Consider the following 56,233-nt stretch of genomic DNA (forward strand, 5'->3'; position numbering starts at 1 on the left):
ACCCGTCGTCAACATTCCTCAAGAGCTGGTGGCTCCACTCCAGGCCTATTGCGACACGTTGCCGAAGTACGTGCCACCGGATGCTTCCGTTCAAACCCTTGCTGATCGGTCAAATCGTTATGGCACCTTGATGGGCTCCAAGGAGGATGGAACCGACATCTGGCTCGGATCTCCCTTGGTGGTGCATCGTCGTTGCATCAATCCCATGTTTCAGATTGCCAATGCCATCGCGTACGAAAACAGGATGGTTTACGGGACTCGTGAAGATGCAAGCTTCGCCGCAACTCCCAGTACTTGGCTTGATGCATCCAACGATGACGCGCAAGGACACTGGATCGAGTCCCAAGCCAAGCGAGCGCTGGAAGGCATAGAAAAGCTTACAGACGGCAAAATTCGGGATGAAAAAGGGAAGCTCCGGATTTATGTCATCACCCCCTTCAGGCTCGTCGGTGAGCGCATGCGAGACCTGTTGAGGGTTCGTTTTGGCAGGGAAACAGCGCAAGAAATGTGTGGCACGGTCCACACCTTCCAAGGCAAGGAGGCCGACTTCGTGATTTTTTTGCTGGGTGGCGACCCGGCCCGCCGCGGCGTCATCTCCAGCTACGCGGGCCGAAAGCCGAATCTCGTCAACGTCGCCGTCACTCGCGCAAAGAAGCGTCTCTACGTGATCGGCAACAAGGAGTTCTGGTGTAGCGCCTCAGACTTCAACGACTATTACAAGACCATGGAAAGGCTGATGTGAAAGGAGGGTCCCACAGGAATCGCCTTAGAGCGGGCTGCTACGCAGTCGACCCAGGCATGCCGCGTCTGCGGCACGCAGCCAGCCTCAGGTGCGGTGGACTCGAGTGCCGTCCATAGCGACAGGTGTTCTCCACGGTGCTCTTGCACCCGCTTCAAGCCACGCCCATGGGCCTTGGGCGAGACCTTGTTCGTCTTCATGGCTTCAATCTTCTCAAGAGTTGAAGCCGTATCCTCAAAAGTGGAAGCGATTCAGGACCAGCGCTTGGTCTGCCGCGCCCAGCGCGTGTGCCAGTTCCCGATGGGCGCGCTGCAGCGTCGCCTTGCTCGCCTGGGCGCGGGTATCGCTGGGCAATGCGAAGGGGCAGGGCCGTTCTTCCTTGCCTGACCGGTAGGTCAGAACGAGGTGCCCGTGGTCCGGCCACGGCGTCAGGAACCAGGCCGGTGCGCGTTCCTGCACCGCAGACACATCAGTGCCGCACCTCCTTTCCTTCTGACGCCACAGCCTGGGCGGAGATCTCCAGCGCCATAGGCCTGCGAATGCAGAACCACGTCATGCCATGACTCCCTGACCGTCACGGTCGGCGGGGCTGTCGGCCGTTCTCCTTTGTTCTTCACTTCCCTCTGCGTTTCCTACTTTTCATGGATGCAGATGGTGAGCAACGCCCAGCGTGGGCCTGCTTGGCAAGCGCGGCAACTGTGATGGTTCTCAGGCTTTCGGTCGTGCGTGCGGACCGGGGTGGGGATGACTTCCTCTCCATTCGTCTTCTCTAGTGCGCTCATTCATTGGCCTATGCATGTCTGGAAGGGCTTTTGAGCGCCTCTTCCACTGCGCCCACCCATCCAACTCAAAACAACAAGGGAATTGCTGTGAGAAATCTGATCAATCTGGTGGTGTCAGCCGCCGTTGCGCTGTGTCCAGTCATCGCGATTGCGGGTGTGCAAGGGGGACAGGCGGGTACGGCAAATCTGCAGTCGTCCAACTCCGTTGACCTGATGGAAATCTGTGCCAACGTTCCCATTCCGGAAGGCTGGGTGGTAACGTCGATTCGCGCCGGCTGCGGGTCCGGCAACGGCTTGTACGAGATACGCAGGGTCGATCCGGCCCGCGGCACGATGAACATGTGCGGCCTGACGGCGGTGCCGCGTGGATGGGCAGTGACCTACGTCCAGGGCGGCTGCATCGCTGGTGTTCCCAACTACCAGATCCGGTATGCAGCGCCGAACAGCATCAGTTTCTCCATGTGCAACGTTCCCGCCTCCAGCGTTCCGCCGGGATGGGTCGTCACCTCCGTCGCGAAAGGGTGTGGGCTACCGGGATACGCCTATTGGGAAATCCGCGAGGCTCGCCCTGAACTGGGCACCATGGAGGTTTGCAACGTGGCGCCGGTACCGTCTGGTTGGGTGATCCTGGCGCAAAGAACCGGATGCATCGCGCCCAACGCGTTACTGACGATCAAATACATGCCGTGATGGCCGTGGAAGTGGAAGGTCCAGAGCCTTCCACTTCCATCTGGTAGTTGGCGCCTCTGCGTTGCCGTACGCACGGTTTGAAGTGTTGTAGCAGTTTGTTGCAATGTGGCAGGAGCCTTGGACAACTGTGCCGTCCGCTGATGCGTTGATGGGGAATCACGCACCCTGTTAACCCTTGCGGATCGCTACATGAAAATCTTCAAGCCACTCCTCGGCGCAGCCGTGTGCGCGCTCGCTGTCTTCGCGGCCAACGCCCAGGTCCACCGCTGCACCGATGCCGCAGGCAAGACCGTCTACGCGGACGTCCCCTGCGCTGCAAACCAAACGGGCGCGCTGCTGGAACGTCCTAAAAGTGCCGACGAAATCACGCGGGAGCGTGCTCATGCGGCAGGGGCCATTGAGCGAAAACACCAGGATCGAATGGCAGAGCGCGATGAACAGGAGTTTCAGCGGCGCCAGCGTGCAGAGGCATCGTCGGTCGCGCAAAACGGGACCTCGGTGTCCCCGGCCGACACCCCCGTCTGCCGCAGCGCACAGAAGGAGCTGGAGTTCGTATCGAGCATCCGGACGCTCTCACAGGACGAGAAACGCATGCGGACCAATGCGGCCATTGCGCAAGTCAATGCCAGTTGCGGTAGCAACACCCCGCTGATGCAGGAACCCCCGAAGATCATCACCACCCCGGTCCCGACGATCGCCAGTTGCGACGCAGGTTTTTGCTACGACACGGCAGGCACGATCTATCGCAAATCCGGTCCGGACGTCCTCACCGGCCCCACCGGGCGAACCTGCAGCCGCGCCGGGACCGGATGGAACTGCCAATGACCTGAGCTCTGCTGGAGCGGCGGCTACCTGGTGCAGCGCATGCGGTATCCATCACCCTGTGGCGGTGCTCGTCCTGATGCCTGCCGTTCGGCCGGTTGCATTCGGCCAGTCCATCCAGACTGGTTTCAGGTTGCGATCTGGCCTCTCAAGCCGTGGTGACGGGCTTCACCGGCGAAGCGATGCCGTCCCCTACCATTGGCCAATGACCAGCTTCTCTTTGCCGTACGGTGCGCAGCTTGACCTCGATCAGATGCTGGCGCGCTCGGAACAGTTGCACGAGCACATCTTCAAGCTCCTGGGTGAGCACGGCTTCCATGGTGCTCCACGCTCGCAGGTTGCAACGGGCATGTGCTTCGTGGCTTTGGAACATGCAGAGGGACTTCGCGCCCTCATGGAACTAGCGCTCGCCACTTCGGCGGTAGCCCTCATGCGGCTTCAGTTCGAAGCGCTGACGCGGGCGGCGTGGCTCCTCTATGCCGCACCCGATTCAGCGATCAAAAAGCTGCTGGCGCCGCTCACCGTCGAGAGCGAGAAGGCCGCGAAGAACCTGCCCAGCGTCAGCGAAATGATGGAGGACATGCGTAAGAGCATGGGGAGCCCAGGTGAAGGAATTTCTGTGGGTGCCTATCAAATGCTCGCGCACTTCAAAGACATGACCTGGTCGGCCATGAACTCGTTCGTTCACGGCGGGCTGCATCCGCTGCGCCGCGTCGAGGAAGGGTTTCCATTGCCATTGGCCTTGCAGATCCTGCGCAATTCGAACGGTCTGGTCACCATGACCGGAATGCTGCTGGCGGTCCTGACCGGCGATTCACTGATCGCCAGTGCGATGTCCCGGATCCAGCCCGACTTCGCCGACTGTCTGCCGGAGTTGCAGGAGCCGGGCCTCGGAGCCTGATGGCGCCTACAGGCGGTCTTCGATTACATTTCGGGAAAGGAGGGGTTGGCAGGTGGCGGGTTGCTGTCCGGTCGATCCAAGGTTGGGTACCCCTTGCCGGCTCGCCACTGCAGTTTTTAGGTGGCAGCCCACTCATGCAGGAGTGCGTCGATGCTTTGGCACCTTGGCATTGCAATGGCCTGTTTCTCCTGCACTTTGGTCGCGTGCCATCGAGATGAAGAGACGGCCAGCCCCTCGGCGCCTCCGCCCAAGGCCGATTCATCCGCGCTCCCGTCGCCCGCGGCGCCGACCAACCTGCCTCCTGCATGGCCGACCGGCGATGCCATGACTGTGGCTGTGACACCTGATCCGGGTGCCACCTCCATGACCAAGGTCCTCTATGAGCGTGGCGACATCGTCCTGGAGCAGGTGTGGCCGGATGGCACGCGGGAGCGTTGGTGGTACACACCCGACGGTGCCGCGCGCCACGTGGGCCGGGACGGCCAGGAAAGAACGGGAGGCGCACGATGACGCGATTTCTTCTCGCCGGGCTCCTTTACCTGACGGTTACGACTGCGTACGCGCAAGTCCAATGCGGCAACCCGGTTTCCGGAAGCGACGCGAAATATGCCGAGGACTATGCGCGCAACGTCACCCGTCCACTGATCGAGCACAACGCGGGCGGATTGGGGCCGATCCTTTGGGCCTACATCGCGGGACAGGCGCGTGGGGAGAGCCTGGGCCACATGCGTGACCAGGACGGCAATTTCATTCCCAAACCCAACAACAACCTGTGGAACGTGCAGACGCCGGAGACCAAGGAGTGTTCCTCGACGACGGCAGTCGGTTGCCTGAAACACAATCTGGAAAAGCCTTTTGCTGCCAACAAAGAGGCAGCGCCGGTCGGGCAATGCTGGTCGGAGAATGGCAATCCCATGCAGTGGGTCAAGGTGTGTTTTCCCAGCTATCCGACGCTGGAGTCTGCCGCAGACGCCTATCTCACACAGCGTCCCAACTACACGAAGGATCTGCGAAGCCTCGCCAAGGGCAACCCTACCAGGGAGGCATTCTTCAATGCACTGAAAGGTGCCTACTGGTCCGATCAAGCCACTAAACCCGACTACAAAAAAGACACCCTCGACGCCATTGATCGCGTACTCCAGGGACTCGCAACGCTGCGACAGAAAGACACGCAGGCGCTGGCGGGCGCTTCGGCCGAAATCAATGCCTGGTGCGCCCAGGCGGGTGTGGGCGATGCGGCCGAACGCAAGGCGCTCAGCGACAAGCAGGACAAGTTGGTGGCATCGCTCGCCGCCGTGTCCAAGGTGTGCAGCGCGGAGGCGGGTGCCAGTCCACCGGCCACCAACCCGTCCATCGGAACCTGTCGCATGCAGGCCCCGCCGCCGCCTGCACCGGTTCCAGCTCCCGGTGGCGGCCAAGCACCCGCTGGCGGCGCAAAGGGCACTGGTGAGCCGCACTACCGCCTGCCCGGTGGGCAGACGCTGACCACCCAGCGGGCCGGCGAGTTCTGGCTGCTAGATGCCTCCGATGGCACCCGCATCCAGGTGCGCCAGAGTCCATGGCGCGAGAGCCGGAGCGTGTCCGCCATTTCAGCTGTCGCGGCCCAGGTGGGTGCCCATCGTGTCCACATTGATGTCGATGGGCGCGTTCTGATCGACGGTAAGCCGGTCGCCTGGCAGCGCAAGTTCGTTCAGTACCCCATCGGCCGTGATGCGGCCTTGGGGCTTTGGGGCAATGGCGAGCGACCCTCGACCGTTGCGATCCTGTGGACCCACGGACGCGTGCTGCGCGTGCATCTGCGCAGCAGTTGGCTGGATCTGGAGACCGGCTGGACCCAGGGAACGCGCCAGGACGGCGAGAGCGGTCTCGTCGGGCGGGCTTCCAGTACGAGGGATGGACAGCTTATTGGCCGAACAGGTGGCAAAGGCTTGCTGCCCGATCGCGATCAAGCCGACGCCTTCGTATCGAGCTGGCGCATCGCGGAGAAGGACAGCCTGTTCGCGTATGGACCCGGCCAGTCCTTCGCCACCTTCGATCTGCGCGACTTCCCATCTTCACCCGCACAGCCGACTGCTGCCGAACTGGAGGCCGGCCGCAAGGCTTGCGCACAGGCAGGTGTCCCGCTGGATCGCCTTGAGGCCTGCGCCTTCGATCTGGCCGTGACAGGTAACCATGAGTTCCTGCAATCCCATCTTTCCGAAACTCCGCCTCCTGCGCCCCCCCAGCCCCGGGCCAAACCCAGGAGTCCTGCGCTAAAAGCGGCCTTCCGGCTCGATGTGGACCATGTTGTCGAAACGCTGCCCAATGGCCGACTCCATCCCATCACGATCGGTGCGGGCGAGAGCCGCACTTACCGCATCGATGCCAATCGCAACAAAACGGTCTACCTGCACGTCTATACGCACGACCTGTCATGCCTGGGCGAGTCGGATTTCGACGGCACCACGCCAGGCTTGCAGGTCTTCAACGCCAGGGGCGTCGCCGTCTCCAAGGCGGTCGAGATCTGCAGCGACACCATGAGCGACAACGTTGAACCGGGCGACTACTACCTGGTGGTGCAGGGCGCTAACGCGGGCGATCCCGTGGCCTTCAAGGTCGAGGCATTTGCATACTGACGTGGGAACAATATGGTGATTTGCAACCAACCCACTGTGTTTGGGAAAGTATCGCGGCGCTCAACGGCATTTCTCTGAACTACCCGCAACTCCATTTTCATTCTTTGGATGCACCAATGAACGCGGTTCTTCAGTGGGCTGGCTGGTTAGCGACCGCCACGCTGTCCACCGCAGTCTACGCTGATGCGAAAACGCCCCTGGCACTTGACCCCGCCCAGTGCCAGCCCCTGGACGCGGACCTGTCCCTGCCGACGGTCTGGGAGCCCTACCGCGGCGCGGTGCGCGCCTGCCCGCTGGTGCAGGGTGGCGCCGCCGGTAATGCGCCGGCCAAGGCCGCCAAGGTGCGCCTGCTGGCCGTGTTCACCGACGCCCACTACCGCGGCCTGCCGCCCGATGCGCCGTGGGGACGCTTTCCGCTGCCCCTGCTGGTGGACGACACCGGCCGCTGCGTCGGCAAATTGACCCACCTCTTTCCCGCGGACCCGCCCGAGGAACTGGAGGTGGTCCCCAGCCGTTGGCACGACGGCGTGCCGCACGAGATCCAGCTCCAAGTGCGCTCGCCCGCCGTGGGCGGCGACTACCACCTGCCCACCCTGCGGTGGGACGCCAGGAATCGTCTGTACCGCACAGTCTCCGGACTGGCCTCGGTCAAGCCAGAGACGCCCCCACCGGACCCGTGCCCGTAGAGGCCAAAGGCTAGCACCTGTACCTAGAGCGCCTTGGGCAGCTTGGGCAGCCTGACCAAGCTGACCAGCCCGGATGCCATCGCCACGTCCGCTCCCAGAGGAAGGTAGTAATGCGCCTTCAGTACCCATTGCCCCTTGGCGCCGCTCTCTGCGACCCTCACGTGCATGCCTTCGCTGGACAGGCAATGGTCCACGCGCAGGCGGGCCTTGCGGTCCGGCCATTGCAGCACGACGCGGTGGGCATTGGTGCGCGACACCAAGGCGTTCTTCGCCAGCAGCAGGCCTACGAAGCCTTCTTCGGGCGCCTTCTGGAATTTCGCGTCGCGCTCGTCCGCAGGGACCGTGTCTTCACCGCGGTATTGCAGGATGGAACCGTCCTGCACCGCCGCGCCGGCCTGAACGCAGCACTCTGGCTTTTGGGCCATGGGCGGAGACAGCCGAAGGTAGTGAAGTGCCTCGCCTTCGGGCTGCGGCTGGCCCAGGACCAGGCGTGGCGCGTCGGGCCGGCGGGCGTCGAGAAGGCCCACGCGCGAGGACACAGGCGATGCCGAAGGCACGGGCTGCGCGGTGTCAGCCTGCCCGCTGGTGCCGCCGAGAAACAGCCCCGCCAGCGCCAGAAGGACCGAGGCCGTTGACCGGTTGAGAAAACGGTAATCGGTCCTGTGGCCTGCCGTGCCGCTGCAGGGACAGCGGGTGGTGCTGCGCGCAGTGCACATCATTGGATCAATGGGGTGGATCGGAAATGGACGTGTAGACACCGTCGGTCGCGCCGAGGGCATGCAGTTGCGCGGCGACGGTGACGTGGTGCCTGTGGCATCTTCTGGAAAAATTTCCCTGAACGGTGGGTGCTGTCATGTCCAATGGCGCGAGTTGGGTGCGGGTGCCTACACGATGCCTTAGCCCAACACCATCTGGCTCCCTGCTGGATTTCGTGGGCGGTGGGGAAAACCGCTTGCTGCTCGTCTTTTAAAAGACATTCGCTGCGAGCGGGCATCGCTATGTCGCGAAGGAGGAGGGCGGCGGCGTCGCCTGTTTGGCTGCGGCGGCGTGGCGGACCCACCTTTCTGCCGGATTCGTTTTTTCATCCAACACGTTCTCATCCTTGAAACACATACCCGCCCACGCACCAGACGATCCGATCAGCTACCAGTGCCACTACCTGGATGCGGGAACCACGGATTGGGACCTCTGGGTCAGCATCGGCTTCCATTCGCCGGCATACCACGATGCCGATGCCCTGCATATCGTCTGCGGCTTCCATGATGACGAGGACGAGGTCGCAGAAGGAATCCATCTCGAACGCAAGGACCAGTCGCAAGGCGGTACGGGACTGGCCGAGGACGTGCTCCTGCTGGCGGACCGGATACGCGTTTCCTTGACCGATCGTGGCATGGCGATCTTGGGATTCGACTGCCGAACGCTCGAGTTTCTGTTTCCCCGGGAGCCTGGCAATGCCGGGAAAGTCGCCGAACATTTTGCCCGGATGCTGGCCGAAGCCAATGGCGCGCAGATCCGTATTGGCTGAGGCGACATTCCCCTTGTCGATGTCTGGCGCTTTTCTCTCCAGTCTACGCACCACCGCGCGTGGGAACTGCCACGCCGCAAGTCCGAGGAGTGGCGTTGGCTCTGCGTGTGCCCTGGAGAGTAACGGTGCCATGCACCCCGCACGCATGGCGCGTGCAGCGGCGCGCGCGCGTGGCCGGGTGGTCTTTCGGTCCGCCATCGCTGGACGGGTGCGCGCCGCGCTTTTCCGGGGCCGCCCTGATCCAGTCGAAAACGGCTCAGCATGGCGGGATGCTTTAGGCAGGGACTCCAACGACCCGTATATGGCCAGCGGGCCATGATGCGCTCGAACTTCGGTCATGGGCTCCGGCGCTTCGGCGCCGACGGCTTGGCGGCGCTGGTCCTGGGGCTGCTCACGACGCCTTTCGCCTATGTCGCCACGGGCGTGCTCGGCGACTTCTCCTGGCTGTTCTCGCTGCTGTTCGTACCGCCATTGCTCGCGGGCGTGGCATTCCTGGCACACGAGTTGTTGTCGCGCGGATCGGGCGCGAAGCCCTCATCGCTGCAGCGCGTCCTCGCCGTGGCCGCCTGGGGGTTCGTGCTGTGCTTCGTCACTATCGTGTCCGGCGCCAGGTTACAGCAGGGCTGGGAGCGCGTAGGCGGACTGTGCGTGCTCTGGCTGGTGTGTAGCGTGCTGGCTTTTCCCGCCGTGGTTTTCGGAGGACGCGATGCCAGATTGTCGCTTGTTGCTCGCGGCTGGTGCCACTCCGGCTGGGTCTTCGTGCTGTTGGCTGGCGGCATCGTTGGCCTAGCTGTTTACTCCCGCGTCTTGCCGGCGCGCTTTCTGTGAGGGCGCACGCCGGCGCGAGCGTGCCGCGGCGATACGGCGCCCAGGGCGTGATCAATCAATCCCTGCTGTCATAGCGTGGTTACCTGCTCCATCTCAGGTCACTTGCACAGCCTTAGCGGTCAGAGATACTTCTTGAACGACCCGGCTGCGACATCCACTGCCACGCCCAACAGCACTGCCGCAGGGAGTAGGATCGCCGCCGGATGCACGCTCATCGGCAAGGCCAGGTAGGTCACCCAGGGCAGCACTGCCAGCGGCACCAGGCTGGCCCGCGCCCGGTGGTAGAGAAACCCCGATTCGCGCCCCGCGCCGAAGCGCCGGATATCCCGGCGAACCAAACCATCCACGAGCCCCACAAAGGCGGCCAGTGCAAAAAGCGGCAGGGTCAGGCACAGCACCAGCAGCCGCACCAGGAACACCAACACCGTGTAGGCCGCCGCGATGAGGTAGCCCTCGGCGTGGATGGATACCGTCGCCAGCACCTGCCGCAGGCTCCACGCGGGGCTGGATGCACCCGCACGTGCCTGGCGCGACGCATCCTGTATCCACTCCAGCAACCCGCTGCGCACGAACGCCCATTCGTAGGCGTGCTCCACCCACTGGTGTGCCGTGCGCCCCGGCTCCTGCACCAGTGCGCTGCGCACGAAGTATTCAGACAGCTGGTCCAGCTCGTGGCCGAGCATGGCCTGGGCGTGGTGCCAGCCCTGGTCCGGCCAGAACACCGCCATGCCGACGCATTCGACCACGATGCACAGGAACAGCGAACCGCACAGCACGCCGAAGCAGCGAAACGGCAGGGTGATGAGGCCGAGGATCAGGCCCTGTTGCCGCATCTGCTGGCGCTGCGCGGTGGCGGCGACGTCGCTCATGGCGCGTTTGTTCCTGCGTTGCCACCGCCGGCAGTCTCCGGTGCAAACCCCGCGAGCAGGTCGTCAGGCAGGGCTGCATCCTGCGATGCCGGCGCGCCCTGGCCATCCCACCATGCGCCCGCCTCGACGTAGTGTTGCCGCATGTGGCCCACCAGTTCTTGCAGGTCACGGGGCATCACCTCGTCGGGATCGGGCGCGGGCAGGGGCATGCGGACCTTCCAGAGGTTGCCACCCTCCATGAGCGCGAAGGCCTGGCCCTTCGGCAACGCCACCACATGTGCAGGCTCGATCAGCGGCACGCTCGTGCTGGCGATGCGGTCCTGCGTATTGGAGGTGAATGCCGTGCTGCCCGTGGGGTCGGAGCTGTCGGTGGCACCGCTCATGACCGACGTTGCGAACACCTCCACCTTGGGCAACTGCCGGGTCAGCAGTTCGGCCGTGGCGGTCTCGCGCACGCGCAGCATGATGAGGTTGTTGAAATTGCCTACCACTTGGCCGGCCTTCGCGCGGTTGCCGATGCGCGCCTCGATATCCGAGAGCGTCTGCGTGTAGGCTGTCACCTGGATGCCGGCACCGCCGCCCTTGTTCACCATCGGGATGAATTCGTCGCCCATCAGTTCGTTGAACTCGTCCGCGTGCACGTTGATCGGGATCTTCGTGTTCGCGGATGCACCCGGCAGGCCATCGTCCACGCCGAACTTGTACAGGTGCCCGGCGACCGACACGAGGTCCGAGAACATCGAGTTCCCCACGGCGGCGGCCACCTCCGCATCGGACAGCGCGTCCAGGCCCACGTAGACCAGCGCACGTTTGCGGATGATCTGAAGCCAGTCGAAGATCGGCCGCGGATCGGACAGGTCCGAATAGTTCGGCGCCAGCAGTTGCGCGATCTTGCCCGTGGTGAGTTTTTCCAGCAGCGGCAGCAGGCTTGCCACGATCTTGTCGAAATACGTGCGGTCGTAGCGCACGGCGCTGCGCAGGCCGTCGAGTACCGGGTCGTAGGTCCGCACCTGGGACAGGTACTGCTCCAGCGCCACGACACGTTTTTCCCGACCGATCATGTTGCGCGGGATGTTCTTCTCGTTCAACTTCGCTTCGAGCTGGACGATGATTTCCCAGGCCTTCGGCTCGTTCCGGGCGAAGTAGTGCTGGGCATACTCGATGAACAGCGCATCGATGTTCACGACATGCCGCTGGATCAGCAGGTAGTCCGGGCGCTGCCCCAGTTCGACGAGCGCGCGGGCAATGATGTTCACGAACCGCCATGCAAATTCTCTGAAAGCGGCACTGTTGCCTTCGCCCGAGAGCTGTCCCGCGATGCGGGTCGCCACCTCGGAAATTCGCCCAAACCGCCCGATGGCGTTATAGCGTGCCGAGATGTCCGGCCATCCCAAGTGGAACACGTAGAACTCGCCCTCGCGCCCGGCACGGCGCGCCTCCACGTACATGCGCTTGAGCAAATCCGCATCGCCCTTGGGGTCGAACACGATCACCACCTCGTGCTCGCCCGTGCTGCTGCGCCTGCGGATGTCCTGGGTGATGAACAGCTCGGCCAGCCGCGTCTTGCCGACGCGCGTGGTGCCGAGCACCAGCGTGTGGCCGACCCGCTCGCCCAGCGGTAAGGTCACGTCGACCTCCTGCGGCTCGATGCCGTGCAGGCGGGGCATGCCGCCCACCGGCGGCAGCGGCCGGGCCGGATTGAGCGGATGGTCCCAGCCGGTGAAGCGTGCCAGGTGTGGCCATGGCGGCGGTGCGAACTCCAGCCGCGCCTCGCAGCGCCGCGCGAGCTGGTAAATCCGCGTGGGTTCCACGTAACGCCGGAACTCCGGGCGGTACGTCTGCATCAGGCGGTGGGTGTGGCGCTGGTCCCAGCGAAAGCCTCGACCGAGGAACAGGCGCTGCTGGCTGACAGGCACCTCTTTGCTGGCCATCACATACCGGGGCAGGCGTCGGATGTTGCGGCGATAGCACAGGATGGCCCATGCCTGCCGAAGTCGCAGGACGCCGAAAGCCAGGAAGGCGAGCGCGCTGGCCAGGCCGAGGAGGGGATTCAGCGCCAGCGACCACGGGGCCACCACGCACACCAGCGCGGCGCCGGCGCAGACCGCCACGGTGTATAGCTCCACCGCGGGGCGCAGCAGCACCTCCACCGCGTGCGCCTGGGCCATGTCACTGCTCGATGCCGGTGGCCGTGACGAGCACGGGGTAGTGGCGCAGCCCCAGTCGCTGGGCCAAGTCGTCCCCGGACGCAGGCGAGAGCGTCATGCCCGGTGCCAGCCGTCGCAGCGCGTCCAGCGCCTGCGGCGATGCCACATTCACGACCAACCCGCTGGCGTGCAGTTCTCGCAGGCGAACGAGCCGCTGCTGCAGCCATTCGCGCGAGCGCGCATCGTCGCCGATAACGAAGAACGGCGTCAGTCCCGATGCCTGAAGCGGGCGGCGCTCGACCACTCCTGGCGTAAGCCAACCCGAGCGCACCGGCAGCATGGCGGCTTCCCCGCGAGGACCGGTGGTTGCGCCGGGCAATGGCAGACGCTGTGGCGCATCCGCTGTCGCCGAAGAGCGTACCGGCAGGCCCAGGTCATCGTAGTAGGGCTGCGCGGGAACCCCGCCGCGGTCCTCCACCACGATCAGCGCAGGGCGCGGCGTGGGCAGACTGGCCGGCGCCGACGCGGCCCGGATCGCGCAGGGCCGCGTGCTGAGTGTGGCCAGCGCGAGCAGGGCGCCGGCAACTTGGAATCGATGCATGTTCATGGCGAGGAACCTCGATGGCCGTTCAATGCGGCGAGTGCTTGAGGGCTGCCCAGCACCCGGACCAGATGGCGGTGCACGCTGCCGCGGTATCGCATGGCGGGCGGACCGCCGGCCGGTCGGTGGTAGCGGCCGATCGCCAGCAGCCAGTCTTCGCCGGGCGTGTGCTGCTCGCGCAGGATCTCGGCCGCGATCGCGAGATTGCGGTAGGGATCGAGCAGGGCACACGGTTGCGCGACCCGCTGGCCGTGGTAGCCGACATTGACCTGGCCCAGCCCGACGTCGATCCGCTGTGCCGGCGTCCGACGCAACGCCTGGCGCAGCCCAAGGCACGCGTGGGCGCGCGTGGCATAGCGCTGCGAGGCTCCGGCCACGTTGAGCGTCCACGGCCATGGCACCTGACGGCCTCGCAGCCGCGTTCCGCTTTCTTGCAAGGCCACCGCATACAGCACGGGCGAGGGCACGCCTGCCTGGGCCGCGGCGAGCTGATAGGCCGGCGGCGGCAGTTCCTGCGACCGCGCTTGGGTGGTGCTGCACGCACCCAGCGCGAATGCCAGCACCAGCCACCAAGGGTGGCGTCGGTCCATCATTGCCGCTGCCATTGGCCGCCGACCTCACGCACCACCGCTGGCAGATCGCCCGGCAGGCCGAGCGACAGCCAGCGGCCGCCGTCGTGGTTGAGCGTGATGGTGCGTGCGCGCACCCGTGCCGGATCGATGCCTGCCTGGCTGGCCCAGCGGCGGATGCGGTCGTCGTCACTGCGGCTGCCGACCACATAGACATCGAAGGCCATACCGGCCGCCTGCAGTTGCAGCGCCCGCTGGTTGCAGGGCGCGCAACCGTCCTTGACGAAGACCGCGATTCGCCCGGGCTCCGCGGCGCCAGGCATGCCGGACTTGCTGGTGTCCGCCTGCACACCCTGCACGCCTTGCAGGTTCACGCGCTCCTGCCCGGGGTGCAGGCGTTGCCAGGCCGCGTCGTAGGCGCGCTGGTAGCTCAGGGTCTTCTCTACGCGGCGGGCCTCGGCCTGTACCTGCAGCTCGGCATAGCGGCGGCGTTCCTGGTCGGAACGGGCCTCGATGCCCAGCGCGGTGAGCGGATCGAGACCCGGCGAGTAGGTGCCCAGCGGCCCCTGCATCAGCGCCCGGTAGCGCGACCACTCTTCGGCGCGCAGGTTCCACTCGTGCGCCTGGCCTTCGTCGTCGCGCGCCTTGTCCAGCGGGCGGGACTCGCTCTGGCGGATGCGGGACTCGGCGCTGCCCGGTGCCTGGGCCAGCGCCTGGGCGTTCGCCGCCAGGGCCAAGGCCAAGCCCGCGATCACGAGGGCAGGGCGAGGATCGTCCATCTTGCGCCTACCGTGCGTGCACCGGCACGCGGCGCGCCTGGTCGCGCACCGTGAACAGCGCGGCGCCCGGCTCGATCCCGTCCAGCCGCCAGTCTCCTTCCTGGTCGCCCGCCCGCAGCAGCCGGATCTGCGCGGGCGAGGAAGCACCCGGCGGGGCGATGGCGAGGAAGGGCACCCCGGCCCGCAGTTCCGTGCCGAGCACCGCGAAGGGTGGCGGCGCCGGCGTGGCATGTCGTGCTGCACCGCTTGCGGATGCACGTGTCGGTCGGGTGGCGGCCTGGCGTTCGGCCAGTTGCTTTTGCAGTGCGTCGATGCGCGCCGTCTGTGCGGTCACGTCGTCCGCGCGGGCCATGCTGCCCTGCGCCTGCTCGATGCGGGCGATGCGTTCGCCGATGGCCTGCTTCTCCGCTGAGAATGCCGATTCGGTGACTGTTGCGGGCTGGCGCCGGGCTTCATCGAGCGCCCCGCGCAGTTGCGCCACGCTGCTTGCCAGGCTCTGCATCTCCGCATCCCGATGGGCGTTGTGCGTCTCCTGTGCCAGACGAGACAGCCGCACGGTGTTGGTCACCGTGGCGACGCCCAAAAGGAGCACGGCGGCACCGACTGCCACCCAGGGCCAGCGCATGCGGGCGCGCCCGCTCGGCGGATGGGAAATCATGGGCGCTCCATGCGGTTTTCGGGGGCGAGGTCCGCCAGCGGCGGCAACGTGCAGGTGCTGCCAGTGCCCTCGGCGGACGCTTCGGAGGCAAGGTGGAAGCACACCTGCCGGGATACGTCATCGACGTGGAGTCCCCAAGCGCTGCCAGCCATGGTCAGCAGTGCATCGCGCAACGTAAGTGGTCCCAGGTGCATGTGCGCGGCGGGCAGCGGCTGGGCATACAGCTCCGATCTCGCTGCGCCGTCTGCGCACAAACGGTATCCCGAGTGCCGCAGCAGATACTGCAAGCCTTCGCCGACGGTGGTCTGGGGCGATGGCGGGAGCGTGATGTCGACGACCTGCAGGAGCAGGTCGCGTTGGGCTGCCTGTGGCACCAGTTCCACCAGCGTATAGCGGCTCTGGCGAACGACTGGGATAGCGCGGGGGAGCGTCGTATCGGTCGCAGGCATCGGGGCCAATGGAGGCGCCGCTTTATCCTCCGTTGCGGTGACGGTGGCGCAACCGCCCAGCATGGCCAGAGTGAGTGCGCCAGCAACGGCCATGGCATGACTGCGGTCGAATTCGGACAGAGAGATCGCCTGCATTTGGAACATCTCGAACAACTGGGTTGTCGTGACGATCCATCTGATCGGCGCTCGCGTCAGTCATCAATCCGAAGTCCGCACTTGCGCTTTGATTGTGCTGCCTTCTCCAAGCCTGCGAGTTTCAAAAGCTGCGCGAGCAGCTCAGCGTGGAGTGGATCGGCGCAAGGCGATCACGCGAAACTGGCTCTGATTGCCATAGCGCGCGCCTCTCTTCTCTAGCTCGGCGCATAACCTATCGTCGCCGCAGGGCACGAGATTGGCGCGCGCAACACGATCCAGATAGTCGATTTCTGCCCGGCGCTGCGCCGCTTCCGCGATGACCGCCTTCGTGCTGTACGCAGCGTAGCCTGCGACGATCACACTCAGGACACCCGACAGCAGCAGTGCGATCGATGCGATCCACATTCGTCGCATGATTGTGGTTTCCAAGGCGTGCTGCGCTTTCGCATAGCGCTGCGTGGCCTGCTGAAGCGTCTGTTCCGCGGTGCTCATCTTCTTGTTGAAGCGCTCCGCCGCCGGTTCCAGCGTCTGCGTCAACGCCTGCTGACTCAGTTGCGTCAGGCGGGGCAGCGCGGTCTCAACCACCCGAGCGACCCGCTGATCAGCGTTGTGGACGGCGGACTGCAGCAACTGTAGCTGCTGCCGCACCAGATCTTCCAGCGCATGCTCTCGCCGCTGCAGGTGCCCGATCAGGGCCGCCATGGCCTGAATCGATTCTTTCATCGCGCGTTCCGATCCATTGTCTTCGGGCAGCGCTGGTGAGTTCTGCATGTCCATAGCGTTCTCTCGATGATTCAACTTGCTGCACGCGTGCCGGCTATCCACCACCACCGCCTCCACCTCCACCACCGCCATCTCCGCCACCACCACCACCGTCACCCTGCGGACCTTGCATCGCCGGTCCGTTGGCGAACTGCGGCAGTGTCATCACCATCACCGGGCCGCGGCTGGTCTGCACCTCTGTCGAGACGTCCATGTTCAGTGCCTGGCGCGTACTCGCCTGCTCCTGGGCTTCCTGCATCGCCTGGGCATCCAGAAATTCATGCCCTTGTTTGGCAAGGGCCTGGCTGTAGGGACTGTTGGCGACACGTTTCAAGGCCTGTTCGATCGCCAGTTCGTTCTTGCAGTCGATGGCGTACAGCAACTCGTCCACATCCGGATCGCCGGTGATGTTTTTACGTTGGGGCTGCGGCCGATCTTCCTGCTCGCCAGCAGCAAGAGACTGTGGCGCGGCGTCTGCCGGCGGGGCGCGTGGTGGTCTCAGTCCCGAGGGGCCATCCGGATCGTACCCATCACGCAATTCCAACTCGGTAAACGGCCGTTCGCCACGGTCCACGCGCGCCTGCCGCGCTTCTGCGACGCGGCTTTCTGTTTCGAGATCCTGTTCGAGTTGGATGCGCAGTTCACGCATGGAGCGCTCTATTTCCTCCCAGGAGTCCGGATCGGCGGGCACGGCGGCAGGACGGTCGTGCTCATCTGCCTGGGACGCGGAAAGCGGCTCGCGCGCATCGGACGCGTCCTCGGGGGCGTCGGTGGAGCGACCAGCGGTCGGCATTTCCAGCGATGTCCCTCTCGCTTGCGCGAGCTGTGCGGACACTGGCAACGCTGCCGGGGGATCTGGTGCTTCCAGTGCTTGTGGCGTGCGCTTCTGTTGATCGTCGCGCTGTTCTGCGGCGACCGGCATGGCGAGCGATGAAGCGGAAGGCGCAGTCGCAGGCTGGGCCAGATACGCGTCTGCCGGCTGCTCGGGCTGCTGCGCCGGTCCATCTTGCTGCGCACCCGAGGCTTGCGCCGTCATCGGCTGTTGGCCGCTGTGCAGGTCCGCAACCTGCTGCTGGACTTCCTGCGTGTGCTCTTCTTGCGTTTGTCGGCTTTGCGTCCGCTGCTGCGCTACGTCGGATGCATGTGCTTGCGCAGGCTCTGCCAGCTGCTCCTGGCGCCGTTGGGCGACGTCATCCGGGGTATACCGCTGTTCGGGCTGGCGCGGCGATGTGTCTTGTGCGTGGAGCGACGACGGCTCGCGAGAGACGGCTTCCTGTGCCGGCTCCTGCTCGCGTTGTGGAGCCGCTTGGGCGTGCAGCGGCTGTTGCTCGGGATGTTGCACAGCCTGCGCTTGAAGGCGTTCCTGCTGGCTCTGCTGGTCGTCCTGGGCCTGGCGTGTTTCCTGCTCGCGCTGCTGCGTCTCCTGGGCCTGCTGCTGCGCTCGTTCGCGCTGTTGGGTGTCGTGCGCCTGCTGCTGGGCTCGTTCGCGTTGCTGGGCAGCCTGTGTCTGGCGTTCTTGCTGCTCCAACTGTTGCGACTCTTGTTGGCGAAGCTCCTGCAATGCATGCGCCTGCAGCGCCTGAGCGTCCTGCGCTCGGTATTCGTGCGAGGCCTGCTCCTGCAGCGTGTGCGCGCGTGCCTGCGCCAGCTGCTGGTCTTGCGCTTGCCGGTCCTGCTGCTGCCGTTCCTGACGCTCCTGCGCGGCGCTGGCCGCCTGGCCCCGCGCCTGCACGTCGAGGGCATGCTGGTTGGAGGGGACGGAAGACGACGTGTCCGCATCTGCGGATCCGTCCGATGAGCGAGGCGCAGAGGCCAGCTGCTGTATCGGCAAGGCTGGGTTCTGCCGCGCCTGTACCTCCTGCAGTGCCCGGCGGATGTCATCGGTGCTGGTGACTGCTGCAATGCGCTCTACACCATCAGGGCCGCGTTGCAGATGCGCAATCGGGCTATCGGCGCCAAAGGTGCCACCAGGGCCGCGCTGCAACTGCATCGCGCCGCCGCCCGCAAGTCCCTCTGCCTCGCGGGTGCGTTGCGTCGCCAGCTCGATTGCTTCACGCCATGGCGGCTGCAACTCGGTGCCGACAATGCGATAGCGGTAGAGCGCCTGCTCGCCTTGTACGTCCTGCGGCGATTGCTGGATGGCGGCAATGGCCTGCGCCTGCTCGGCCAGTGCCGGTTGCAGCATCGCGCGCGTGGTCTCCAGCTCCAGCACGCGGTTGCCATCGGGTGGGGCGCCGTTGCTGGTCCACTGGCCTTCGATGTCACGGTAGTAGCGCTGGCCGTTTGAGGCGGTCAAGGCATCCGGATCGGGCAGCGCCTGCTGCACCGCTGGCGACATCGGCAGGCCATCGGCCGCCCAGCCGTTGCGGTGGTGCGCCAGTGCGTAGCGCGCAGCGATCGCGCCGGGACTGTTGGCGATGTTGCGGGCGATGGTGTCCTGCGCCTGCGCGTCGAGTTCGGCTTTGCGGTGCGGCAAGGTGGTTTCCTGCACGTAGCTGCCGCGATCATTGGCGCCAGAGATCTCGGCCTTGACCAGCCGATGCCACTGACCGTCCGTTGCATCGCGTCGCCAGTCGGCGCTGCTCAGGCTGGGGCGGTCAGTGGCATTGGCCGGCTGGCGATACGGATCCTGCGGAGCGGGCGCATCCTTGAGGGCGAGCGCTGCAGCGGCGTTGGTGGCCTGGTAATTGAGTTCGCGTGCCTTCTCGTAGCTGGCGACGATGGGGGTGGAGGTGGGGTTGTCTACCCCGTCGTTGGTGGTGTCGGCCTTGCCCTCGCGCGCCCAGGCGGTGCCGTTGAACGACCACTGCGTGCCCTCGCGATCGGTCTGGGTGTAGATGGCGCGGTTGTCGAGCAAGGCGGCGGCCTTCTCGCCAGCGGTACTCAAGAAATACGCATCGGCGGCGATCAGCACCATCGGCCCGGCGCCCGAGCTACCCAGCGCGTAGGCAGCGGCGGTACCGCCGGCCCAGCCACCGACGTTGCGGCCGGCAAAGTGCGCAAGCTCCGATTGCGCGGCGAGCGGGTTGTCCTGGCCGAGCAAGCGTGTGGCGCGCTGGCCGGTCATCACCGTGTCGGCGGCGGTGGCGAGCAGGCCGGCGGTGCGCAGTGCCTGGCCTGCAGACAGCTCGCCGGCCAGTAGCTCTGCGGTGGCGAAGCCGCGTTGCGAGCGCGGAGCAACTGTGGAATGCGGATCCAACGCGGTTGAGCTGGATGCCATTGGCACCGTGCGTAGGGGCTGCGCTACGGCCGCGTTGCTGGCAAACGCTTGACTGACCTGATCGGTGCCCTGCGCTGAAAGCGTCAGGCGTCCACCTGCCTGCGCCTGCTCGACCGATTCCCCCAACAACTGTCGACCGATTGCCGCATCGCCTTTGACTGTCTTGAAGCCCGGTTGATCGATCGCGTGAAGACTGTGGATGAGATTGGATTCGGACTTGAGTACCGCAGGCCAACGTGCTTCCGGACCCGTCAGCTTGATGGCTTCATCGATCTGCAGGCTGTGGGTTTGCTGGTAGGCGGGCAGCTTCTTGAAGAAATCTCGGTTGAACTGGTTGGCCTGCTCTACCGTCATTCCGATGGGCGTGTTGGTCAGCAGATCGTTGTTCACCATGGCCACTTTCAAAGTGGCGCAAAGCCTGTCCACGTCCTTGGCGACTCTCGTGGCCGCCCCACGATCGCCAGCCATTGCCGCTTGGCCATCAGAGCTCTTTTGGAGGAAATTCAGTTCTTGTCTCAGGCCCTGGGAATACTGTCCGAGAGGGCCGCCATTGTGAGGAGAGACGTCAAGCTGCAGCGCCAGTTGCTTGTCCCCCGGGAGGTTCAGCAGATTGGCGTCGCCATCCAGACTGAAAAGCCCCACATTGGAGAGCTTCTTGAGCAGAGCGCTGTCTCGGAATGCTTGCTGCTCAACAAGGTGGTGTCCCTGAAAAACCGGCTTGTCATTCTTGGCCACGGTCCGAAATTCCGAGTCGGCATATCACAGTGAGTGCAAGCCACTAGAAATCGGCGGCGTCCTTCCACCACAGGCCATCGGAGCTAGGTTTCACTCCAATTCCCGCGCTTCGTATCGCTTCATACATCGTGCGATCACAGATCACGCTGGATGGATCCTCTCCCATCCTGAAGACATGGGCATCCCCAATCAATTCCTGCTTGAAGAATAGCTTCGCTCCTCCCGAAAACGTAATCATCTCCACGTCTTGATTGGCAGCGTGATCCCGGGCGATTCGCGTTTGAAATTCAGAGCTGGATTTGTCCAGCGCAAAAATGGTCCGAACCACGTCGCACAGGTAATGCTGCGGGCCCTTCGAGCCGTCCGGCAATGTGTAATCGCAGGGGACGAATGCAAAGCCCTCGGCGTCCACTGACTCGAAAGCGCGCTTGAGCCGCTCCGAAACCAGCCAGTAACCACTGAATCCTCCTTCGAGATCTCGAGGGCGCCTTTTTGAATTGCGCTCGTGAGCCAGAACCGGCGTTTCCGCGAGCGTCGGAAATCCGCCTTCCACGGGCCGGATGATCAGGCGTGGAGGTGTCAGAAGGGCTTCTTCGTTGGAGATTTCAACATCGGTTCCAGGACCTCCGCCGCGGATGTCCGGATCGAGGAGGTAGAAGCGTCCCTTTTGAGAATTCTGATTGCTATTCATTGGGTCACTTCAATTGATTTTTGTGCCATTCGATGATTGGTGAAGATTTGTTGGAAGTGAAACATCAAAGCTGCAGTGTTAACCCATTCGACAAGCTTGCCACCAGCCAAGAGGAGCTTCACCACAATCAGGGTGGATCAGCAATTACTGTATCTTCAAGCCAGACACCCCAGCAATCTCGTAGTTTTCCGAAACTACGTTCGGACAGAGCATCGCGCTACACGCGATCGCAACGCACGAGTCGACTGTTGTATGGCGTTCTCACGCCCGGAGAGCCCGGGGCATGCCGGACACCTTGACTTCGATAGGATGCCAGTTCGGTTGATGGCGCGCAGTAGGGGAAGTCTGACCGCCTCGCTTGCGGCAAGCCAGTACCGTGATGTCGTTCTCGGCTATCAAGGAAACGCATCGCGGCGCGTACAGCGCTCGTGGTCTGGACACCAGCTGCTGAGGATATCGATCGTGTTCTTCTCCCTCAGAGCCCCGCCCGCGACGACTCACTTGCAGTACGCCAGGGCCGTCACCCGGTACTTTTCGGTAAAGCTGCGGGGGCTGGGGTTTTCCGTGGCACCGACGCTGGCAAGGTTGAACCCGTTCGGGCAGTGCCTTCGGAGAGCGCTCTCGCAAGGAGGCGCGGTCGTCGCGTCGAACGTGTTGCCAGGCTCGTTGCAGGTGGCGAGGTAGCCGCCATCATCGCGGCTCTTGAACGAGCCCAGCCAACTGTCGAAGCGATGCATGCTCCTGTCCATCGAAGCGCAACCAGCCAAGGCCAGGATCAGTGCGATCAGGATTGCCCGAGCGACGAAGGATTGCGGCAGCATCTGCGTCCACCGTAAGGTTCCGAAAACTAGTGCGCGGCACGCAGCGCACACGATCAATGCTATGCCGTCACTCGACCTTGAGCGTGAAGTTGGCGTTAATCGACCAATTGCCGCCGCTGTTCTCGAAATTCAGTGCCGTCTGGAAGCTGCCCGCAGCCGGGGAGCTCCAGCTCGCGTTCCATGCCCCGTCCGTACTCCTGCTAATCGCGGCGCTGGCGCCGTTGGCGAACTTGAACTCGGTGCCGATGGAGTCATTGGAAAACGAGAACGACGCATCGCCCACGGTAACCTTGCCCGATCCGCTGAGCTCTCCGCCCGGGGCGAACGAGGCGCTCAACTCGAAGTTCTCCAGGCCAGTTCTGAACCCCACGCGGCCATCCATGGACGTGCCGTTGGTGGAGGCGGAGCCAAAGGCATTGCCTCGCTCGACATTGACCTCGGCGCCGCCGGTCTTCACCCGTCCGTTGAATCTGGTGGTCGAAATCTGCCCCTTGAAAGTCGCTCCGACGATGCGCCCGTTGTCCCTCCACACATCCGCCTTGAACGGGATTTCATCATCGGGAAGGGGTTGGCCGGGTGTCGGGGGACGTGCGTTCGGTGCTGCGTCCTGGTTGGACGTGGCTGCAAGAGTGCGGGAAGAGATCATCCTGTTCTCCGGGTCGTTCTACACGGTGGAAAGTGTCGGACGTAGTGTTTCCGCCGTCGTAACGGCTGGTAAGCGCGCTTGGCTGGTGCGCGGGCAAAAAAACGGCTCCCGAAGGAGCCGCCAAGTGTCGTCACAGGATCAATGCACCAGCTGCCGTGCCAGTGCCACCTCCACCGAATCGCCATCCTGGTTCAGCATGTCGAGCCCCGATTCCGGGATGTCGCCCGACGTGCTCTGCGCCACCATGATCTTCTTGGCCATCAGTTCCAGGCAGGTCATCTGCGAGGTGGCGCCGTAGCCCAGGTAGATCACGCGCACCGGCTGCTTCTGGCCGATGCGCCAGGAGCGGCGTGCGGCCTGTTGCAGCGAATACACGTTGTAGCCCGATTGCAGGAAGACGATCGTCGGAAACTCCAGCAGATCCAGCCCGGTCTTCACCAGTTCCGGATTGGTGATGAGCACGTCGATGCCGCGGTCCAGCTGCTCGGCGATCCAGTCCTCGCGGCGGGAGGCTTCCACGCTCGCGCGCAGTACCGCCACCTTCAGGCCTTCCATCTCCAGCAGCCGCTTGAGCCGCGCCGTCGTGTCGCGCGTGCCGGTGTACACCGTGTAGACCAGGGTCTTGCGGCCCAGTGCCTTCTCCTGCCGGCAGATCTCGACCAGTTCCCGTTCCTTGGGCATGGCGTCCAGTTCGTGGAACTGGGCCGGCACGAACGCCAAGGTGTCGCGCGTGCGGGGATGCACCACCGTCTCCGACCGGAAACACGTGTCCGGCCAGGCCAGCAGCACGTTGAGGACCACACCCAGCAGCGTCGTGTCGCGGCGTGCCAATGCCTGCCGCAATTCCGTAGTGAGCCGGCCTGCCAGGTTCTGGTAGGCCGATGCCTGCGCCGGGTTCATCGCCACTTCTCGGAACTCTTCGTCGTAGGGCGGCAGCACGTCGCCGCCGATGTCCTTCAACTTGAGGAACACCGTGAACGGCAGCACGCAGCGCAGCACGCCCTTCGGCCCGAAGCCCGGTGCCTTGACCGTGCGCACCGACACCTTGGAGCCCTTGGCCGTCTTGTGCGAAGTGCCGGTGCTCTCGGAATAGATGTCCTTGAGCACACCGTGGTCGCGCATGAATGCCATCGCGGCCGAGGTCATCGAGCCGCTTTTCGAGGGCCGGTAGCCGTCTTCGATCATCCGCCCGGGAAGGGCACGGAACAGCAGATAGAACAGGTCGTCGCCATAGCCACCCATCAGCGTGCCGGTCAAATTCAGCGTCTTTCGCGCCTTCGCCGCGAGCACGCCCATCGCCTGTCCCTGGGCCGAGCCGCCGTTCTTGTACTCGTGCGCCTCGTCGGCGATGAGCAGGTCGAACGTGCCTTGCGGCAGATAGCGTTTGATGAACTCGGATGGCTGGTAGCCGCCCTCGCCGAAGCCGAACTCCATGTTCGCCATCGCGCGCTCCATGCGATGTGCCTGGCGGTCCGAGAAGACCAGCTCGCCGCGGTCATCCATCAGGTTGATGAACTCGTGGATGTTGTCGCCGAGCATGGAGGCGAGAAAGCCGTCGCCGAACGTGCGCATCAGCCGCTGCGCGGTGACCTGTCCGATGGTGGGAATGCGCTGCAGCGCCTTGAGCACCGCGCTGGACTGATCGGTGGCCGACAGGCTGCGCGGGCGCATCAGCGTCCACAGCGGCAAACGGCAGCCACCGCAGGTGCGGCGGGTTTCCTCCGCATCGAGTTCAGCGGTGCCGATGGGCTCGCCGTCCTCGTCGGTGATGACGGTGCCGCAATGCGGGCAGGTGCCGACGTCGCCGTGGCGGGTGCGCCGCACTGCGAAGGCGGGCTTCCAGTGAAAGCCCATCCGCATGCGCACGCGCCCGAGCACGAAGAACTCCTGCGCGTGCGCGGGGACCTGCAGCTGCTCGCGCAGCTTGAGCAACTTGACCAGTGTGTCCGGGCCGTTGAGCACCCAGACCTTGGCGCCAGCGACGGTTTGCTGGATTTCGCGGCGCCACTTGTAGACGAGGTGGGGCGGGGAGAGCACCAGCGTGCGGCGGTAGCCTTCGGCGTGCAGCACGGCGGCGGTGGCGATGCCGACGGTGGTCTTGCCGCAGCCCATCTCTCCGTTGACGAACGCAGCGCGTTCGCCGCGGTCGACGAGCAGCTCGGTAACCGCGTGCACCACGTCGGCCTGCGCGGGGAAGAGCCGGCGCTTGAGGCCGGAGAGCACCGATTGCCGGTGCATGCGCACCTGCCCGGTGTACACCGGCGGGTTCGCACCGTTGAGGGCCTGCAGCAATTCGTCGCCGAACTCCGAGACGAAGTCGGTGAGGGCGATGGTGAGCGGGGACGATGCGTCGTCCAGCAGTTCGCCCTGCATGGGCGCCGCATCGTTGGAATCGAGATCGAGGGACATGGTGATGCTCCAAAGAAAAAAAGGGCATGCACCCGCCCCGAGGGGCAGGTGGCATGCCCCGGGGATGGGAAGAGCGACGGCAAGCCGTCAGGAAAGCGAGATCAGTTCTCGGACGGCAGCACGACGTGGGTCGCACTGCGGTCCGCCAGCGTGAAAACGTGGAGATTCAATTCGCGGGTGACGACATAGAACGAGCCCAGGCGTCCGCCTGCTGGTAGCGCGGCGTTGTTCGCATGCCAGGCCTCGTCGGAGACATCGCCCCAGTCACCGCGCATGTGGCGTTGGACACAGGGCAGGGGGTCCAGCCGGCCCTCGCGGACCAGCCGGTAGACCCCTTCGCTGTAGACCAGCGCGCCGATGGGAAACAGCGGGTTGTGGCGCTGCGGGATGCGATGAGAAGAAGACGACATGGAAGGCTCCTTTCAAAAGCGGAGCACGCCCGGCCCCGGGGCCGCGACGTGCCCCAGGGGGTGAATGAAAAAAAAGCGGAACCGCTCAGCGGGGATCCGGTTCCTCCGGCAGCCGCACGACGGTGCGGTGGCGCGCCTCGTCGGTGAGGACGAGCAACGCCAGCCGGGGCGTGATGCGGTACTGCGATTGCAGGACGCCGCCTGCCTGCAGCGCGCCTTCATTGGCGCGGCGCCGGGCTTCATCGACCTCGCCCCAGTCGCCGCGCATGTGGCGCTGCACATAGGGCAGGGGATCAAGGAGGCCCTTGCTGTCCAGCCAATGCACCTGCTCGCTCAACTGGAGCTGGCACACGGAGAACAGCGGGGACGGCACGGATGCACGCCGCTGGCGTGCGAAGAGACCTTGCAGCATGGAATGACTCCTTGGGTTGGAAAGAGGCGGCGAGGCCGCCGATGGGATCGAACGTCAGCGAATGGTCAACACCTCGCCCCGGGTCGGGGAGGACGGCGTCAAGTCCCACGCGCGGATGACCGGCACGAACTTGTCGGTGAGGATGCGGGTCTCTGCGACGGAGCCGTCGTCCCGCTCGGTGTACTGCCTGGCGAGCGTTTTCTCCTTGTGCGTGTCGCCCTTGACGGCCAATACGCGGCCGGTCTTGGAGGTGACCACGCCAGAGACCGCACCGGCTGCGAGCGCCAAGGCGAGATGCCAGGAGGACAAGGCCCGCGCCGGTGGGCGCAAGGCCTGCTGGGCGGCGCCCAGGTGCGTCTGTACCGAAGGCCACAGCCCTTGCAGCCGGCCGACTTCCTCGGCGAACTGCGCCGGCTCCATCGTCACGCGGTAGAAATGCTCCGGCGGCGCCGGGCTGGCAGGCACGGTGTACGGCAGGAACGGCCATTCGGTCGGCAATGCGTCGGCTTCCACGTCGCCATGCCCGACCTGCAGCAGCAGGCCGCGCGCGGCTTTCGCTTCGTCCGACGCCTGGTCGCGCTGGCGGACCCGGCGACCGAAGACCACCACCTGGCGGAACTGCGTCTCCACCGCTCGGTAGACCCGCAGGCCATCGAAGTGGCGCGTGAGCCATCCGACCAGTTCGGCATCGAGCACGTAGCTGGGCACGATGAAGACGAGCACGCCGCCGTACGGCAGCAGCGGCAGGCAGCGCTGGTAGAAAAGCTTTTCCAGCCGCGCACGGCCTTGGCCCTGGTAGCCGATGTTGCCGTTGGCGTCCCGGGACAGGTCGCCGTAGGGCGGATTGAGCCAGAGCAGGCCGAAGGCCTGGCGGGAGATCATCGTGTCCATGAGGTCGCCGTGCAGGCAGTGGTCCACCAGCGAACGCGCGTGGGCCGCGCGCTCGCCGTCGTATTCGACGGCATACGCGGTGACCTGCTCGCGCCCGAGGGCGTGGGCCGCCTCGGCGATCGCCACGCCTTCGCCGGCGCAGGGATCGAGGATGCACATCGGACCGCTGGCGGGTGCGAGGGCGGACAGCACCCGCTCCAGGGTCGGTTCGTCGGTCGGGAAGTAGCCCGCCTTGATGAAATTGCGCGCGAGGCGCGGAAACATGAGTGCCATGGAATGCTCCTGTTGCGGGGAGAAAAAAGGAGGAAGGGCCAGCGTTGCAGGCCCATCGAGGGCGTCAGGCGCGCCGCCGAAGCGGCTCCGCCGGGAGGGCGTCTTGCGCGCAGGCGCGGAGAACATCGCGGCGGATCAACTCACCCAATGCTCGGGCGAGCACGGGCACATCCAGGGCCAGCCGATGGCCTTCGAGCGGCCCGAGCGCCATCGGAAGGCGGCTCAGCATCGCCTGGGTGGACAGCAGTTCCAGCACGGTGTCGCGCCAGTGGTCGAGCAGGGGCAGCGGACAGGTCTGCTGCACCAGCGTCCACAACCGTTCGGTGGACGCGGCGTCGGCCTTGGGAATCAGGGCGAGCGCGCTGGCGTTCGCTTTATCGGGCTGCACGCAGCGGCGATCGAACAGCCACAGGTGGACCATGGAGCCGAACAGGGTGCGGCGGAAGGCGCGCGTCGTGCGCTTTTCCAATTGCTCGACGTTGCCGACGAACACGGGAAGCGCAGCGCCTTCGCCGGTGACCAAGTGGAACTGGTCCAGGCCCTGTGCGTCGCCTGGCAATGTCAGGCGCGCCAGAAACTCCTGGATGGCGGTGTCGCGTGCCCAGACGGACAGGAAGACGAGTTCGCCCTGTGCGCCGCAGACGCAGGCATCGACCATCAGGTCGGCGCATTCGTCGATGCGGTAGAGGGGCGGAGTGGAGGGTCGGTTTGCGGGCATGGTGGTGTCCTCGGATGAAGGGGGCAGCACCGCCCGCCGGGGCAAGTACTGCCCCAGGGGGTGGAAAAAAAGCCGCTCAGCCCGGCGTGAACTGCCGGGTGTGCGGGTTGAAGTGAAGCGCCTGGTCTGCCGAGGTGATCGGCGTGAAACCCTCCAGGTAGATGTAGTGGAGGTACTGGTCGCGGTAGGTCAGTGCCTGCCGTGCCTGTTCCTCGGTCAGGCCGTTGCCGATGAAGTGCGCCCGCATTTCTGCATCGCAGGACACTTCGTCGTTGGACAAACTCCCTTCAACGAGTGACAACAGCGAGGGCGAAAGCGCCGCCAGGATCGGGTCCATGTCGGCTCCTTCGCTCAAGCCGTCAGCACCGTGGTGGATGCCGCGGCCATCGTGGGTGTGCGACGCCGCGCGTGGTAGGCGCGAACGCCTGCACGCCAGTCGGCGGACTGCTCTGGCGCGAGGTCGAGGTAGGAGAGCGGGCACGAGTAGTAGTACGGGTGCATGGACTCGTCCAAGGGCTTGTAGCCCCATTGGTCGCCGCTGCGCTCCATCAAATCGCAACGGATGGTGCGCAGGGACTGGCCCGGTGCGAGGTCCCGATGTACGCCTTCGGTCTTGGCGGTCACTTCCGCGACGGACCAGAGGACATTGCCGCGCAGCGCGTGGGCGATGACCTTCACGCTGGCGCGCTCGGTCTCCTGCGGAGCGATCAGTTGCGCGATCAGTTCTGACCGCGATTGGGGAGAGAAATGCCAGCCCATGGGAGGCCTCCTGAGATAGAAGAGCCGGAGGTCTCCCCCGCGGGGAAGAACCCCGGCGGGTGCTGAAAGCGCCGCGTGTGCGGCGATGGAGCGAAGTGCCAGTCCTCAGTACGAACCGCAACCGGCGGGACAGCAACCCAGTTCGATGCCGTGCGAGCAATAGCCGTTATCCGCATTCCAGTCCTGGGATTCCTGCCGTTCGGCCGGTGTTGCGTAGTCCCATTCCCGTGCGATTTTCAGAGCCTGTGCGCGCTGGTCTTCGGGCAATCGACCGGCTTGCGCATCGATCGCCGAACTGAAGCGTTCGACGTAGTAGTCGTGAGACAGGCCGCAACCCTTGTTGGCTTGCGCGGCGAGTGCCTCGCAGACCGTGCGCCACGCGGGTTCATCGAACGCGTCGGGCGTGTGACCAATGGGATGTGATTGAGTACTGCAGTCGATCGTTGACATGGTGAAGAACTCCAGAAAGAGGCCAGAGCCTCCCTTCCGCGCGGGAAGGCGCTCCAGCGGGTGGATGAATCACCGCGGATGCGGTGCAGAGACTTACGCCGCCTGGGGTTCCGGCTGGCGTTTCCATTCCTGTGACCTGAAATCCAGCGCATAGCCCAGCGAGCCCAGGCGTGCGATCTGCATGCGCAGCGTGCGACGGTCGATGGTCGAGTCCAGCTTGACGAACTCGCCCAGGGGCCACAGCACACCGAACAACGCAGCGTCCTCACTGTCGGCACTACCGGCGGTAGTGGTGTCAGCCGCGGCAGTGGATGGCGCGTCCATGCCGAACGGCGTGGTATCGATCAGCGGATCTTTCGATGTCCGCACGGGTGCGGGCTTGGACGCGGGACTTGGCTCGGGGACCGGTGCCGGTGTGGCAGTGGCCGGTGCACCCAGGTCCTCGTCCAGCGGATCGACGTCCTGCGGCGCAAAGCTGCGGACTTCGTCGCGGCTCAACTGGTCCAGGCCCGAGAGGGTCATCCCGTCGAGGTTGGCCCGGATTTCGAAGCGCATGCCGCCGGCGGTGGGATACGCCTTGGGATAGATGTAGCGGATGGCGAAGCTCCCTTCGTACTTGCCTTCGGGGTACTGCTCCAGTTCCGCGTCCTTCACGGCGAACTCGCCAATCGGCGTGACGAGCCGACCGACGTTGAACGGGCCGTTGCGGCCACGGATGGTGCGCAGCGTCAGCTGGCCGGTAACGATGTGGGGTGTCGTGGACAACGGCGGTTGGTTGGTGGCCACCATGGGATGTCTCCTCGGAAAAAGTGATGGGAGCCGGATGGCGCCCGTTCAAAGCGGAAGAAGCGGACCCGCCCGCGAGGGGCGAGGTCCGTGCGGCGCTAGGCCTTGAGTTGGCGCAGGCCATCGGCCAGCATCCACAGCGCGCGGTTCAGGCGCAGGTTCTGATCGATTCCTCGTACCTCTCGCGTGCGCTGGCGACGGCCATTGGCCGTTCGCGCGGACAGACCACCTTTGACCAGGTTTTCCTGGACCCGGTTGAAGACGGACCACAGGTCTGGCCGCCGATCGTCGAAGCGGCGCGGCGAGAGCAACTGACTTTCCGCGACCGGTGCAGGCTTGTCCGGATCGTCGTACTTGAGCGCCAGTGCGGAGCGCGCGAACACCTGCGCCTCGCCCTCGTTGAGGGTGAGGGCGCGCATGGCGTCGCGGGATTCCCGCACGGTGTCGAAGCCGTCGAGCACCTTGAAGGCGCCTTCGATCACCTGGCCCGACACGTCGCCCTTGTGAGGCACGCGGATGTCTGCGGCGGTGTCGCCGCAGACCAGGCCGTTGTGGCAGACGAACCGGTACATGCCGGCGAGCATCTGGTAGCTGCTGGTGCCGTCGTGGCTGTTGACGAGGATGATCTCCTGGGCCTCGGCGCCGTTGATCTGGCTCGCGTGGCGCATGCGGATCAGGTGCTTGGTGAATTCGCGCCGATCCTCCTTGCGGACCCGCGTCTGGCACACCATGAAAGGCTCGAAGCCTTCAGCACGGAGTTTGGAGAGCACGGTCGCGGTCGGAATGTAGGCGTATCGGTGGGACCGGCTGCCGTGGGGTTCATCGGCGAAGATGGAGGGCGCAACGGTGCGGATCTGGTCGTCCGACAGCGGACGGTCCGCGCGCAGCACGGGGGAGTGGTGCGAAAAGCGGGTGGCAAGAGACATGTCCGTTCTCCTTGAACAATGCAGCAGCCCGCCAGCCGCGGGATGGCCGTGCGGGATGCGTGGGATGGAACGTGCAAACGCATGCACCTCCGGGGAAGGAGCTGCATGGGCTGCTGGGGAGGAAAGGCAGGGCCCCGGTGATGGGGCCCTGTCGGTTCAGCACGAGGCGGCCAGGGCCGACTCGTGTTCTTCGGTCTCGCGCTCGGCGGACTCGGACGGCGGGACGCCGGCTTCATCGTCGGCAGGGCCGGCGGCGGCGCAGGCGCTGTCGTCCTGCGCCGCTGGCGCCTCGTTGGTCACGGGGACCTCGGGATAGACCTTCTGGCCGTCGATCTTGATCATGCCGACGTGGATCAGCTTGGACTCCAGGCTCGCAGCTGCTTCGCCCGCATGCTCGCCCCGGGTGCGGATGTAAGGATCGATCTTCATGTCGTTCAGACGGAAGGCGATCAGTACCTTGCGCTCGGCCTCGATGGCCTGCACGCAACGCCGCACCAGGTGCTGGGCATCGACGGTTTCGACGATCGCGTCGATGTAGCGGTATTCCGGTTCATCGACGGGACCCGCCAACGCGGCAATGGAGCACGAGAGGAACGCATCGCGATCCTTCGGAGTGACTTCCTTCGGACGGTTGAGGTAACCGATGCCCCGGGTGATCAGTTCGTGCACATCGACCGTTGCCAGTTCGGTGCGCTCGATCGGTTCGGCTTTCAGCAGCCGGCCCTTGATGCTCGCGGCGGCTTCGCCCTTGCGTTCACCGCTCGGACGGATGTACGGATCGCCCCACAGGTCGCCGATCCGGAAACGGACCAGCGGACGCTGCCGGGGATCGTCGACACCGATGTAGCGCTCGACCAGCTTCTTGGCCTCGGCACCCGAGACCTTGACATCGAAATACCGGTAGCTCGGATCCTTCGCAGGACCGACCAGCGCGGCGATCGTGCACGCCAAGAAGGGCTGTGCACGCCGGCCCCCCTTGACGGGAACTTCGCGGGCCCGCTGCACATAGCCGATGCCCGAGGTGTGGAGGTCGAAGTACGACTTCGTGTGGGATGGGGTGTTCATGGTGAATCTCCAGGGGAAGAAAGCGGAGACACACCGACCCCACGCTGCGGGGAGAGTGCGTAACCCCGCGGTAGGTTGATAAGGCGATCTGCATCCACCACCGGGCAAGCCGGTGGTCGTTCGCACGAGGGATGCGGTGCGAACTGGTCCGGTCACGCAGCGGATGGGCTGCGCGCAACCTCGAAGACCGGAGGTTGCCTGGCATGTCACCGACATCGGTCGGCAGGCATGCGCGAAGCGTCGTTTGTCCTGGGCCGGTGCGCTACCGACAAGGGGGCCTGTCATCCGACCGCATTGCCGGAAAAGAAAAGCCCCCGCGTGGCGGGGGCTGGTGAAGGGGAGAAGGGGGCCGGTCAATGGTCGATCGCTGCGGGCGGCACGGCCTGCAGAGACAGGTGGGTCGATGTGGCCGGCAGCTCCAGATCGTCTTCGCTGGCCAGAATGCGCGCCAGCACGCCTTCGGACGGATCGAGGTATTCCCCGAAGTCGTCGCCGCCCAGTTCGGCGCGCGCCCGTTCCCACCAGTGATCGAAGGGATCGACATCGGGGTTGCAGCCGACCGCATAGGCGATCCGCTTCTGGTGGCCATCGGGCCGTCGCTCGCCGCGCTCGGCAAGCCAGTACATCCTGAAAAAATGAAGGAAGGCTCCTCGCCGGGTGGGCGAGGAGCGAGGCAGGTGTTATCGCCAGACGGGTGCGATCACGGCACGCGCTGCACGCGGATGCGGCGCCAGCTGCCGTCGTCGATCAGCCCCTCCAAAACCCGGCCAAGGTCGTCGAAGAACACGTCCTCGATGCGGTCAATGCACTCGCCGCCGCGGTGCAGTTCGATCACGTACTGATCCGCGCCGCGGTCGTACAGCACGCGGACGTCGCCGGCGAACTTGCCCGTGGAGACAGTGAAGCCGATGGCCGGCGGCGTTTGGATGATGTTGGCGGGCGTCGGATCCACCCAGGTGAAATCCCGCGCGCCCGCATCGACCAGCATGTGCGTGATGCGACGAAAACCGTCGGGTGCCGGCAACTGCTCCAGCTGTTCGATCAGCGCGGCCAGTTCGGGACAGCGGGGCTTCGGGATGGGCAGCTTGGCAGGCGCGGAGCCCAACACCGTGGTGTGTACCGAATAGGTGAGACCGTCGACCGTCCGTTCGACCTGCTTTTCGGGCGTGTCCGCCCGAAGGCCATCGAAGCGGCGCCTGGCATAGGGCTCCACGTGCACCTTGGCGCCTTCATCTGGAACTTCGGTCACCAGCGCCCGGTCGAGCACCGCGAACTCGGCTCGGCCCGTCTTGATGACGATCGCTTCGTCGGTCCTGGCAATGACCTTGCCGTCGAAGGGCTTCGGATCGACGGGAATGCCCAGGATCGAGACCTTGGGTTCGCCGTCGAAGACCTGGAACTTGAAGCGGTGGACGTTGGAGGGCACGTGGCCGCAGACCAGTGTCGGCATCTGTGCGCGGAGGGCTTGGGTATCCATGGAAGACTCCTTGAGAAATCCAAGGGACTTCCGCCCGCAAGGGAGGAAGATCCCTTGTGGGTTGGCGTGGAAGGACGCACGACGCGTCCGAAGAGGAATGACCTGTGCGGCGAACCGCACCGCAGCCTGGATAGGTCATGGCTGCTGGGGAAATGCCGCTGGCGAATCGGAGGCGCGGCCTTTCGGGATCACGGCTCCCCGTCAGTGCAAAGGCCTTCGATCAGATGCCAGACGACACGGCGTTGCAGTTGCCTGCGATGGGCGGCATTGCGGATGCCGGCCAGCAGTCGGTCCGTCTCGCGCGCGATGACGGTGGCGCCCTGGTCGAAGTCGCCGCTGGATAAAGCCTCCCGGATCAGGGGGCCCAGTTGCAGGGCATGGCCGGAGGCGCTGTGGGCCTCGAATTCGCGGCTCAGGTAGTGGCCTGCGCCCCAGAACTCGAACAGAAGCGGCTTGTCGCAGTGCCTGCAGCCCTCGAAGCGGATCTCGCGCAGGTGGTGCCCGTCATCGAAGCACGTGGCGAGCAGGAACAGCACATGGAGATCGGCGGCATCCTCGAACCGGTCCCGCCCGATCAGGGACATCAATGCCACGTTGCCGTCTGCGCCGAAGTGCTGGGCAAGCACCTGCAGCACTTCGCCGACCGGCGGGGTGGCCGCGACGGAGGGTGTGAAGCCCAAGGGCTTGGCCAGTTCGACCAGTTCCTCGCGGAGGTCGTCCCAGCTCGGAGGGGCGTTGCCAACGAGGGCGATGTAGGCCTCGCCATTGCCGGGGTAGTCGGCATCCAGTTGGAATCCGCCGAACAGTGCGCGGATGACCGGGGTCACCCGCTCGAGAACGAGGACGCCAGTGGCCTCGTAGTGGTTGTCTGCCATGGGTTGGCTCCTGGTGTTGGACGCGGAGCCGGCCCTTGCGGACATGGCATCCGCAAGGAAACGACCGGCGCTGTCAGGCGTCGGTCAGGAGGTGAAGGGGGCACTCGAAAAAAGAGGGCCATGGCCCCAGACGGGACACATGGCGCTCGTGGGGGCAGCAGAAAACAGTGCGGCAGCAGCCCGGGCAGGCCTACCAGCCGCTGTAGTTCAGCACCAGATCGGCGATGACCTGGCGCCGCTGCAGATCGAGGCCGCCCAGGTCGGCGAGGCCCTCGAAGCCGCAGCGGCGCAGCATGGCTGCGCCTTCGCGGGCGTTGTAGAAGCTGACCATGGCCGAGAGGAACATGCGCTGGCCGCTGCTCAGCACGCCGAGGGCGTCGCCAAGCCGCAGCAAGTTCGGGCGCAGGTCCCACTTGATGCGGGCGCGCTGCAGGCCTTCGTGCGTGCCGTCGCCGAACCACTCGGGTCCAGCGATTTCCACGCCTCGCTTCCAGGCTTGAAAAAACGCATCGGGTGCCGCGGCGAAATGCCGTTCCTCACGTTCGATCTGTTCGACGACTTCCGGTGGGAGAAGCGGGTGCATGAAAGCTCCTTCGATGGATCACGGGGTGGGCAACTGGGACCAGCCACCGCGCGCCAGCGCCTGCTGGGCGGCGGCTTCGCTGCGGAAGTACTGGTTGGTCTCGCGCGAGACGGGACCTTCTGCGTCGCGCGTGCCGATGTACTTGCCGGCGTAAGCGAGGGCGAGGCAGCCGAAACGCGTTGGCTGGGACGGGGTATCAGCGCGGGTTGGCTGGGGCAGGTGGGGCAGGTGGGACATGGGCGAACTCCTGGAAGAAGCGAGATCGAGCAATCCCTGACGGGATGGCAGCTCCCGCAGGCGGTGGATGAATCGGCATCGGCGTCATCAGGACGCGTGTCCGCGGACTCGATGCGATAGCGGACGGGCGGATCGCGCGGGAGAAACTCCCGCGGCAGCCTCGGGGACCCTGGCTGCTGGCATGGTGCTGACGACGTCAGCGACACATGCAGCCAGCTTCGCGCGCGCGCCTGGCCGCGTCGGCCGGAAATCGGAATCCCGCGCCGTCCGGATTGCCGAGGCAAAAAAAAGCCCCGCATCGGAATGCGGGGCCATGGGGAAGGGGATGGAACGGAGGTTGAGAAATCAGGCCAGTTGCAGGCGTGCAATGCGGGGATGCTCGCGGTGTTCTGCCTGCCACAGGTCGTAGGCCGCCTGTTCGGCCAGGTATTGCCGGGCACTGCCCAGGCCCGCCAGTTCGAGCCGGTGGGCGAGGTCGGCGCTGATGGCCGCCCGGCCGTTCAGCACCGTGGACAGTTGCCCGCGGGAGTAGCCGATGTGCCGGGCGAGGCCCGACACCGACAGCTGGGCCGCGGGGAGCACGTCCTCGCGCAACGCTTCACCCGGGTGGGGAGGATTGTGCATAGCCATGGAGGCCTCCTGCTCAGTGATAGTCGAGGTAATCGACCAGCTCCACGTCGGAGCCGTCGAAGCGAAAAGTGACGCGCCAGTTGCCGGACACGCTGACCGACCAGTGGCCGGCCAGCTTCCCCTTCAAGGGATGCAGCCGGTTGCCGGGACGGTCCATGTCGGCCGGGACCTGGGCCACGTCCAGGGAAGCCAGCAGGCGCCGCAGGCGGGCGACATGGTCGGCGCGAACGCCGGCCGTGTCGCCACGCTGGTGCAGTGCCCGCAGTCCCTTGTGCCGGATGGACCGGATCACGGTTGTTGAAGTGTAAGGTGATGCCTTACACCCTGCAAGGGTTGCTGGTGAAGGGGCATGGAGGGTTCTCCTGTGAAGTGGACGTGCGCGCGACCGCTTTCGGGTTCGCGCCGATCGCTTGGGAGCACGGGACGCTTTGGAGGGGATGGCGGTGCGGGCGAGGGGCCGGCACCGCGGCGGATGGGGTCATGCGGTCACCGCTTGGAGCTTTCCGGCCGCATCGAAGACCAGTCGGACCGTGGCGCCCGCCAGCTTCGGCTGCGCGCTGTAGCGCAGCACGTCGGGCAGCAGGGCATCAACGACGCGATCCGGCGCAGACGAGCAACCCACCGCGATGAAGGTGCGCAGGGTCTTTGCGTCTTCATCCTCGCGGTCCTCCTCGTAGCGATCCTCGAAGACGTAATCGCTGACCAGCCGGGTCGCATCCGATGCCTGTGCCGTGAGGTAGAGCGTGCCGTCCTTGCGGATGGCTGGCACGGCGTAGCCCGATTCCCCTTCCAGGCGGATCTGCAGCGTGTCGACGAGCGCCAGTTCGACTTCGCCGTCGGCCAGCCAGGGGCTGGCATCCCGATGCAGGACTGCATCCGCATCGACTCGGACCTGCTCCGGGCGGATGGCTCGGACCAGTGAATGGACCCAGTGCCCGTTGTCCAGGCCGGATGCTTCCAGCAGGAACGCCTGGGCCGCTTCCAGATAGACCTCGGCCGTGAGCCCGTCGCATTGGTCGGCATCGATCTGCCAGACGCCCAGTTCCTGCAGCACCGTGCGAGAGACGACACCCTCGGCTTCGCGGCGCTCCCAGTAATGACGAAACCCTGCGGGCTCTTGTTGCCAGTCCCGAAACCACCCGCGGGGCACGAACGACAGGTCGTTGAGCAGGTCGGCATTGGACGACTGCAGGCACACATGGGCGTAGTGCTCGACGAACTCGCTTTCCGCCAGTGCGGCCTTCTTGTCCATCAGTGCCTGACGATAGGCCTGGTCGACCGCCGCCTGGATGCGTCGGCAATCCTGGGTTGCGTTGAGCAGATGCTGCCGGTCCGGCAGCTTGGCGAGCGTGTCGTCGGGCAGCAGCACGACTTGGTGAAGGCTGTGGTTCGCCCCGGTCTCGATGGGCAGGCCTTGCAGGAAGCATCGCCACTGCGTTCGGGCACCGGTGAGATCGATCAAGATTTTTCCCATGGACGTCTGCCGCCAATCCAGCGACGCAGACGCGAGCGGGCGGGGGATTTCGGTGTCGTTGAGCCACACCGGCACCGGGAAGGCTTCGCACAGGCGTTTGAGCTCCCATGCCACCCAGTCGTGAAGCCGGTCGCTGGGGTGCGGCGGCTGGATGCCGTCGAGGCGAATCACGGTGCCTTGCAGATAGGCGTTCGTTGGCACGATGGCGATCGGCGCCCCCGCGAGGATGTCCGCTGTTCGCGCGTTGAACATGCCGTCGCGCGAATGCACGCTCAGGTGCTCGGCGAAGTACAGCGTGGAGAGCGCCCCCATTCCGAATGCGTTCTCGTTGGATTTCAGTGGCTCTTCCCAGCCGGATTCGGCGATGAAGATCAGCGATTGCAGGTCGGCAATGCCGCTGCCGTTGTCGTGGATGGTCAGGCTGCTCTGATCGACGGTGATCCGGATCTCGCTGGCTCGCGCGCGGCGGGCGTTCTGCAGGAGCTCGCCGAGCATCGAGCGTTGATTGAAGGCGTGGCGCAGGTTGGCGATCAACCGGTGCTGGTTGGTTTGAAGGCGGATGGTGTGCATGGAGGACTCCTTGGAATGAGGGGTGCGGATCGCGCACGAAGGCGCACGCCAAGGCGTCGGCGCGAGGCCGCGTCGGTGGGGCGTTTGCCGTTGGAGAAAGGGGCGGAAGTGCCCGATGGAGGGAGAGCATCGACACCCGGGAGGGGTGCGCGTCCGCGGCACGATGCGAAGCGGACGAGGGTGGTCGTCGCGGAAGGTTCCGCGTCGCAGCCTGGACGACCGGGGCTGCTGGCAGTGGCTGATGGCTTCAGCGCATGCGGTAACCAGCATCGCCTGGCCGGCGCCCGCAGGCGTGCCTCAATCCGCAGCGTCCGGTGTCCCGTTGTCCAGGCACCGTTTCAGGCGAGAGCCCAGCCACGCCACGCAGGGCACGGCCATCGAATTGCCGATGGCCTTGTAGCGCGGCGCGTCGGCCGCCGGCTTGCCCCGGTAGGGCACCTGCGTGTAGTCGTCTGGCATGCCCTGCAGGCGCTCGCATTCCCAGGGCATCAGCCGGCGCACTCGCCAGCGCAGGCCATGCAAGCCGGCGGTTGGTGCCTCGCAGAGGAACTGCGCTTCATAGCCGGGTACCGGCGCGCGGCCAAGGCCATCGCCTTTGCCTTCGCCTTCGCCTTCGCTGGTGCGCAGCGAAAGCGGTGCTGGATCGCCTGCGGCGCCGCCGTCCCGGCTTCGCAAGGCCATGCTCAACACCATGGGCCGGCCCTGGCCGGGCTTGCCGCCGCCGGTGGACAGCGTGCCGGCAATCTGGCCGTGGCCGGACTCCAAGCGCAGTTCGCCGCGGGAGTTCTGCGCGAAGGCGATGGCCGGTACCACCCCCGCATTGGCGTGGCTTGCGTGATGCCCTCCGGCGCGGAGCGTCGGCGACAGTCCCAGTGCTGCATCGGCACCGCATCCTTGTGCGGTGAAGGCGATGATCGGGACACCTTTGCCGGTGCCATCCTCGCCGCACCCCTTGCCGCCGTTGGCCGTGTCCAGCGTGTGGCTGATGCGTCCGGCCACCGACTGCACGAGAACCGTCTCGGTGCACAGGTCATGCCGGGGACCGGCGGCCATGAGGCAGGCCGCGACATCGGCGGGCCCCTGGCCTTTGCCGAAGCCGAGCGACACGGTGACTTGGCCGTAGGGCGACTTCAGCCCTGTCGGGCCGCCTGCGCGCGCAGGGCGTGGTCCAGCAGCGCCGGCAGCGTCTTGCCACGGTGCGCAGCCCGGCGAAGGATCCCCGCGCAGGCCTTCGCGCTCAAATAGTATTTCGGCGGGATCGATGTGGTCTCCACCACTTGCCACAAGAAACACACGCCAGCGGCGCTGGGCGACGCCGAAATATTGGGCGTCGAGCACGCGCCAGGCGATGCGCCGGCGCGGTCCAGACACACCACCTGCGTTCGTCCACCGGGGCCCTGGCGGTTCGAGCGCACGGTCTTCGCCGGCCAGTGCGCCCAGCAGGCAGCCAAAGGCATTGCCGCGGTCGCTGAGGACGCCCGGGACGTTTTCCCAGACAAGCGTGGCCGGCGGGCGGCGGGCACGGGTGCGGACTTGGTCGATGGCATTGGCGATCTCCACGTAGGCCAGGGTGAGGGCGCCGCGGGGGTCGGCGAGCCCCTGGCGGGCGCCGGCGACGCTGAAGGACTGGCAGGGCGTGCCGCCCACCAGGATGTCGGGCGCGGCAATGGCGCGGGCGCGGATGCGATGCGCCAGTTGTGTCATGTCGCCGAGGTTCGGCACGCGGGGGTGGCGGTGGGCGAGCACCGCGCTGGCAAACGGATCGGTCTCGGCAAACCATGCCGGCACCAGGCCGAGCGGTTCCCAGGCGAGGCTGACCGCCTCGATGCCGCTGCACACGCTGCCGTACGCCAATGCGGTGGTGGTTGGGGGGTGGGGGTTCATGGGAGTCTCCTGTTCGTGTTGGGGGAAAGTCAGGAGAAAGACGCCGGAGACCGTGGGTCTCCGGCTCGCGAGGAAGCGACCACCCGTTGAGCTGGCGCAGCACGCGGTCGTCGGTGGAACCGTCCGCTGTCGCAGCCTCTACCCGGCCCGTGTCGTGGCTGGGGCCGACAATCCCTGGCACGCATCCGCGCACAAAGGGCACCTGTTGTTTCGCCGGTAGGCGCCGGCATCGACTGCCGTCGACCCAGCGGGTCTCCGGGCGGCTCGCATTGCAAGGCGCCGGGGGACCCGCCGGAACAACGGGAACACGCGATGAGGTCGTCCCGCTGGCGCGGGCTGGGCAGGAAGGCGCCTTCACGCCGGCCGGTGCGCGAACGCCGGTGCCGACGGGCACACGTTGCAGAAGGCTTAAAGCGTGCTGGGTGCCTCGCGGGGCGCGAGGACAACGCATCGGCGCGGAGGGCGATGCGATCGGGTGGAAGGGCCTGTCGGGAGGCTAGTGGGAGCGCCGGCGCGGGGTGCGTTCTGTGCCGGCTTTGCCGCTGCTGGCGCGGCGGGTCTTGGCAGGGCTGATGGGGAGCGTGCCCTTGCAGTCGGGATAGCGCGAGCAAGACCAGAAAGCGCCGGTCTTGCCGCTGCGCTGGCGCGTGGCCGCGCCACACAGCGGGCAGTGGGGACCCTGGGGAATGCGGATGTCCAGCGTTGTGCCGCGGTATTGCTGCACCAACTGCGCGACCCAGGCGGACTGCTTTTCGACGAACGTGTCCAGGCCCATCTGGCCTGCTTCAATCATGTCCAGCGCCTGCTCCCAGATCGCGGTCGTGCCCGGGTCGGCGATCGCCGCCGGCACCGCATCGATGAGCGTCATGGCGGTGTCGGAGGCGCGGACCGCGCGTCCTTTCTTGAGCAGGTAACCGCGGCCGAGCAGGCCGCTGATGATGTTGGCGCGCGTCGCTTCGGTGCCGATGCCGGTCGTTTCCTTGAGCTTTTGCTTCAGTCGCGAGTCCGTGACCAGCTTGGCGACGGTCTTCATCGCCTTGACCAGTTCGCCTTGCGTGTAGGGCCTGGGGGGCAGGGTCTTGAGCGATTTCAGATCGAGGGCCTCGACCCGGCACGCCGAGCCTTCGCGCAGCACCGGCAAGACCTGCTCGCGCGGCCCCGCGCCATCCGTCTCGGCGTCGGCATCCTCCGGCAGGGAGGGCGGTGCCGCGAAAGCGAGATGCCAGCCCGGCACGACGATCTGTTTGCCAATCGCCTGCAGTGCCTGGTCGCCGCTGGTGAACTGCGCAGTGGTGCGATCGAATGTGTGGTGGGGAAGGAACTGGGCGAGATAGTGCGCGCGGATCAGCCGGTAGACGGCGAGCTCCTTCTCATCCATGGCGGACAGGTCGGCCGGGTCCAACGTGGGAATGATGCCGGGATGCGCCGTGATCTTGGCGTCGTTCCATGCGCGCGAGCGCTGGGTGGGGTCGAGCTGGGCGATGAGCGGGCGCAGGCTGGGATCGGTCTTGACCAGGCTGTCGAGAACCAGGGGCACCTCGGCGAGCATGCTGTCGGGCAGGTAGCCCGAGTCGGTGCGCGGGTACGTCGTGGCCTTGTGCGTTTCGTAGAGCGCTTGCGCGATGTCGAGGGTTTCCTGCACGTCCAGTCCGAGGCGCCGGGAGCAAACTTCCTGCAGCGTGCTCAAATCGAATGGCAGCGGCGGTCCCTCCTGCACGCGCTCGGTGTCGATGCCGACCACCTGGGCCGCTCCCGTGGCGCGGATGCGGTCGGCCGCATGCCGCGCCACTGCGGGCTGCAGGCACCGGCCTGCGTCGTCGGTGCACCCCGCCGGCGGCGTCCAGCGCGTCATGAACGTCTTTCCGCTCGCGGAGAGCGAGACCTCGATGGACCAGAACGGCACGGGCACGAATGCGGCAATCGCCCGATCGCGGTCGACCACCAGCTTGAGCGTGGGGGTCTGCACGCGCCCGACGGACAGCACGCCGTCGTAGCCGGCCTGCCGGCCGAGCAGGGTGAACAGGCGACTGAGGTTCATGCCGATCAACCAATCGGCACGGGAGCGCGCGAGCGCGCAGTGGTAGAGCGGCAGCGTCTCGTGCGAGGCCTTCAGCGCACCCAGCGCCTTGCGGATCGATGCATCGTTGAGCGCCGACAGCCACAGCCGCTGGATCGGGCCGCGGTAGCCGCAGTAGTCGATCAGCTCGCGGGCGATCATCTCGCCCTCGCGGTCCGCATCGGTGGCGATCACCAGTTCGGTGGCCTGTGCCAACAGTTGCCGGACGACTTTGAATTGCACGGCGGTCTGGGTCTTGACGACCCACTGCCAGTGCTGGGGAAGGATGGGCAGCGTCTCCAGCGCCCAGCGCCGGTACTGCTCGCCGTAGACCTCCGGGGGCGCCGCCTCGATCAGGTGGCCGATGCCCCAGGTGACCTTGATGCCCGGGCCGCCGTAGCAGCCCGCCTCGCGCTGGTGTGCGCCCAGGGCCTTGGCGATGTCCTTGCCTTGGGACGGCTTCTCGCACAGAACCACGCGCATGGTGCCTCCCGAAGGTACGTGACGGTCATCGAATGGCCATCAGCATTCCGGGCTTGCGTGCGCACCACAGCCAACAACGCGCGCGCCGCGGTCACCGCGTTGCGCCGCCTTCGAGGCAGCGCATTCGCAGGTGTCGACCGCGGTGTGGCGTTGCGCATGGCTCAATCGCCGGCGGTGCCCGGCTTCGGGCTGAGTGCCACGGACTCCAGGCGGTAGGGCAGGATGCCGACGCTGCGCGCGTTGATCCGGTACGTGGTCCGCGGCTGGTTGTCGCTGTCGGTCCAGTCGTCGCGCTCCTGGCGGCCGCGGACCATCACGCGCATGCCTTTGGCGAAGAGCGTGGCCCAGTGCTCGGCATCGCGGTGCCACCACTCCACCGGCGCCCAGTACCCGCCGCGATCATCGAACGAGCCGTCCTTGTTGGGAACGGGATTGTCGAAATACACGTTCAGGCGCAGGACGCGGCGCGGCTCGTCGTTGCCGTTGGGATACTCGTCGAACTCCGGGGGCGAGCCGATGTTGCCTTCGCCGCTGAAATACGTGCTCATGGGATCAGTCTCCAGGTGGGTTGAAAGGACTGCATGGCAGGCGCCGATACAGGTGTCGCGAATCGATCCAGCGTCCGGTCTGGCGCAGGTTCCCGCCGCGGCGGTGTGTCCTCGTGCAGGCCGCCGCTGCGTTCATGGCGCAGGATCTGCGGTGTGGAGAGGCAGGCCCTTGCGGCGCAGATGGCAGGCGTGGGCTTGCTCCAGTTTGGCGGCGCAATCGAGGGCCTGGCGCCCCAGCGTGTGCAGCAGGCTCACCTGCATGTTGAGCACCACGCGCTCCACCTCCATCGCGTAGAGGTCGTCAACCAGGCTGTCCGGCGTTGCCGGGTTCTCCATCAGGTCGTGCCACAGCGCCACGCCCATCGCCGAGCGATCGTGGCTGCGCCAGCGCAGAAACCGCGTGCCTGCGCCAGTGGTCTGCTGGGCCATCTGGACCGGCAGCAGCAGGAAGGGGTACCGGCTTGCCTGCGCCAGCACGCGCTGCTGCGCCAAGGTGGCGAGATCGTCCCGCAGCGCGTGGCATTCGCTGGCCCAGTGCGCCAAAGGTCCCTTACCTTTAAAAGGCTGTAAAAGGCCTTTTAGAGAGGCGGCCTGTCGCAGATTGCGGAAGTCCGCCTGTTCCAGCGGCACGAAGCGGCGGCCCGGTGTGCTGGTGGGTGATGCGTGGTTCATGCCGGTGTGCCCCCGACATCCTCGCCGTCCGGTACGGCCGATGGGCTGCCTTCGGCGGCGTCTGGCATGGCGAGAGCATCGCCCTCCCTGGCGAACGCGCCGTCGCCGCCGCCGTCGCCATCACTGCTGCCGCTCCTGCGCGCGGTCGCCGCCAGTGCCGAGCGCCGCACGATCGGTGGCGCGTAGCGCGAGCGGCGCGTGCCTTCGAGCACTTCGTGCGGCAACTCGCCGAACTTCTCCAGCGCCGCGCGGGCAGCGGCGTTCTTGGCGGCGAAGTCGTCGCGCGTGCAGCCGGAATAGCGGTATTGCTGTGCCAAGGAGAACAGGCTGCGCAGGGCATGGGCGCCCTCGTTGAGCCAACGCTCCAGGGTCGAGCGGTCGATGAGCGCCGTGTGGTGCGCCAGGATCAGCTTGCGCGCCAGTTCGTCGTAGTCGGCCAGCAGGTACACCGCCATGAAGCCGAGTTGCGCGTTGACGAACAGGGGCAGCCGGATGGGCTGCACGTTGAGGTTGTCGCCCAGCGACAGGGCGGGCGGTACGTCGGCGAGGGCGGCGTCCACCTGTTCGCGCAGTTGCCGCAGGGCGGTGTCCGTCTGCGCGAGCTTCTCCTCGATGCGCAGCATCCACCAGTCCGAGTACGGATCGTCCTGCTCCGCGCCGCGCTTCATCTTGTTCATGACGGCGATGTAGCCGTTGAGGCCGACGATGCCGGGCCGTCCCTCGGCGGCGGCGCGGCCATGCCAGATGCGGGACGCATGGTGGGTGTGCAGCGTCAGCGACATTGCGCTGCGCAGCGATCCGAGATTGAGCTGCAGTGCGGGGGCAGTGGGAGTTTCGGCCATGGGACAACTCGCTGGGGGATGTACGAGCCGCCAGCGTCGTCGCAGGCAGGGAAGGCTGTCCGTGAACAAAACGCAGCCCATGACTGCCTGTTTGGTGTGGGCTGGCGCCGATCGCTGGCGCGTGCGAATGCGCGGGATTCGCCCTGGTGCGTTCGTCGGTGCGGGGTGCCAGGGAAGGCCGCGTGTTCCGCCTATACCCTGGGTCTAGTGCCATGGACCGCCAGGTATGTCTGCTGGCCTCGGAGGGGGCGTGCGCGATGCCCCGTGGGGCCTCCCGATCGCCCTGTGCCGGGGGAAGGCCGCGTGTTCCGTTGATACCCTGGGTCTGGTGCTGCCAAGCGCCATGGCGTTCCGCTCAGGGGCCGCGCAGAATGGCCCGCAGCCGGTCCAGATGGGCCTGCACCACCTCGCGGCTCGCAGGCCTGGGAGCAGCAGGGGGCGGTGGTGCCGCTGGTGGGGGTGGTGGTGGCGCGGTCGCAGGCGCGCCGCCGTCGGTGCCGCCCCTGGCACCGGCCCAGGCGTTGAATTCGCCGCGAAGGGCTTTCTGGATGATGCCGAACAGGTAGCCCGCCGGGTTGCGCACCGCACTGTCCCGGCAGCGCGCCGCCCACTCGTCGACCACCGCCTGGCGCTGTGCCGCCGGCACTTGCTCCAACGCGACCAAAGCACCGGCTTGCTGCTCGTCCTTCAAGCGGAGAAACAACGCGGGCAGGCGCAGGTCAGTGCGCGCCTGCACCCGCGGTACCGTACGTATTTCTGATAGAGAACTACTACGTACGGTACGGTCCTGCTTCGGATTCCGAAGGGGGGCCTGCGACGCGGTTTGGCGACCGGCTTCGGAATCCGAAGCCGGGGCATCGGCCATCCGAAGGCGGCCGTCGACACCGCCTTCGGATTCGTGGGAGGGCGCCTCCTGTGGACAAGTTTCTGTGCCGTGCAAGGCGTCCATCCCGCCACACGCCAGCCGATCGGCAAGCACTTGCAGCCGCGTGGGCAGCACGCGTCCGTTGAGCAACGGGTCCTCGGCGATTTCCTGCAGCGTGTGCAGGCCGACCTGCTGCACGGCCTTGCTGGCGTGCGTCAGGGCCTGGCTGACGAGGCCAAGGTAGCCGGCGTCCAGTTGCATCGCCTCGAACGGCGTGAGCGGTTCGTCATGAAGCACGTACAGGTTGCCCAGGATGCGCCCGGTGCGCGGGTCGCGTCGGCGGCGCACCAGGCTCAGCCAGCGCGTGAGCCGCAGCAGCGTGAGCGCGCGCGCGACGGTTTCGGTCGAGGCCTTGGGTCCGCAGGGCATGGCCGACAGGTAAGGGCGCAGCTGCTCGTAGGTGGGCAATGCGGTGAGTCCATCGCCTTGCAACTGCAACCGGAACACCTGCCACGCATTGCGCTCCAGCGGCGTGAGCCGTCGGTCCAGGAAGAGCGCGCGGGGGACGCTCTCCTGGCGGTTGCCGCTGTAGAGGAATCCGTCCTGAAACGCGGGTGCGGACGGCGCGGCGGGAGGGGGTGGCAGGGCTGCATCAGGTGCACCGGCCTGGACCTGCCGCCAGGCGTCATCGAGCACGGCCGAGAGCGAGCGCGGACCGGCCGGCCGGGGCGTCCCCGACGTCGCCATGGCCCTACACCAGTCCTTGCGCGATCCAGCCCTGTATCGCGGCCCACACGACCGACAGCGGGAGGGCCATGTCCTGGGCCAGGTCCATCGCCAGATCGAGCATCGCCATGTCGTCTTCGAGCGCGACGCCACGCTCGCGTGCAGCGGTGCGCCAGCGGGCCCACAGGTCGGCATCCTGCGCCTCGCTCAGCACGGGGTGGCGTCCCTTGCGTTTGGGCAGCCCGAGGATCTCGCGGCGCAGTGCCACTTCCTGGTGCGACAGGCCGTAGAAGGTGCTGACCATCTCCGTGCTCGCGCCCAGGCGCAGCATGCGGTCCACCGTGGAGATCTCGCGCTCCACGTCCTGCACCTGGCCGAGCAATCGCCGTACGACTTCGCGGTTGACCGTGACCGAACACCACGACACCGACGCGTTGAGCAGCACACTCACCAGGTCGGGCCGCTTGAGCGCGGCCAGCTCGGCATCGCCGAAGCCCATGGAGCGGGCGCGGCGCAACTGGCCGTTGCGCAGGTCGTGCAATGCCTGGGCGATCACGGCCTGGTTGAGCGGGTGGGGTACGGTCATGGCAGCAGGCCGGTCAGGTGGGCGTGGCGTCGGCGCCGGCCTCTGCTTCGGCCAGCCGGCGTGCCAGCCGCAGCAAGCGAAACAGCTTCACCAGGCCGCTGTCGCTGAGCCGCGGCGTGGTGCCGTGGTGGCGCAGCAGGGGCGTCAGTGCCTCGGCCAGCGTGCAAGGCGCGGCAGGGGCTGCTGGTCCTGTGTAACCCACCTCCAGCGCATGCAGCAGCGCGAGCATGGCGTGGGCCAGGGGCGCCACCGCAGCGGGGTCTTCGTCGCATGCGAACCCCAGTGCGTACTCGGTGGCGGCGATGCGGTCGGCCGCACCGCCTTCGGCAGCGATCTCGCGCGCGAACTGTGCGATGTGCACGCGCAGGCGATCGGGGGTGTCCAGTCCGGGGTCGATGTGCCAGACGTCCGAGATCGGGTACAGGCCGCCGGCCTGCACGGGAATCGCCTGCACGACGTTGTCGGCGAAGGAGGGCGATGCTTCGCCGTGGTGGTCGGCCACCAGCTTTTGCAGGGATTGCAGGCGCTCGGTGCTCGCGGCAGGGGAGACGACGTGCTCCTGCACGCGCGCCCCCATCGGATCCGGCGTGTCGCGGGGCGAGGCGGGGGCGGCATGCTCCGCATCCCGTGCGCCGGCGGCGCGCGGGGTGGGATCGGACGGCGCGCGGGGCGCTGCAGGGGGCGTTTCACCGCGTGTCTCGGTGCGTGGGGTAGCCGCTGCCTGCGGTGCAGGCGCTGGGCCGCCGTCCGGGCTCTGTAATGGGGGCGGCACACTCAGCAGGGCCCGCTGGCGGCTTTCCACACCGGCGATGTCCAGGGCCAGCGTGTCGTAGTCCGCCTCCAGCCACTGCGCCATCTGCCCGATCAACTCGTCCTGCACGCGCTCGTAGGAAAACCCATCGGGCATTGCATCGAATCCCGAAAGCACCTCCTGGAACAGGTCCGCGAAGTCCATCGTCGGCGCCTGCGCCGCCGTACGCTGCGCCCAGGCGTGCTCGCCGGCCTTGCGCAGCAGTGACAGCCGCTCGACCTGGTGGCGCCCCAGGCCGGCGTAGAGGACCGAGGGAATCGCGGGCAGCAGGTATTGCACGGCATCGCGCATGCGGCTGATGTGGGGCTGCGGCACGGGATAGCCGTCGGCCGCCAGGCGCCGTGCCAGTTCCGCCTGCGTCATCGGCTTGCCGCCATTCTCCTGTTCGTAGAGTTCGCGGGCCTTTTCCACGCCGAGCGCCCGCTCGATGAAGGTCAGGCTCCCATGCAGCTCGTTCTCGGCCAGGTGGCCGGTGAGGGCGATGATTTCGCCCCGGGCGGGCCAGGGCCGGAACAGGCAGGGGATGCGGAAGAACCGTTCGTCCTTGGTCTCGGCCCACAGCTCGCGCAGGATCGCCAGCCGCGTATTGCCACCGTTGCGGATGGTGTAGTGGGCCTCGCCGGGCCGGCGCGTGATCGCGGGCGCCGCATCGAGTCCGCGCTCGCGGATGGATGCCTTGATCTCGGGGTAGAGCGGATTGACCGTGACGCGCGGGTTCAGGTCGTACGGGCGCAACTGGTCCAGCGTCACCACCATCGGCGTGTCGGCGATGGGGTCGGTCAGCTCCGAAGTGGCCGGTCCCGTGCGATGAAATGCCTGTGCCAGCAAATGGTCGGCAAGGCCTGAGTCCTGGCGGGTGGCCATCACGGCCCCGTCTTGCGCGCGTGCGCGGCGCGACACCGGCAGCTTGCGGTGCCTTGCCGCACTCGCGGCAGTGTGCCGAAGCTGGAGGGCGCGCCCAGATGGATGCAAGGCATGCCGCGCTTGCACAGGCATCGCGATGCGTCCGAGCGAATCACGAGCTCCCAGCCCTCGGCTTGGGCGAAAGCAATCAAGCGGCGCAAGGCGTGCCGCATGGAGCGCAGATCAGGCAGGGAGGACATAAGGAAATTTCCCGGAGACCCGTAGGAAGCGCTCGCGCCACTGCGGAAACAACTCGCTGGCCAGTGCGCACTGGCTTTCCAGGGCAGCCGGTGCGGCGCGACCGTTCGGGCGCCGGTACTCCATGCGGTGGACAGGAAGGCCGCGCAATGCCGCCCGTGGATAGGCCTCGATCGCCGGGATCGGCGTTTCCAGGATCTGGATGCCGGAGCGTTGCTGGAAGACTTCGCGCAACGCTTGCTGGATCTGACGCGCATTCGCAGAGACCGGGTGTATGCGATTGATGAGCAGGCGTAGGGGCGGCGGCTCGATGCCCAGACGCTGGTATGGAGCGAGCTCCTGCATCAGTTGCAGGGTGCCGCGCTGCAGTTCGCGCGCCGCCAGGATCTCAGGGGTGACCGGGGAGAGGGACAGGTCTGATGCCAGCACCGCCATCTCCAGCAGCACGCTGCGTGCGCCCTGCGTGTCGATCAGCAGCAGGTCGTATTGCTCCTGGAACGCGGGCAGCAGGTTGCGCAGTCGAAGCCGCCCGTCTGCGGCATGCAGCAGCAAGGTGTTCAACTGGCCTTGGCCATCGTTGGACACGATGATGTCCAACCGCTCGATCGACGAGCGTGAGGCCAGCTGCCCGAGGTTGCGCTCGTTCCAGGCCAGCAGCTCGTAAATGCCGCCCGGCGCGCGATGGGTGAGCGTGAAGTAGCTCGACAGCGTGGGTTGGATATCCAGGTCGAGCAGCAGCACTCGCAGGCCGGCATCGGCGGCGAAGCCACCCAGATTCGCGGCGGTCGTGGTCTTGCCGACACCACCTTTGGTCGAGATGATCGACACCACCTTCATGCCCGGGACCTCCGTTCGGCATGCAAAAGCGCGGGGGCAAGGCGCGTCATGCGCGCTCCCGGTCGGCGAGCCATTGGTCGATCTCCGCTTCGTACCAACCGACCGCGCGCACGCCCAGGCGCACCCGCTGAGGAAACTTCTTGGCCTTCATCAGGCCGTAGATGTGCGCCCGTTTGATTCCGGTCCGGGCTTCGACCTGTGACCGGCGCAGGATGCGGCGGTTGGAGGGCGTGTCGGGGGATGGGTTTTGCAAAGACATGGTGGCCATTCCTGACGCTCGCTGGCGTTGTTCGGACAGGTGACCAGTGGAATCCGATTCAGTCCCTTTGGACACCGCAAATGCGGTTTTCCCGACCGCACATACGGTCTTGCGCTGGTGGTGGCTGACGTGTGTTGATCTGGCGCTTGGCGCGCGCGAATTTGCCTTGCAGCGTGCGTTCGGTCAGTCCCATCAACCCGCCGTTGTGGGCCAGCAGAGCGCTGATCACGGCCTCCTGGGTGCGGAAGTTGGAGTACGGTTTTCCCGAGGGGGACTTGCCCAGCAACAAGTCCATGAGCGCGCCAATGATGTTCAGGTAGGTCGTTTCCGCGCGATCACTGAGCGGTGACGCTGGTGACTGGGGCGCTGGGGCCGCAGCTTGCCGCGACAGTAGCGCCTCATAGCGCGCTTGCAGGGACCGGGTCTGCTGTTGGCACTGGCGCAAAAGTGCATGCGTTGCGGCCTGTTCCGCCAGCATCGCCTGGCCGGCTTCCACGGTGATGATCGGATGGGCGGCACGCTCCGCTGCGGAGAAGAGAAAGCGCGGCCGTTGTCCGGGATAGCAGCGCTGCATCCATTGGCGAAGATCAGTGTGCCGCACGGTCAGGCCTTCCAGATCGAAGTGCAAGGGCACCCCGGTTGTGGGCGTCGCACGGCGGGCGGTCAGGCCGTTGTATCCATACGCCAGTTCCTCGTTGAGGATGCCGTCGTAGATGCGTTCGGCATTCAAACTCAGCGTGGGCCAGCGGGGGAAATCATGGAGGGTGGGAGTCTGTCGATGCCCAAGGACATCCAGGATCATGGCTTCGTGGCGGTGCAGGCCACTCCATCGGATGGCCGCTTCGATCGGGCGGTAATACACTTTGCATAATGGGCTTGATCGGGCTTCGTTTCTCGAGAGCATCTGTCGCAACTCCATTGCGAACTCCTGCTTCCCCCTGTCGCGCGTGATCTGTCCTTCAGCTTTCCATGGCAAGGTGGTCCCTGGCGGATGCGCGCTCGAGTGCTGGATCAGGACCTGTGCCCGTTCCATCCATCCGCATTGTTGGTAGGAGTCCGAACTACGGGAAAAACGCTGTATTGCAGCGCGGGTGGTACCGGGAACGCGTGTTGTTCTTGCCGGCACGCGATGCCTCCCGCATCGCACGTGCTGTTTTGTTCCGCCAGATAGAATCTATGTTGGTCATCGCCGGGTAAATCCCCCCGCAGTAGGTGTCATGTAACGCGCTGTGTGGCTTCTTGATCGCCGCTATCAGCGACGATCGAGTGGGGCCGCGCATGTGCTTACCAACGCACGCCCTCCAGGGGATTCCAGCTGGTACTGCCCTTGATCTTATGAAGGTAGTAGCCGTAGTTGGCGGTCATGCCCACCAATAGGGCATATGCAAAGCTGAAGGCACGCAGCACGTATTCCGGCAGGAAAGCGCAGATGAAGCCCACCACGAACGACACGCCGATCAGGACCAGCGCCTTGCGCCACATGCCCAGAACGAAGTAGTAGATGAATCCGAAGAAGAACGCATAGAAATTCATGTTGAGCTTGATCTTCTGGCCCAACGACAACGTGCTGGACCGCATCGCTGCTTTGAAGGTGGAGGATTTCGGCTCGCCGTAGCGGTCATAGAAATCGAATCGAAACTGCCATTTGGGGCTGTATTGCGAATAGTCCTGGGCCATATCGTTCATCGGTGCGTGTCCTGCGGATGGAATGGGTTGGGTGGTGTCGTGCAAGGCGGTGCCGGCCCGCGTGCTAGCGCATCAGCCTTGCAAGCCACCCTTTCTTGGGCTGTGCCAGTTGTTGGGCCAGCACGTAGTTCTCGCGCACATCCGGCCTGTCGTCATGGGCGAGCGATGCCTCATAGGCGCAGACTGCGGCAGGAAAGTCGCCCGCATCGAAATGGCTGTTGGCCAGCATCATGTGCAGCTGCGCCACCGACTGCGAGTCGTCGCGTGTGATCGCATCGGTGATCCGTTCCGAGGCGCGTCGGCCTGCTGCCAGCGTGGCCTGCACATCCTTCAGCACGTAGTGGCAGTTGGCCTGGTAGTAGCAGGTGTAGAAGTCCAGATGGCCACTGTGCTCGATGGCGTTGTAGTCCTGCAGCGCCTGCAGCGGGTCGTTCAAGTGATACAGCAGCAGGTAGCCGCGCGCACCGAGTGCATTGCGAAACACCCGGGCATTCTGGGCCGCGGCGGCATCGTGCACCAAGCTGCCGTAGGAAGCGAGCGCCTGTGCATAGGCCTGCCGGTTCACCAGCAGACTGCAATGTGCCAAGCGCAGTTCAAGATCCTGCGGACTGTCCTGCAATGCCTTCTCGATCAATTCCTCGTCCATCGCCGATGGGGACGTGTCGCCGAGTTGCGATGCAGCCGGTGCCCGATGCACCGACAGCTTGGCGTAAATGGCCAGGCACTCTTGCTGCATGTCCTTCGGCAACGACTGGTAGGTCTCATCGGCTGCGTCGATGATCTGCAACACGTCCTCGCTCTGGCCGATGCGGTTGAGGTAGCTGCAGGCCGTCTGCGCACAATCGAAGAACAGGGCTGGTTCCAGGTCGTAGTGCTGCAGCAGCGTCAGCGAACTGTCGGCCGCTTCCTTGGCCATGCCGAGGTGGCGATAGGTCTCGCGCAGGTTCTGGCGCAGATACTGAAACTCGCTGTGCTCCAGGCCCTGTTGAATCAGTTTCAAGGCGTCTTCGTGCCTGCCCTGGGCGTTATACAGCTGACCCAGGTTGTTGCAGCACATCGCGAACGTATGGCCGTCGGCATTGAAGGAATTGCCTTCGTGGTGGACGAGGCAGAGGGCATACAGGGCACTGCAGCGCTCGTACAGCGCGACTTGAATGGCTGCGATGTACGCTGCATCGGCCGCGTCATCGATGTCGGCCAGCCATTTGCCCAAGGTCACGCCAGCGCGGTAGTAATTGCTCGCCTCGTCGTCGCGCAGGTCCAGTGGCAGCTCCCGAAAGCTGCGGCCGTCGGGACGCCGTGCCATCTCGAACAGGCGCACCTGCAGGTCGACCTGCGGCTGCAATGCATTCGATTGCCGATAGGCCGCAATGGCGCGCGGGTGGTCGCCCATCCAGTAGCACGCACTGCCCGCCAGGCGATGCGCCAACGCATTGCCTGGTGCGAGATCGATCGCTTTCTGTGCCCACTCCCATGTGCTGTGCAGGGCAGTTGCCCGGTTGGCGATGAACTGGTCGCTGCAATCGAGATAGATCGAGCATTGCATCAGCCAGGGCCACTCGGCGCCCTCGCCGCGCTCGGCGGCGGCGCGGCACTGCTGAAAGACCGCCGCAATCGTCTCGTCTTCCAGGTGGCTGAACACCGTGCTGCCAGACCACAGCCGGCACAGGTGCGCGTAATCGCCGCGGGCAAGCGCTTCCTGGCCGGCTTGGATCAGTGCGTCCATCGGGCAGTCCTCTGCTGGAAGGCCGGCGGTTGGACACGTGTAAAAGAGAGGAGACGGTGCTCGGCGCGAATTTCACTGTTCATGCGATGGTCTGTAAGAAGTCTTGAACGTGTTTCGTCAATCGACAGGTCCCCATGCCACGGCATCGGCCGTGCATCGAGATCGGCATGGGGTGTGAGCAGCGGGTAGGCGCATCACATGAGGACCGGTACCCGCTGCGTGGGCGCCGGTCTGCGGTGCCTGACTCAGGCGCGGCCGAGGCTGACGTCATGGCGGCCGTTGGCGAAAAACGCATTGGCCGCCGGGCGCAGCAGGAAGAACACAACCACCGCAAACAGGATCGCCCCGGGAATCAGCGCCAGCTTCATGGGCGATGTCGCGAATCCGATCACCAACCCGATGACGCCCCAGCCGATGTAGAGCGTTCGTCCCCAGGCCTTGCCCTTGAGAAAGGCGAGGGCGCAGACCAGCTGCACGGCCATGCCCAAATAGCCGATCGCATACTGAAGCCACAGGGGCAGAACGCCCTGGCGCATGATGCTTTCTGCTGCGGGGTTTCCGTGGGCCATCACGAAAGAGGCGACCGACAGCACGCAAGAGACGATCAACAGCCAGGCAATCACGGTGAGGGAGGTGGGACGGGGTGCTTTCATTTCCTTTCCTTGGGGTGGTGTGAACGAACGCCCATTGGGGCGGGTGCGGGAGGCGTTGCATCGGGTTGCACTCGGCCGGTGCGGAGCGATCGTCCCGGGCAACGTCACTGCTCGGGTAGCGGCCTAGTAGAGCGGCGTGCCACCGAACTTCTGGGTGTACTGGAGAGTCAGTCGCCGTCCGGTCGTGTCGAACCAGGACGTGTCGTAATACGGGTAGACCGTCGCGCTGCGGTCCACTGGCGGCATCGCATCGAAGAGGTTCGTCGCGGCGAGCGACACTTGCGCGCGCGCGTTGAAGCGGTACTGCAGCGTGCCGTTGAAGCGGTAGGTCGCAGCAATCCAGGGGCTGGCTCCGCTGCCTGCTTGATAAATCTCCAGGGACGAGTCTTCACTTGGGAGGCGCCCCAGGCGCTGGCCCTGTAGGCTGGCGGCCCACGCATTGCGGGACCAGAGCAGGGTGGCGTTGGCTTTCGTGCGTGGTGCGTCGTAGCCACTGTTGACCGCGAATGCGTCCTCTATGGCGCCACCGCCTTGGAGCTGGATCCGGTGCTGGTGCACCCAGGTGTAGCTGCCGATGAAATCGAACGCTCCTGCACGCGTCTGGATCCGGTAACGCAGGCTGGCATCCACGCCGCTGGTGGTTTCCCGCGCTACATTGATCGGCGCTACCGAGACCGCATAGAGAGCGCCCTCTGCAGTCCGCTCCACGCGCTCGACCGCCTGGCGGCATGCGCTGGAGGCCGGGTCCCGTTGTCCGAGCCTGCAGTCGGCCTCATCGCGCAAGACGCGGTCTACGCGAAGGTCCTGCACCTGGTCGCGCATGTCGATCGAGAAATAGTCCATCGACAGGTCCAGGCCCTGTTGAGGGGACCACACCACGCCTGCGGTCCAGGCCGTGCTCGTTTCCGCCTTGAGATCCCGGTTGCCGCGGCGGCGACGCACCAGCGACTCGTCGTTGAAGCGGCACGCGGCGGTGCTGGCCTGGGCATCCTGGGTGGCACAGCGGTAGTAGTCCACGCTTGTGGCTTCGTCGTTGCCTTCGCCTGCATAGAGGTAATGCAGGTCGGGGGCACGAAAGCCTGGTCCATAGGACCCCCGCAACAGCAGGCTGTCGCGGGGACGCCATTCCAGTCCTGCGTTCCAGGTGAAGCGACCGGGATGCCGTCCCGTGTAGCGGTACTGGTCGTAGCGGCCGGCCAAGCTGACGTTCAAGTGCTCGGTCGCCGGCAGGCGCAACTCGCTGGCCAGCGCCCAGCGATCACGGCTTCCGCTGCCATCGGCATCGCGCCAGCTGTAGTAGTAATACTGCGTCGCCAGGGGATCGGGGTGCAGGTCGTAGGACTGCCCGCCGACTTCGGCCGTCACCGACAGTGCGGCATTTCCGCCTGGCAAGGCTCCCAGCTGGGTATTCGTCAGCGTGGCCGAGAGGGTGTCCGTGCGCGAGCGCGGCGTGTACTGCGTGCGCGCCGCAATGGCCTCGTATTCGTCGCGGCGCAACGGGGCATACAGGCGAGCGGGATCGGCATCGAACACCGCGGTAGTCGAGCCGGGATCCGTGCCGGTCGGTTGCCCGAGGAACAGCCCGTTCGCACGTGCAGCCACGATGCGTGGCCAACTGATGCGTGCCCGGTACTGCGAATGGCTCAGGGTCGTTTCGTAGGACCACGCTTGGCCAAGCTGCCCCTTGATGCCGGTGGCGATGCTCAAGGTCTTTTGCCGCGTATCGATCATGTTGCGCGCCAGCCCTCCCATTTCCTCGGGAGTGAACTGGCGGCTCCAGTACTCGACCTGGCCCGTCGCACGGTTGTAGAAGTCGCCTTGCTCGTTGCCGTCGGCGTCCATGTAGGCCCAGCTGGGCACATCGCGCAGCAGCGAGACTGCGTGCGAGCCGAACTGAAGGTCGGCGAACCAGTGCGATGACGCGTCCAGCGCGTAGCGCAGCGACGCATGCGCATTGAATCCCTGGCGCCGGTTCAGCACGGTGCCGTAGCCGATGGACGCGGGGCTGCCGCAGTAATAGCCTGGGCCACGCTGGCCGGTCGCAGGATCGACGGCAGCTTGCCCGGGGCGCGCACTGTAGCCGGTGCTGTTGCCGTTGAGTTCCTCCAGCGGCACGCAGGCCGATTCGCCCGGATCCAGGTAGGCACCGGAGGCATCGGTGCGCAAGAAGGTGCGGCGCGGCGCAGCCGCGCGCTCGGTCGGTGCGTCGCGGGTGGAATCCTGGCGGCTGCGCTGGTAGGCCCAAAGCGGTTGTCGGGAGGTGAGCTGTAAGCCAAAAATGCCGTCGAAGGCAGCGTGCGAATAACCACTGGAAATTGCCAGTTCCAACGACTGCGCATCGCCGCGGTCCGTCTGGCCCACGTGCGCATCCACCGTGGTGCCGTCGGCGCGCTGCTTGAGGATGAAGTTGATGACGCCGGCGATGGCATCGGAGCCGTAGACGGCCGATCCACTGCCGGTCAGGACCTCGATGCGTTCGATCAGGCCCAACGGCAGGCCGGAGACATCGGCGAAGTTGCTGCGCCCCATGAAAGGCATCGGGAAGTCGGCGATGCGTTGCCCGTTGACCAACACCAGCGTGTGATTCGGTCCCAGGCCCCGCAGATCCACCTGCTGCGATCCCGGACTGTAGTCGGCGTTGCCGAGTGACTGCTCGCTCTGTGTCTGGCCGATGTTCTGGGTCATGGCGCGCAGCACCTGCGGCACGGTACTGAAGCCGCCGGCCTGGATCTGCTCGGCGGTGATGACCGCAAGCGGTGCCGGTCCTTCGACCTGTGAGCGGGCAATGCGCGAGCCGGTGACCTTGATCGCCTGCAGCGCGATCGGCCCCGGTGTGCGAGGGCGTGCTGCCTGCGGCCCTGGCGTCGCAGCGGGTGTGCTCGC

General features: G+C 65.8%; 56 protein-coding genes and 1 pseudogene (2 of these 57 cut by a window edge). 9 read left to right on the plus strand and 48 right to left on the minus strand.

The window, feature by feature from the left end; translation table 11 throughout:
* Nucleotides 1-742, plus strand: partial view of a DEAD/DEAH box helicase gene (locus LL962_RS04835; RefSeq protein ID WP_228316098.1) — the final stretch only. The gene continues 2,882 nt to the left of window position 1, outside the view; the window shows 742 of its 3,624 coding nt (coding positions 2,883-3,624); its start codon lies off the left edge, out of view; its stop codon occupies nt 740-742.
* Between the two features lie 231 nt (nt 743-973).
* On the opposite strand, the gene LL962_RS04845 is transcribed toward LL962_RS04835, so the two are convergent.
* A complete protein-coding gene (locus LL962_RS04845) occupies nt 974-1,198 on the minus strand; it encodes a hypothetical protein (RefSeq protein ID WP_228316099.1) in 225 nt (74 codons plus the stop codon).
* A 353-nt stretch (nt 1,199-1,551) separates the two neighbouring features.
* Between LL962_RS04845 and LL962_RS04850 the strand changes: the two genes are divergently transcribed.
* From LL962_RS04850 to LL962_RS04870, 5 genes are all read left to right on the plus strand, one after another.
* Nucleotides 1,552-2,211 (plus strand): hypothetical protein, encoded by a 660-nt coding sequence (locus LL962_RS04850; RefSeq protein ID WP_228316100.1) that lies wholly within the window; start codon nt 1,552-1,554, stop codon nt 2,209-2,211.
* 189 nt (nt 2,212-2,400) lie between these two features.
* The gene (locus tag LL962_RS04855; protein ID WP_228316101.1) at nt 2,401-3,036 is read left to right on the plus strand and encodes a DUF4124 domain-containing protein; all 636 of its coding nucleotides are present in this window, start codon (nt 2,401-2,403) and stop codon (nt 3,034-3,036) included.
* Between the two features lie 202 nt (nt 3,037-3,238).
* A complete protein-coding gene (locus tag LL962_RS04860; RefSeq protein ID WP_228316102.1) occupies nt 3,239-3,934 on the plus strand; it encodes a DUF6988 family protein in 696 nt (231 codons plus the stop codon).
* Nucleotides 3,935-4,440: 506 nt separating this feature from the next.
* Complete coding sequence (locus LL962_RS04865; protein ID WP_228316103.1) at nt 4,441-6,549, plus strand: hypothetical protein; 2,109 nt, start codon at nt 4,441-4,443, stop codon at nt 6,547-6,549.
* A gap of 116 nt (nt 6,550-6,665) precedes the next feature.
* A complete protein-coding gene (locus tag LL962_RS04870; RefSeq protein WP_228316104.1) occupies nt 6,666-7,235 on the plus strand; it encodes a hypothetical protein in 570 nt (189 codons plus the stop codon).
* A gap of 23 nt (nt 7,236-7,258) precedes the next feature.
* On the opposite strand, the gene LL962_RS04875 is transcribed toward LL962_RS04870, so the two are convergent.
* A complete protein-coding gene (locus LL962_RS04875; protein WP_228316105.1) occupies nt 7,259-7,951 on the minus strand; it encodes a hypothetical protein in 693 nt (230 codons plus the stop codon).
* Between the two features lie 386 nt (nt 7,952-8,337).
* Between LL962_RS04875 and LL962_RS04880 the strand changes: the two genes are divergently transcribed.
* On the plus strand, nt 8,338-8,760 hold the full coding sequence (locus tag LL962_RS04880; RefSeq protein WP_228316106.1) for a hypothetical protein: 423 nt from the start codon (nt 8,338-8,340) through the stop codon (nt 8,758-8,760).
* Between the two features lie 315 nt (nt 8,761-9,075).
* Nucleotides 9,076-9,588 carry a hypothetical protein gene (locus LL962_RS04885; protein ID WP_228316107.1) on the plus strand — a complete coding sequence of 171 codons (513 nt, stop codon included), beginning with the start codon at nt 9,076-9,078 and terminating at the stop codon, nt 9,586-9,588.
* A 119-nt stretch (nt 9,589-9,707) separates the two neighbouring features.
* Here the strand turns inward: LL962_RS04885 and LL962_RS04890 are convergent, their stop codons facing one another.
* The 9 genes and pseudogenes from LL962_RS04890 to LL962_RS04930 form a co-directional block, all read right to left on the minus strand.
* Nucleotides 9,708-10,457 carry a TIGR03747 family integrating conjugative element membrane protein gene (locus tag LL962_RS04890; RefSeq protein ID WP_228316108.1) on the minus strand — a complete coding sequence of 250 codons (750 nt, stop codon included), beginning with the start codon at nt 10,455-10,457 and terminating at the stop codon, nt 9,708-9,710.
* Nucleotides 10,454-12,625, minus strand: coding sequence for a type IV conjugative transfer system coupling protein TraD (gene traD / locus LL962_RS04895; protein ID WP_228316109.1), 2,172 nt, complete (start codon nt 12,623-12,625; stop codon nt 10,454-10,456). Before traD ends, LL962_RS04890 begins: the two co-directional genes overlap by 4 nt.
* Before the next feature lies 1 nt (nt 12,626).
* Nucleotides 12,627-13,211 (minus strand): integrating conjugative element protein, encoded by a 585-nt coding sequence (locus LL962_RS04900; protein WP_228316110.1) that lies wholly within the window; start codon nt 13,209-13,211, stop codon nt 12,627-12,629.
* On the minus strand, nt 13,208-13,810 hold the full coding sequence (locus LL962_RS04905; RefSeq protein WP_441004857.1) for a lytic transglycosylase domain-containing protein: 603 nt from the start codon (nt 13,808-13,810) through the stop codon (nt 13,208-13,210). The genes LL962_RS04900 and LL962_RS04905 overlap by 4 nt, the downstream gene beginning before the upstream one ends.
* On the minus strand, nt 13,795-14,553 hold the full coding sequence (locus LL962_RS04910; RefSeq protein WP_228316112.1) for a TIGR03759 family integrating conjugative element protein: 759 nt from the start codon (nt 14,551-14,553) through the stop codon (nt 13,795-13,797). The genes LL962_RS04905 and LL962_RS04910 overlap by 16 nt, the downstream gene beginning before the upstream one ends.
* Nucleotides 14,554-14,560: 7 nt before the next feature.
* On the minus strand, nt 14,561-15,211 hold the full coding sequence (locus LL962_RS04915) for a hypothetical protein (RefSeq protein WP_228316113.1): 651 nt from the start codon (nt 15,209-15,211) through the stop codon (nt 14,561-14,563).
* Nucleotides 15,208-15,804: a PFGI-1 class ICE element type IV pilus protein PilL2 gene (gene pilL2, locus LL962_RS04920; protein ID WP_228316214.1), complete on the minus strand. Its 597-nt coding sequence runs from the start codon at nt 15,802-15,804 to the stop codon at nt 15,208-15,210. Before pilL2 ends, LL962_RS04915 begins: the two co-directional genes overlap by 4 nt.
* Before the next feature lie 132 nt (nt 15,805-15,936).
* The gene (locus LL962_RS04925) at nt 15,937-16,650 is read right to left on the minus strand and encodes a hypothetical protein (protein ID WP_228316215.1); all 714 of its coding nucleotides are present in this window, start codon (nt 16,648-16,650) and stop codon (nt 15,937-15,939) included.
* Nucleotides 16,613-19,732: pseudogene (locus LL962_RS04930) on the minus strand (hypothetical protein); the annotation flags it as partial. The gene LL962_RS04925 and the pseudogene LL962_RS04930, both read right to left, overlap by 38 nt.
* 555 nt (nt 19,733-20,287) lie before the next feature.
* Here LL962_RS04930 and LL962_RS04935 point away from each other — a divergent pair.
* Complete coding sequence (locus LL962_RS04935; RefSeq protein WP_228316115.1) at nt 20,288-20,545, plus strand: hypothetical protein; 258 nt, start codon at nt 20,288-20,290, stop codon at nt 20,543-20,545.
* 10 nt (nt 20,546-20,555) lie between these two features.
* On the opposite strand, the gene LL962_RS04940 is transcribed toward LL962_RS04935, so the two are convergent.
* The 37 genes from LL962_RS04940 to LL962_RS05120 form a co-directional block, all read right to left on the minus strand.
* Entirely contained in the window at nt 20,556-21,203 is a 648-nt protein-coding gene (locus tag LL962_RS04940) for a DUF1629 domain-containing protein (RefSeq protein WP_228316116.1), read from the minus strand.
* Nucleotides 21,204-21,700: 497 nt separating this feature from the next.
* Nucleotides 21,701-22,024 (minus strand): hypothetical protein, encoded by a 324-nt coding sequence (locus LL962_RS04945; RefSeq protein WP_228316117.1) that lies wholly within the window; start codon nt 22,022-22,024, stop codon nt 21,701-21,703.
* A gap of 67 nt (nt 22,025-22,091) precedes the next feature.
* Nucleotides 22,092-22,670, minus strand: coding sequence for a hypothetical protein (locus LL962_RS04950; RefSeq protein ID WP_228316118.1), 579 nt, complete (start codon nt 22,668-22,670; stop codon nt 22,092-22,094).
* A 138-nt stretch (nt 22,671-22,808) separates the two neighbouring features.
* Nucleotides 22,809-25,079 carry a helicase-related protein gene (locus tag LL962_RS04955; protein ID WP_228316119.1) on the minus strand — a complete coding sequence of 757 codons (2,271 nt, stop codon included), beginning with the start codon at nt 25,077-25,079 and terminating at the stop codon, nt 22,809-22,811.
* A 101-nt stretch (nt 25,080-25,180) separates the two neighbouring features.
* Nucleotides 25,181-25,489, minus strand: a complete 309-nt coding sequence (locus LL962_RS04960) for a hypothetical protein (RefSeq protein WP_228316120.1) — start codon at nt 25,487-25,489, stop codon at nt 25,181-25,183.
* An 85-nt stretch (nt 25,490-25,574) separates the two neighbouring features.
* Nucleotides 25,575-25,901 (minus strand): methyltransferase, encoded by a 327-nt coding sequence (locus LL962_RS04965; RefSeq protein WP_228316121.1) that lies wholly within the window; start codon nt 25,899-25,901, stop codon nt 25,575-25,577.
* Between the two features lie 54 nt (nt 25,902-25,955).
* On the minus strand, nt 25,956-27,065 hold the full coding sequence (locus LL962_RS04970) for a DUF6094 domain-containing protein (RefSeq protein ID WP_441004858.1): 1,110 nt from the start codon (nt 27,063-27,065) through the stop codon (nt 25,956-25,958).
* Between the two features lie 64 nt (nt 27,066-27,129).
* Nucleotides 27,130-27,783 (minus strand): hypothetical protein, encoded by a 654-nt coding sequence (locus tag LL962_RS04975; protein ID WP_228316122.1) that lies wholly within the window; start codon nt 27,781-27,783, stop codon nt 27,130-27,132.
* 76 nt (nt 27,784-27,859) lie between these two features.
* A complete protein-coding gene (locus tag LL962_RS04980) occupies nt 27,860-28,120 on the minus strand; it encodes a hypothetical protein (RefSeq protein WP_228316123.1) in 261 nt (86 codons plus the stop codon).
* A 14-nt stretch (nt 28,121-28,134) separates the two neighbouring features.
* Nucleotides 28,135-28,542, minus strand: a complete 408-nt coding sequence (locus LL962_RS04985; RefSeq protein ID WP_228316124.1) for a hypothetical protein — start codon at nt 28,540-28,542, stop codon at nt 28,135-28,137.
* Between the two features lie 105 nt (nt 28,543-28,647).
* On the minus strand, nt 28,648-28,992 hold the full coding sequence (locus LL962_RS04990) for a hypothetical protein (protein WP_228316125.1): 345 nt from the start codon (nt 28,990-28,992) through the stop codon (nt 28,648-28,650).
* Nucleotides 28,993-29,085: 93 nt separating this feature from the next.
* The gene (locus LL962_RS04995; protein WP_228316126.1) at nt 29,086-29,781 is read right to left on the minus strand and encodes a DUF3275 family protein; all 696 of its coding nucleotides are present in this window, start codon (nt 29,779-29,781) and stop codon (nt 29,086-29,088) included.
* A gap of 95 nt (nt 29,782-29,876) precedes the next feature.
* Nucleotides 29,877-30,704 carry a DUF932 domain-containing protein gene (locus LL962_RS05000; protein ID WP_228316127.1) on the minus strand — a complete coding sequence of 276 codons (828 nt, stop codon included), beginning with the start codon at nt 30,702-30,704 and terminating at the stop codon, nt 29,877-29,879.
* 156 nt (nt 30,705-30,860) lie between these two features.
* Nucleotides 30,861-31,769, minus strand: coding sequence for a DUF3577 domain-containing protein (locus tag LL962_RS05005; RefSeq protein ID WP_228316128.1), 909 nt, complete (start codon nt 31,767-31,769; stop codon nt 30,861-30,863).
* Nucleotides 31,770-32,122: 353 nt separating this feature from the next.
* Nucleotides 32,123-32,395 (minus strand): DUF3085 domain-containing protein, encoded by a 273-nt coding sequence (locus LL962_RS05010; RefSeq protein ID WP_228316129.1) that lies wholly within the window; start codon nt 32,393-32,395, stop codon nt 32,123-32,125.
* Nucleotides 32,396-32,469: 74 nt separating this feature from the next.
* Nucleotides 32,470-33,246: a GTPase gene (locus LL962_RS05015; RefSeq protein ID WP_228316130.1), complete on the minus strand. Its 777-nt coding sequence runs from the start codon at nt 33,244-33,246 to the stop codon at nt 32,470-32,472.
* A 188-nt stretch (nt 33,247-33,434) separates the two neighbouring features.
* Entirely contained in the window at nt 33,435-34,121 is a 687-nt protein-coding gene (locus LL962_RS05020; RefSeq protein ID WP_228316131.1) for a hypothetical protein, read from the minus strand.
* Between the two features lie 190 nt (nt 34,122-34,311).
* Nucleotides 34,312-34,704, minus strand: a complete 393-nt coding sequence (locus tag LL962_RS05025) for a hypothetical protein (protein WP_228316132.1) — start codon at nt 34,702-34,704, stop codon at nt 34,312-34,314.
* A gap of 18 nt (nt 34,705-34,722) precedes the next feature.
* Nucleotides 34,723-34,941, minus strand: a complete 219-nt coding sequence (locus tag LL962_RS05030) for a hypothetical protein (protein WP_228316133.1) — start codon at nt 34,939-34,941, stop codon at nt 34,723-34,725.
* A gap of 345 nt (nt 34,942-35,286) precedes the next feature.
* Complete coding sequence (locus LL962_RS05035; protein WP_228316134.1) at nt 35,287-35,571, minus strand: HigA family addiction module antitoxin; 285 nt, start codon at nt 35,569-35,571, stop codon at nt 35,287-35,289.
* A 13-nt stretch (nt 35,572-35,584) separates the two neighbouring features.
* A complete protein-coding gene (locus LL962_RS05040) occupies nt 35,585-35,863 on the minus strand; it encodes a type II toxin-antitoxin system RelE/ParE family toxin (protein WP_228316135.1) in 279 nt (92 codons plus the stop codon).
* A gap of 186 nt (nt 35,864-36,049) precedes the next feature.
* Nucleotides 36,050-37,615, minus strand: coding sequence for an ATP-binding protein (locus LL962_RS05045; RefSeq protein ID WP_228316136.1), 1,566 nt, complete (start codon nt 37,613-37,615; stop codon nt 36,050-36,052).
* Between the two features lie 297 nt (nt 37,616-37,912).
* Complete coding sequence (locus LL962_RS05050; protein WP_228316137.1) at nt 37,913-39,499, minus strand: DNA cytosine methyltransferase; 1,587 nt, start codon at nt 39,497-39,499, stop codon at nt 37,913-37,915.
* Nucleotides 39,500-39,995: 496 nt separating this feature from the next.
* Complete coding sequence (locus LL962_RS05055; RefSeq protein ID WP_228316138.1) at nt 39,996-42,038, minus strand: DNA topoisomerase III; 2,043 nt, start codon at nt 42,036-42,038, stop codon at nt 39,996-39,998.
* Between the two features lie 161 nt (nt 42,039-42,199).
* On the minus strand, nt 42,200-42,586 hold the full coding sequence (locus LL962_RS05060) for a single-stranded DNA-binding protein (protein ID WP_228316139.1): 387 nt from the start codon (nt 42,584-42,586) through the stop codon (nt 42,200-42,202).
* A gap of 132 nt (nt 42,587-42,718) precedes the next feature.
* A complete protein-coding gene (locus LL962_RS05065) occupies nt 42,719-43,258 on the minus strand; it encodes a DUF3158 family protein (protein ID WP_228316140.1) in 540 nt (179 codons plus the stop codon).
* Nucleotides 43,255-44,100, minus strand: a complete 846-nt coding sequence (locus LL962_RS05070) for a PFL_4669 family integrating conjugative element protein (RefSeq protein WP_228316219.1) — start codon at nt 44,098-44,100, stop codon at nt 43,255-43,257. The genes LL962_RS05065 and LL962_RS05070 overlap by 4 nt, the downstream gene beginning before the upstream one ends.
* 355 nt (nt 44,101-44,455) lie before the next feature.
* Nucleotides 44,456-45,712 (minus strand): STY4528 family pathogenicity island replication protein, encoded by a 1,257-nt coding sequence (locus tag LL962_RS05075; RefSeq protein WP_228316141.1) that lies wholly within the window; start codon nt 45,710-45,712, stop codon nt 44,456-44,458.
* A gap of 4 nt (nt 45,713-45,716) precedes the next feature.
* Nucleotides 45,717-46,277 (minus strand): DUF2857 domain-containing protein, encoded by a 561-nt coding sequence (locus tag LL962_RS05080; RefSeq protein ID WP_228316142.1) that lies wholly within the window; start codon nt 46,275-46,277, stop codon nt 45,717-45,719.
* 13 nt (nt 46,278-46,290) lie between these two features.
* Nucleotides 46,291-47,952 (minus strand): ParB family protein, encoded by a 1,662-nt coding sequence (locus LL962_RS05085; RefSeq protein WP_228316220.1) that lies wholly within the window; start codon nt 47,950-47,952, stop codon nt 46,291-46,293.
* 222 nt (nt 47,953-48,174) lie between these two features.
* Nucleotides 48,175-49,026, minus strand: a complete 852-nt coding sequence (locus LL962_RS05090; RefSeq protein WP_228316143.1) for a ParA family protein — start codon at nt 49,024-49,026, stop codon at nt 48,175-48,177.
* Nucleotides 49,027-49,072: 46 nt separating this feature from the next.
* On the minus strand, nt 49,073-49,285 hold the full coding sequence (locus LL962_RS05095) for an AlpA family transcriptional regulator (protein ID WP_092741013.1): 213 nt from the start codon (nt 49,283-49,285) through the stop codon (nt 49,073-49,075).
* 58 nt (nt 49,286-49,343) lie between these two features.
* Entirely contained in the window at nt 49,344-50,204 is an 861-nt protein-coding gene (locus LL962_RS05100) for a hypothetical protein (RefSeq protein ID WP_228316144.1), read from the minus strand.
* A gap of 365 nt (nt 50,205-50,569) precedes the next feature.
* Nucleotides 50,570-50,971 (minus strand): DUF2628 domain-containing protein, encoded by a 402-nt coding sequence (locus tag LL962_RS05105; RefSeq protein ID WP_228316145.1) that lies wholly within the window; start codon nt 50,969-50,971, stop codon nt 50,570-50,572.
* Nucleotides 50,972-51,035: 64 nt separating this feature from the next.
* Complete coding sequence (locus LL962_RS05110; protein WP_228316146.1) at nt 51,036-52,697, minus strand: tetratricopeptide repeat protein; 1,662 nt, start codon at nt 52,695-52,697, stop codon at nt 51,036-51,038.
* A gap of 245 nt (nt 52,698-52,942) precedes the next feature.
* Entirely contained in the window at nt 52,943-53,350 is a 408-nt protein-coding gene (locus LL962_RS05115) for a hypothetical protein (protein ID WP_228316147.1), read from the minus strand.
* Between the two features lie 123 nt (nt 53,351-53,473).
* Nucleotides 53,474-56,233 carry the 3' portion of a TonB-dependent receptor gene (locus tag LL962_RS05120; protein ID WP_228316148.1) on the minus strand. The gene runs 303 nt beyond the window's last position, so only the last 2,760 of its 3,063 coding nucleotides appear in the window; its start codon lies off the right edge, out of view; its stop codon occupies nt 53,474-53,476.

Origin of the sequence: Xanthomonas sp. NCPPB 1067 (genome assembly GCF_020783795.1) — a bacterium.
Classification (GTDB): domain Bacteria; phylum Pseudomonadota; class Gammaproteobacteria; order Xanthomonadales; family Xanthomonadaceae; genus Xanthomonas; species Xanthomonas melonis.

Bases quoted from the DNA above. Each gene is read 5' to 3' on its own strand.
- LL962_RS04855 (WP_228316101.1), top strand. From the start codon at position 2,401: ATGAAAATCTTCAAGCCACTCCTCGGCGCAGCCGTGTGCGCGCTCGCT.
- LL962_RS04860 (WP_228316102.1), top strand. From the start codon at position 3,239: ATGACCAGCTTCTCTTTGCCGTACGGTGCGCAGCTTGACCTCGATCAG.
- LL962_RS04865 (WP_228316103.1), top strand. From the start codon at position 4,441: ATGACGCGATTTCTTCTCGCCGGGCTCCTTTACCTGACGGTTACGACT.
- LL962_RS04870 (WP_228316104.1), top strand. From the start codon at position 6,666: ATGAACGCGGTTCTTCAGTGGGCTGGCTGGTTAGCGACCGCCACGCTG.
- LL962_RS04875 (WP_228316105.1), bottom strand. From the start codon at position 7,951: ATGTGCACTGCGCGCAGCACCACCCGCTGTCCCTGCAGCGGCACGGCA.
- LL962_RS04885 (WP_228316107.1), top strand. From the start codon at position 9,076: ATGATGCGCTCGAACTTCGGTCATGGGCTCCGGCGCTTCGGCGCCGAC.
- LL962_RS04890 (WP_228316108.1), bottom strand. From the start codon at position 10,457: ATGAGCGACGTCGCCGCCACCGCGCAGCGCCAGCAGATGCGGCAACAG.
- traD (WP_228316109.1), bottom strand. From the start codon at position 12,625: ATGGCCCAGGCGCACGCGGTGGAGGTGCTGCTGCGCCCCGCGGTGGAG.
- LL962_RS04900 (WP_228316110.1), bottom strand. From the start codon at position 13,211: ATGAACATGCATCGATTCCAAGTTGCCGGCGCCCTGCTCGCGCTGGCC.
- LL962_RS04905 (WP_441004857.1), bottom strand. From the start codon at position 13,810: ATGGCAGCGGCAATGATGGACCGACGCCACCCTTGGTGGCTGGTGCTG.
- LL962_RS04910 (WP_228316112.1), bottom strand. From the start codon at position 14,553: ATGGACGATCCTCGCCCTGCCCTCGTGATCGCGGGCTTGGCCTTGGCC.
- LL962_RS04915 (WP_228316113.1), bottom strand. From the start codon at position 15,211: ATGATTTCCCATCCGCCGAGCGGGCGCGCCCGCATGCGCTGGCCCTGG.
- pilL2 (WP_228316214.1), bottom strand. From the start codon at position 15,804: ATGTTCCAAATGCAGGCGATCTCTCTGTCCGAATTCGACCGCAGTCAT.
- LL962_RS04925 (WP_228316215.1), bottom strand. From the start codon at position 16,650: ATGGCGGTGGTGGAGGTGGAGGCGGTGGTGGTGGATAGCCGGCACGCG.
- LL962_RS04940 (WP_228316116.1), bottom strand. From the start codon at position 21,203: ATGAATAGCAATCAGAATTCTCAAAAGGGACGCTTCTACCTCCTCGAT.
- LL962_RS04945 (WP_228316117.1), bottom strand. From the start codon at position 22,024: ATGCTGCCGCAATCCTTCGTCGCTCGGGCAATCCTGATCGCACTGATC.
- LL962_RS04950 (WP_228316118.1), bottom strand. From the start codon at position 22,670: ATGATCTCTTCCCGCACTCTTGCAGCCACGTCCAACCAGGACGCAGCA.
- LL962_RS04955 (WP_228316119.1), bottom strand. From the start codon at position 25,079: ATGTCCCTCGATCTCGATTCCAACGATGCGGCGCCCATGCAGGGCGAA.
- LL962_RS04960 (WP_228316120.1), bottom strand. From the start codon at position 25,489: ATGTCGTCTTCTTCTCATCGCATCCCGCAGCGCCACAACCCGCTGTTT.
- LL962_RS04965 (WP_228316121.1), bottom strand. From the start codon at position 25,901: ATGCTGCAAGGTCTCTTCGCACGCCAGCGGCGTGCATCCGTGCCGTCC.
- LL962_RS04970 (WP_441004858.1), bottom strand. From the start codon at position 27,065: ATGGCACTCATGTTTCCGCGCCTCGCGCGCAATTTCATCAAGGCGGGC.
- LL962_RS04975 (WP_228316122.1), bottom strand. From the start codon at position 27,783: ATGCCCGCAAACCGACCCTCCACTCCGCCCCTCTACCGCATCGACGAA.
- LL962_RS04980 (WP_228316123.1), bottom strand. From the start codon at position 28,120: ATGGACCCGATCCTGGCGGCGCTTTCGCCCTCGCTGTTGTCACTCGTT.
- LL962_RS04985 (WP_228316124.1), bottom strand. From the start codon at position 28,542: ATGGGCTGGCATTTCTCTCCCCAATCGCGGTCAGAACTGATCGCGCAA.
- LL962_RS04990 (WP_228316125.1), bottom strand. From the start codon at position 28,992: ATGTCAACGATCGACTGCAGTACTCAATCACATCCCATTGGTCACACG.
- LL962_RS04995 (WP_228316126.1), bottom strand. From the start codon at position 29,781: ATGGTGGCCACCAACCAACCGCCGTTGTCCACGACACCCCACATCGTT.
- LL962_RS05000 (WP_228316127.1), bottom strand. From the start codon at position 30,704: ATGTCTCTTGCCACCCGCTTTTCGCACCACTCCCCCGTGCTGCGCGCG.
- LL962_RS05005 (WP_228316128.1), bottom strand. From the start codon at position 31,769: ATGAACACCCCATCCCACACGAAGTCGTACTTCGACCTCCACACCTCG.
- LL962_RS05010 (WP_228316129.1), bottom strand. From the start codon at position 32,395: ATGTACTGGCTTGCCGAGCGCGGCGAGCGACGGCCCGATGGCCACCAG.
- LL962_RS05015 (WP_228316130.1), bottom strand. From the start codon at position 33,246: ATGGATACCCAAGCCCTCCGCGCACAGATGCCGACACTGGTCTGCGGC.
- LL962_RS05020 (WP_228316131.1), bottom strand. From the start codon at position 34,121: ATGGCAGACAACCACTACGAGGCCACTGGCGTCCTCGTTCTCGAGCGG.
- LL962_RS05025 (WP_228316132.1), bottom strand. From the start codon at position 34,704: ATGCACCCGCTTCTCCCACCGGAAGTCGTCGAACAGATCGAACGTGAG.
- LL962_RS05030 (WP_228316133.1), bottom strand. From the start codon at position 34,941: ATGTCCCACCTGCCCCACCTGCCCCAGCCAACCCGCGCTGATACCCCG.
- LL962_RS05035 (WP_228316134.1), bottom strand. From the start codon at position 35,571: ATGGCTATGCACAATCCTCCCCACCCGGGTGAAGCGTTGCGCGAGGAC.
- LL962_RS05045 (WP_228316136.1), bottom strand. From the start codon at position 37,615: ATGCACACCATCCGCCTTCAAACCAACCAGCACCGGTTGATCGCCAAC.
- LL962_RS05050 (WP_228316137.1), bottom strand. From the start codon at position 39,499: ATGAACCCCCACCCCCCAACCACCACCGCATTGGCGTACGGCAGCGTG.
- LL962_RS05055 (WP_228316138.1), bottom strand. From the start codon at position 42,038: ATGCGCGTGGTTCTGTGCGAGAAGCCGTCCCAAGGCAAGGACATCGCC.
- LL962_RS05060 (WP_228316139.1), bottom strand. From the start codon at position 42,586: ATGAGCACGTATTTCAGCGGCGAAGGCAACATCGGCTCGCCCCCGGAG.
- LL962_RS05065 (WP_228316140.1), bottom strand. From the start codon at position 43,258: ATGAACCACGCATCACCCACCAGCACACCGGGCCGCCGCTTCGTGCCG.
- LL962_RS05070 (WP_228316219.1), bottom strand. From the start codon at position 44,100: ATGGCCGAAACTCCCACTGCCCCCGCACTGCAGCTCAATCTCGGATCG.
- LL962_RS05075 (WP_228316141.1), bottom strand. From the start codon at position 45,712: ATGGCGACGTCGGGGACGCCCCGGCCGGCCGGTCCGCGCTCGCTCTCG.
- LL962_RS05080 (WP_228316142.1), bottom strand. From the start codon at position 46,277: ATGACCGTACCCCACCCGCTCAACCAGGCCGTGATCGCCCAGGCATTG.
- LL962_RS05085 (WP_228316220.1), bottom strand. From the start codon at position 47,952: ATGGCCACCCGCCAGGACTCAGGCCTTGCCGACCATTTGCTGGCACAG.
- LL962_RS05090 (WP_228316143.1), bottom strand. From the start codon at position 49,026: ATGAAGGTGGTGTCGATCATCTCGACCAAAGGTGGTGTCGGCAAGACC.
- LL962_RS05095 (WP_092741013.1), bottom strand. From the start codon at position 49,285: ATGTCTTTGCAAAACCCATCCCCCGACACGCCCTCCAACCGCCGCATC.
- LL962_RS05100 (WP_228316144.1), bottom strand. From the start codon at position 50,204: ATGGAGTTGCGACAGATGCTCTCGAGAAACGAAGCCCGATCAAGCCCA.
- LL962_RS05105 (WP_228316145.1), bottom strand. From the start codon at position 50,971: ATGAACGATATGGCCCAGGACTATTCGCAATACAGCCCCAAATGGCAG.
- LL962_RS05110 (WP_228316146.1), bottom strand. From the start codon at position 52,697: ATGGACGCACTGATCCAAGCCGGCCAGGAAGCGCTTGCCCGCGGCGAT.
- LL962_RS05115 (WP_228316147.1), bottom strand. From the start codon at position 53,350: ATGAAAGCACCCCGTCCCACCTCCCTCACCGTGATTGCCTGGCTGTTG.